Genomic DNA, 57,671 nt, shown 5'->3' on the forward strand with positions numbered 1-57,671 from the left:
GCCTCCAGGCCGAGCAGTTGCACCAGCGGTGGCGCGGCCCCGCGCGCGGTGTACTTCAGATGGGCGCGGCGAGCGCTGAGCCCCTTGCCGCGCGCGGTGCGCACATACCCCTCGTGCATGACCTCAAGGAGTTGGGCGCGGGAGAGCCGGGCGAAGATGGCGGCGTTGACGAACCCGAGGACCAGCCAGGGCAGTAGCAGTCCGGCGGCCCAGCCGCCCGCGTCGTCGGCGAGCGGCACATAACCGGGTAGCGGGAGCAGATCGGTGCTGTAGACGAGCAGGTACTGCAACGCGTAGCCGAGGAAGTAGATCTGCACGCTGGCACCGATCAGGGTGAAGCCGGACAGCAGCCGGTCGGTGCGGCTGCCACGGCGTAGCGCGGAGACCAGACCGGTGCCGATACCGAGCACCAAGATCACCGCTAGCGCGCCGGTGGCCAGCGACAGGGTGACCGGCAGATGGTCCGCGATGGCCGCGCTGACGGGCTGGTGCAGGGTGTACGAGTAGCCAAGGCAGGGCGCGCCGCAGTCGATGGGGGTGCCGTCCACGTCCTTGATGGTGCGCCCGGCGACCAGCCCCCGTAGGTAGTCGGCGTACTGCTGGACGATGGGCTGGTCGAGGCCCATGCTGTGGCGCACCGCCTCGACCTGGCCGGTGTCGCACTTGGGGCCGCAGGCGATGAGGGCGGGGTCGGATGGCGCGGCGTAAAAGAGGCCGAAGGTCGCGGCGGTGATCGCCAGGAGGACCGCCGCCGTCTGTAGGGCTCGTCGGAAGACGTACCTGAGCATGAGGTTCCGGTCCCGGGGTCAGGACGTGGTGCGGTAGAGCCAGGCCGGGCTGACGCTGCCGTAGATGGGGTGGATGAAGGCGCCGCCGATGTGGGCGCCGCGCACCTGCGAGATGTGCGGGTAGAGGAACGGCACGACCGGGGCGTCCTTCATGACGACCTGTTCGAGGTCGATGAGGGCCGCGGCCTTCTGCTTGGCGTCACCGATGTCCTCGATCCGCTCCAACTCCCGGTCCACGTCCGGGTTCTGGTACCTGATGCCGTTCGACAGTGCGTCCAGGCGGCTGTGGAACTGGTCGGGCAACAGCGTGGAGGGGGTGGGCCAGTCCACCGAGTTGGTGCTCAGCCACAGGTCGTACGGGGCGGGCCCGCGGAAGACCTGGTGGGTGAAGGACGCGGGGTCGAGCGGCTTGGTGACCAGGGTGATGCCTGCCTTGGCGAAGGCGTCGGCGAGAACCTGGGCGACGCGGTCCTGGACTGGATCGCTCTCGTAGGCGTACGTCAGCTTGGTGACCGGCTGCTTGGCTTTGGCCAGGTGTTCCTTGGCCTTGGTGATGTCGCCTGCGGGCGGCGCGGGGTAGAGGTCGTAGGGCTTCCAGCCCACGATCGCCGGCGAGGACAGGGTCGTGGCGAACTCGCCTGCGCGGGGGCCGCCCATGACCTGGCGGGCCTGCTGCCGGGGGAAGAGGTAGGCAATGGCCTTGCGGACCTCGGGGTCGGTGACGCGGCTGTTCTTGATGTAGAGGTCGTTGGTGTACGCGCCCTGCCGACCGCTGACGACGAGCTTCCGCTTGCCCGGGTCGCGCTCGGCCTCCCGGTGGAGTTCGGGCGGGAGTTCGCCCCTGGTGGTCACGGTGCTGGTGCCATCGCCGCGCCCGGCGAGGATCTCCTGACTGGTGTTGAGGGCCTTTTTACCGAAGGTGAACTCGAAGCGGTCGGCGTACTGGTGCCGGATGGGGTCGGTCTCCGGCTTCCAGTGCGGGTTGCGCTCCAGCGTCAAGCGCTGGTTTTGCCGGTGCTCGACGATCCGGTAAGGGCCGGTGGCCAGCGGTTTGATGTCGTAACTGGTGCCGGTGTCCCGGTCCTTGCGTACCGGCGACGAAGAGGACTGCGCGGCCATGTACGGCACGTCTGCCTGGGGTCTGGGGAAGTGGAAGACGATGGTCTTGGCGTCGGGTGTCTCGATCGCGTTGAGGTCGCCGTCCTTCGGGCCGCCGTACTTCTTGACGGCCGCGGTGCGATCGGCGGAACCGGTGAGCCACTCCGGCCAGTAGGTGGGGCCGAGTTCGAAGCCGGGCGCGAAGGTGCGCTCGATGCCGTACTTGACCTGTTGTGCGGTGACCGGCTTGCCGTCCTCCCAGGCGATGCCGTCCTTGAGGTGGTACGTCCAGGTCCGGCCGCCGTCCGTCGAGGTGCCGGTGTCGGTGGCGAGGTCGCCGACGAGGGTGGGCTTGCCATTCACCACCTGGTACTGGGTGAGTTGGCGGCCCCACAGGAGCGAGGTGTTGTACGTCTCGCCGGCGTAGATCTTCTGCGGGTCCAGGTGTGTGTAGCCGGTGGGGTTGGCGATGGTGATGGTGCCGCCGTTACGGGCCCCGGAGATCTGCGGAGCTGGTCCCGCGCTGTCCTTCGCGGTGCCGAGGGACGCGGTGAGCGGGGCGGTCTTTTGGGGCGCGGGGTCGCTGCCGCCCTTGCCGGCGCCGGCGGAGCAGGAGCACAGCAGCGTGGCGGCAACGACGGCGAGGGCCGGTACGGCCACGGTGCGCGGGCGGCGGCTGGACGTGCTGGGCATGCGGAACTCCGATGCGAGGAGGGACGGGAAGAGCGGGAGGGACGGGAGGGACGGGAGGGCGGGAAGGGGTCGCTGCCGGCCGGGGTGCCGCGCGGGGCTGTGCTGCCTGTGCTGACTCAGCGGCCGGCTCAGCGGGCCGTGCGGGGGTCGAGGGCGTCCCGTACGGCGTCTCCCAGCAGATTGAAGGCGAGGACGAAGACGAGGATGGCGACGCCGGGGAAGACCATGTAGGTGGGGTCGGCGTAGAAGACCTCGGAGCCGCGGGCGATCATCCGGCCCCAGTCGGGGATCGGTTCGTTGATGCCGACGCCGAGAAAGGAGAGCGCGGCCTCGGCCGTGACGATGCCGGGCACGGCGAGCGTGATGTGCACCAAGACCGGCGCCCAGACGTTCGGCAGCAGCTCCCGCACGATGATGTGCCGCCGACTCGCCCCCACCGCCCGGGCCGCCTCGATGAACTCACGCTCCCGCAGCGACCGCACGGTCGTCCGCAGCACCATGGCCAGGGGCACCCAGCCGAAGGCCGAGAAGACCGCGATGAGGACGGCAAACTGCATCCAGCCGGGTTCGTTTTCTCCGGGAGAGACGAATCGAGTTTGAATGATGGGGCTAAGGGCCAGCAGAAGCAATAGGGTGGGGAATGCGAGGAGGACATTGCAGATAAAGCCGAATACGCGGTCGGTGATTCCGCTGATATAGCCGGCGGTCACACCGAGCACGATGCCGGTGATGGCGATGACGGCAACCGAAGCAAGGGCAATGAGCAGCGAGGTGCGCATGCCGTACAGCAACTGGGTGAGCACGTCTCGACCGAGCCCGGGTTCGAGCCCGAACCAGAAGTCTGCGGAGATGCCTCCGTTGGGCCGTACCGGAAGCCCCTCGGGACTGAGCAGGTCAGCGGCGTTCTGCCCATAGTGCTCGGTCGGGTTCTTGCCGTACAGCGCGGCGATCAGGGGTGCGCTTACGGCGAGCACGGCACACAGCAACACGACGGCCAGAGCCGCCATTCCGACCCGGTCGCGGCGTAGCGCGCGGGCTGCGGTCACGAGCGGTCCCGCGGGTACGCCGAATGTCTCTTCGGCCACTGCTTTGGCCATCGCTGCCGCTCTCCTGAATCTCAGCGGGGGTTTCCCGCAGCCGGTTCGCGACCATGAGAAACGATGGCTTGATGCGCTGGCAAATCATCTTTGTGGGCAGCAGGTAAATGACGAAGGAAACATTTCATGAAGGCTGATTTATTTCATGCAGCCGCAATGCAGGTGACACAAAAATAAGGACTATTCACTACGTTTCGCCCCCCACCTACCATCCCCAGCACTTCCATTGAGATCTCGCTCACAAAACCTTTATTTCCAAGGCTCAACAAACACTCAGCCTTGATTGAGTAGATCCAGAGCGTCGAGAACCTGCCCAACGGCGGTTTAGGGTGCGAGGGGGCGGCGCCTTTCAGCCGAACCACGAACCCCACCTTTCGGGCCAGCGCGGCGCAAACCGCACACCCGCTCGACACCACCGCACCGTCCCGCCCCAGGCCCCCGGCCGCACCCTCGCTCCCGTACGGCCACGTTCACACAACAACCAGGTACCGTTCGATTACCAATGGTGACCAGAAGCCGGCCTTCGAGCGTGCAATCACCCCATGCATCCGCAAGACTCCGCACCGTTAGCTGCCACCTCGAACAAAGGAGCGTTCGATATGCGGAACATCGCTGGAGGATTTGCACTGGCCGCCGCCTTGACCATCGGCTGCCTGGCCACCGGAACGGCACACGCCGAGTCGGGGGGAACCACCTCGCTCTACGCGCCTTCGTCCCTCGTGCTCTCCGTCGCCCAGGGGGACGATGCGACGGCCGTCGTCACGCGTGCCGTGACTCTCACTTGTAGCCCGAAGGCGGGCGGCGATCACCCGGCGCCCCGCGCCGCGTGCGCCGAACTGCGCGCCACCGGAGGCGCCTTCGAGGAGCTGACCCGCGCGTCGGCGGATCAGGCCTGCACCCGCGAGTACGCCCCGGTCACGGTCGTCGCCCAGGGCGTATGGGAGGGGCGCAACGTGTCCTTCTCCCACACCTTCGGCAACGCCTGCTTGCAGCAGACCGCACAGGGAATGGCCTTCCGATTCTGACGCCAGCGGCTCCGCTGCTGAGCGACTGCCGGTAAGCGACTGGTGCTGAGCGACTGCCGGTGAGCGACGGGTGAACCGCCCACACGCCAGCGGCCTCCCGGACACTGTGGGGGTGTCCGGGAGGCCGCTTTCGGTGCGGAGTGCCGGTTTTGGTGCGGGACACCGGACGGCGTACGGCGCGCAGGAGCCGCGACGACGGATGGTCGGCCTACGGGCCGGCCGGTGCGCGCAAAAAACGCATTCGCCGCGTACCGCTACAGCAGATCAGCGGATCTGCGTACCGGTGGCCTGAAGTGCCTCGGTCACCGGCTGGAAGTAGGTCTCACCGCCCGAGCTGCAATTACCGCTGCCGCCGGAGGTGAGCCCGAGCGCGGTGTCGCCGTCGAAGAGCGAGCCGCCGCTGTCGCCGGGCTCGGCGCACACGGAGGTCTGGATCAGACCCTCGACGGTGCCCTCCTGATAGTTGACGGTCGCGTTGAGCGCCTTGACGTCGCCGTCGTGCACCTGGGTGGTGCTGCCGCTGCGGGTCACCTTCTGCCCCACGGTGGCCTCGCCGGCCTGGGCGATCACCTGAGTGCCGCTGTACAGGTTGACCTCGCTCGGGTGCGCGGTGTCGGCGGTGTACTTCGCCAGGCCGTAGTCATCGCCCGGGAAGCTGCCGGACTGGGTGGCCGCGACCTCCTGCCCGCCCTGCTGGTCCGACCAGCTGGAGACGGAGTTGGTGCAGTGGCCAGCGGTCAGGAAGTACGGCTCGCCGCCCTTGGTGACGTTGAAGCCGAGGGAGCAGCGGGACCCGCTGCCCCAGATGGCGTCGCCGCCCGCGATCAGCGGCCGAAGCGTACCGGCCGAGCGCGTGACCACAGCCCGGTCACCGAGCGAGTCAACGACCTTGTTGAGTCGCTGTAGCTTCTCGCCCCGCACCGTGCGGTCGGCGGTGACGACGACGTTGTTGGTCTTCGGGTGCATGGCCCAGGAGGTGCCGGGGATGGTGGCCTTGGCCTTGAGGGTGGAGCGTGCCTCGTTCAGTGCGGCCAGCGAATGCTTGACGACCTTGGGCTCGGCACCCGCCGTGCGGACGCGCTCGGCGGCCGAGTCGTCGAGGACGTTCACGACGAGCTTGTGATTCTTGGCGTCGTAGTAGGAACCCGCAGCGTCAGAGCCGAGGTCCGAGCTGATGTCGGTGGCCAGCGCACCGGCGGCGATGGCGGTGAGGGGATCGGGGGCAGCAGGTGCCGCGCTGGCGCTTTGCAGCGTGAGGGTGGCGGAGACCAGGGCTGCCACCCCGGCGCCGGCGATGACCGTACGACGTACGCTTGTGCGCTTCAACTCAAAACCTCCAGTGGGGGGTTGGGCCCGACTGTGGGGGTCTGGACCCGGAGGAGGCATGGCCACGCCGCCTTGGACAGAGGCGCGTTCATGCCAAGTCGCTTCGCTGAGTATTCCCAGGCACTCGCGCGGCACACAAGGTCGCGTTCAAGTCGCTACCGCCATGCGTCCCGCGCGCCGTCCGAGTCACAGACCACACCTACCGTGCCCACGTCAGAACCGCATGCGGACACATGCCGCACGGGGGTGCACACCCACGGTGACGCATACGAGTGGCCGATATCAGCCCTTGAACTTCCGAAATGCGACGGCGCTCAACCGACTATCGGCCGTTGTCGTGACCTTCGACGCCCCCGTAGCGCTGTGCGCGCGCCTCTCCGCCGAGTCCGAGCTGCATGCGCCGACTGTGCCGCTCCCACTCCTGGCGCCGACCGTGCCGCCTACGCCCTCCGTACCGCCTGCGCTAGCCGCGCGCGCTTCGATGTGCACTCCCCACCCCACGGCCGGGCTGTCGATCAGCGACTCAACCTGGTGAGCCCCCGCCGGGCTATGGACGCAGTGGGTCAACAGCGTCCTGCCACGGCAGGGGCTCATCGCGTACGGCTCGGCTGCCGCCGCACGCCAGGTCCTGCCGCTTCGGCGAGGACCGCTGAGGCCGCTGAGACCGCTGAGGCCGACCCTCCCAGCCAGGTTTGGCCCGGTCAGGCCGCGTCAGGTCTGCGCCCCGGGCAGGTCAGTACACCTTGACGTTGTACTTGCTCAGCGCTTCCTTGACCGGCTGGAAGAAGGTCGTGCCGCCGGACGAGCAGTCGCCACTGCCACCGGAAGTGAGGCCGAGTGCGGTGTCGCCGGCGAACAGGGCGCCGCCGCTGTCGCCAGGTTCGGCACACACATTGGTCTTGATGAGTCCGGAAACCACATCGCCGTTACCGTAGTTCACCGTGGCGTTCAGGCCGGTCACCTTGCCGCCGTGCAGCCCGGTGGTACTGCCGCTGCGCTGCACCTTCTGCCCAACGGTGGGGTTGGCGGCCTTCTTGATGTCCCGCGTGGAGCCGTTGTAGAGGTTGACGGTGCCCGGGTGTTTCAGTGCGCGGTTGTCGTAACGGATGAGCCCGTAGTCGTTCCCCGGGAAGCTGGTACCGGTGGTCTTGCCGATCTTCGTACGGTGATTGGAGTCGGTGTACCAGGGCGGCTTGCCGTCAGTGCAGTGCCCCGCGGTGACGATGAAGTACGTCCCCGCGGAGTTACGGACGTTGAACCCGGCCGAACAGCGCCAGTCGCCCGCATAGATGGCGTCTCCGCCAACGATCAACTTGCGGAAGGTGCCCGGGACGCGCTCGATGCGCAGCGCAGCGGCACTGTCGCCCGCTGCCCGCTCAAGCCGGGTTATCTCTGCTCGGCTGACGGTGCTGTCGGCCGTGACGACAAGGGTGTTGGTGTGTTTGTCGATATACCAGGCGGTGCCCGGGACATCAGCCGAGCGGACCGCGTCACCGGCGGTGGTCGCCTGCGCGGCGGTGCGTGGCGCCGGCGCGTCAGATGCGGCGCCCGCGGCGGGAACCGCCAGCGCCGATACTGCCGCGAGCGCGGAAGCCACGCCGATGAGCCGAGTGCGTCCACGGGAACCGGGAAGCAGGGTGGTGCGCGAGTTTCTCAACTCTTCCTCCGAGGGAGTCGGGGGCCCGCTGCCTGGGCGGGCCCGTCAGACACGGGCCCTGGGGCGCGGGCGGCTCCGCCGCGATCGTGTCCCCCTGACCAGCGCTGCCCTGGAGTATTCGGGCTGCGGCCAGCAGCACACAAGGGCTCGCCGGACGGCTGTCGAAGCGCACGCGGTGCCGCCCCGGCGGCTCTGGGGCGCCGCCGGGGCGCTACGCGGCTCCCTTGGTGCGGGTGGGACGCGGCCGAGCATTTTCTGGTTCCCGCTGGCGCCCCAACGCGGCCCGCGGCGCCCCCAACGCCTCCTGTAGCCCCGCTCCGACTCCTCCCGCTCCTCCGTCACAGCCGCGCCCGCCGCCCCCTGCCGAGCGCCCTCGCGAGTCGGTTCGCTCCCGACGAAGCGGCGCGCGCCCCTTCGCCCGTCGGTGCGCTCCCCCGAATCACTTGGCGCGCCCCCAAGGGCACGCGCCACGCACGCGCTAGCCCGCCGTGAGCAGGTTGCGCTCCCCCGCCGTGAGCGGGAAGGGCAGGGTGTTGCCCGGCGGCGGGAACGGACACAAAAAGTGCCCGGCGAACGCGCACGGTGGCAGCAGCGCCCGGTTGAAGTCCAAGGTCAGCGTCCCGTCAGGGGCCGGGGTCCCCGGGTGCAAAAAGCGGAACGGGTAGCTTCCGCCCGCGTCCTTGGCGCGCCCGCTGGTGCCATCGGCGAGGACGATCCACAGCGAGCCATCGCCCTCCGTCCCGGCAGCCAGCGCGTATTGCACACCGTCCACCGTGAACACCACCTCGCCGGTGAGTCCAAGGCCCCGGGCCGTCCCGTCCGCGTTGGCCACCTGCACGGTGCGGCCCGTGTCGAAGGCACGATAGGCGGCGGGCACGGCCCACTGCTCGGCGTAGTCGAAGGCGTCGATCCCGGCGAAGGTGCGGCGGGCCACCGCATCGGGGTCGAAGACGCGTACCGCCCACAGGCCCTCGCGCCGCAGCACCACCAGGTGCCGGTCACCGCTGGTGACCCTGGCATCCAACGGCCCGTGCTCGGGGCCGAGCCTGGCCTCGCCGTCGAGCGGTTGGCCAGCGACCGCGACCTGGTCCTGTGTCACGGCCCTGAGCACCAGTTCCTCGCCGTCCTCGGTCCACCGCCCGGGGACGTCGGGCAGATAGCCGTCCGGCGAGTCGGCCAGCCAGTGGGTGCCGGTGACCGACAGCGGGCCGTAGGGCGCGGAGACCGCCTCGGCGCGCTCTTGCCGCCAGGCACGCCATCGTCGTCGCTCGGCTGACTCGGTCGGCTGCCTCCCGGCCGCTGGCCCCTGTGGCAACGCCGACTCGGAGCGGGCCACCGAGGTGGGGCCTGGCGTCGGCTTCGGTCGGGCCACTGTGCTGGGCTGACCGGCGCCGGACTGGGCCGCGCTGGACTGGCCGGCCCCGGACTGGACAGCTCCGGACTGGGCCGGCGCCGGGTGCCGCGCCGTGGTGGCCGTCGTATCGCGCTGTGCCGCTGCTTCCGTCATGCTGCTGTGTCCTCTCCCAAGGGCTGGGCAAGCCCGAGATGTGCGCGCAACGTGCTGCCCGTGTATCGCGTACGGAATGACCCGCGCTCCTGGAGCAGGGGCACCACGCGCTTCACGAAGTCATCGAGCCCTCCCGGAGTTAGGTGCGGTATCAGGATGAAGCCATCGGCCGCATCCGTCTGGACGAACGTGTCCAGCTCATCGGCGACCGCCTCCGGGGTACCGATGAAGGATTGCCGGCCGGTGGCCTCAATCACGGTCTGCCGAATGGACAGCCCCTTCTCCTTGGCCAGGGCCCGCCACGAGGCGACGATGGCGCGTGGATCGGCTTGCCGCACCCGGCCCTGGCTGAGCTGCGCCTCGTAGTCGGGTTCGATGTCCGGCAATGGGCCGTCCGGGTCATATCGCGATAGATCGACTCCCCAAACCTGTTCCAGGGTGAGGAGCGCGGTCTGCGGCGAAATCTGCTGGCGTCGTATCTCGGCGGCCTTCTCCTGCGCCTCGGCCGCGGTGTCGCCCAGCACAAACGTCACGCCGGGCATGATCTTCAGGTCATCGGGGCGCCGCCCGTAGGCCGCGAGCCGGCCCTTGACGTCGGCGTAGAACTCCCGACCCGCCTCCAGCGTTCCGTGGCGGGTGAAGACGACGTCCGCGGTGGCCGCGGCGAACTCACGGCCCTCGCCGGAGTCGCCGGCCTGGATCACGACCGGGTGGCCCTGCGGGCTGCGCGGCACGCTGAATCGGCCTTCGATGTCGAAGTGCTGGCCATGGTGGGCGAAGCTGCCGGTGGCCCCGCCGGTCCGCCCTCGCTCGACGCCGGGCGGCCAGGAGTCCCAGAGCTCGCGCGCGGCGGCGACGAACTCGGCGGCCCTGGTGTAGCGGTCGGCCCGGTCCAAAAAGCCACCGCGCCGGAAGTTCTCGCCGGTGAAGGCGTCGGATGAGGTGACCACGTTCCACGCGGCGCGGCCCCCGCTCAGGTGGTCGAGCGAGGCCAGTCGGCGGGCGAGTTCGTAGGGTTCGTTGAAGGTGGCGTTGACGGTCGCGGCGAGCCCCAGATGCTCGGTGACGGCGGCCAGCGCGCTCAGTACGGTGATCGCCTCGGGCCTGCCGACGACGTCCAGATCGTGGATGCGTCCCTGGTGCTCGCGCAGCCGCAACCCTTCGGCGAGGAAAAAGAAGTCGAACAGACCGCGCTCAGCGGTGCGCGCAAGATGAGTGAAAGACGAGAAGTCGATCTGACTGCCGAAGGCGGACTGACGCGTGGCGCTTCGCTCTGCGGTGGGGCCCGCGCTGCCAGGGCGTGAGACCTGCGGCGCCTGCGGGGTCGGCGGCGCGCTCCATACGGTGGTGTTGTTGACGCCGGGGAAGTGGGCGGCGAGGTGGATGGCCCTACGGGTGGTACGCGAGGTGCCTGGGCTGTTGCTCATCGGGCGGAAGCCTCCCTGGCGAGGGCGTAACGGTTGGTCGGGCGCGGCAGGCCGAGGTGTTCGCGGAGCGTGGCGCCGGGATAGAAGTGCCGTACGAGGCCGCGGTGTTGGAGGACGGGCACCGTGCCGTTGACGAGCAGCCGCAGGTCGCGTTCGGCGTCCCGGGGCCTGAAGTGAAAGCCGTCAGCTGCCCCGTCGGTGTGCCAGGCCGCGACGAGTTCGGCCAGCGCGACGGCGTCGGCCGACGCATCGAGGTCCACCGACAGCGAGGCCAGGACGATCAGCCGGTCGGGTTCCCTGCCCCACGCGCGGGCGCGCTCGCGAAGGTCAGCACGCACGGCGCGGGCCGTGTCCGGGTCCTGGGTGCGCACGAACGCGACATCGGCGTAGCGGGCCGCCGTCTGCCGTGCGTGTGGCGCGGTGGCGTCGATGGCGGTGACGGGGTGGCCCTGCGGGGGGCGGGGCACGATGGAGGGGCCGCGCACGGAAAAGGTGGCGGTCTCGAAATCGACATAGTGCAGCTTGTCCCGGTCGATAAAGCGGCCAGTTGCTATGTCGCGTATCTCGGCGTCGTCCTCCCAACTGTCGAACAGCCGGGTCACGACGTCCACGACCTCGCCCGCCTCGTGCCACAACTCGTCGATGGGCGCAGCTGGGCGGCGGCCGATGAGTCGGGCGTCGGCCTCGCTGGTGGACACATCGGCGATCCAGCCGCCGCGCCCGCGGCTGACCCAGTCCAGCGTGGCGATGGAGGCGGAGAGGTGGAACGGCTCGGTATGGGTCGTGGTGACGGTCGGCAGTAATCCGATGCGTTCGGTTGCGGGCGCCACACTGGCCAGCACCGCCAGGGCATCGAGTCTGCCGACACCGGGTGCGGGTTGACCGAGCGAGTCCTCCAAAGTGATGAAGTCGAAGGCGCCGCGCTCGGCGAGTTGGGCCCGCTCGGCAAAGGCGGACGCCGAGTATCGCGCGCCGCCGTCAAGGGCGACGGCTAGCCGCAGTGGACGGTTCAAGGGGGGCATGGGGTTCCTTACGGTCCGGGGGTTCCTTGGATCGGACGGGTGGTCGTACGGATGGTCGTACGGGGCCCGTTCGGGCCCTCCAGGGCGCGCGGCGGCCACGGGGCCGGAAGACCCGGAGTGCGCCCCTCGTGCGGTTGCCAATCGGTCGAGCCAGGACCGATCAGGCGGGGCCGCGATCGACGACGCCGCGTTGCCCTAGGCGCTCAGCCGCGCGGGACAGGCACCTTGGGTGAGGAGTTCGAGCAGGGCCCGGGCCACCGCGTCGTTTTGCCGCACGGCGGGCGCGCCGGTCCCCGGCCGGGCGAAGGCGGTCGCCACCCGGGTGTCGGTGTGCGCCCCGATCGCGAAGCGACGCGGGTGCGGGCGCCCGGTGCGGTCGAGCACGCGGGCGTCGTCGGGGTGCACGGCGAGCAGCCCGCCTGCGGTCGCCCGCACCCCGTCCGGGTCGTCCTCGTACAGCGCGCGCAGCAGCCGGTCCCGGGAACGGGCCACCGAGGGGTTCGGCAGCCTGGCCTCGACGAGCGCGGTCGCTTGGACGGTGTGCCCGGGTACGGAGTCGCTGGCGGCTGTGAATACGCCGCGCGCCGGGTCGGCGGTGACGGTCATCTCGGCACCGATGAAGCGCACGACCCCGGCCCGGGACAGCGCGAGCAACTGTCTCAACCGGGGCCCGGGCGGGCCCGAGGCGACATAGCTGAAGAAGCCGTGCCACCACGGGCCGATGTCGCCCAGCCGGGCCACCTGCCCGTACAGCGAGAGCAGCCCGAGGAAGACGGCGAGATCGGGACTGTGCTCGGGGTCGTGATGGCGCGCTAGGTCGGCGGTGATGTAGCGGCGCAACTCGTCCTGTAACGCCTCGGTCGAGGGGAAGGTCAGCTCGGTCAGCGGCCGGTCCAGCGCGACGAGGTCGATCCGGTCTGCGGGGTCGGGCACGGTGGCCGCCACCAAGGCGGCAAGCTCCTCGCTACCCGGCTCGCAGGCGGCGTACTTCTCTTCGAAGTCCTGCCAACTCGCGCGGGTGCGCCCCGGGTGAGCGGTGAACAGCCGGTGGTAGTGCGCGTATCCCAGTTCCTTTTGGCACAGCGGCCACACCTCGCGTGCGAAGTCCACCGGACCTGGGCGCCGTAGCAGCTCCGCCACCTGCGGCGGCCCGAAGAACCGGGGTAGCGGCGGCAGTTCGCCGTGCCAGTCGTAGCCGATCTTTGAGTGGTACGGGACGCCTCGTCGCGATCCGACATAGAGCACCGGCTCCCGGCCGGAGGGTCGGTAGACCAACTCCGGGCCGCCACCGGGACCGCCACCGGGACCGTCGCCGGACGCGCCGGCCGCACCGGCCGCCCCTGCCGCATCGGCGTAGGTCCCGCCCCGACCCTCGGTCAGCAACACCATCAGATCGATGAAGGCCAGTCCGAAGCCGCGCACCAGCACCGGTTCACCGGGGTGCAGCGCCTGTAGGTCGCTGTCCGCGGTGTACTCGGGCGGCAGATAGGTCAGCCCGTGGTGCGCTGCGAAGTGGGCCAACTCGGTTTGTGCCGGGTCGGTCTCGGCATCGAGATGGCCCAGGGCGAGCACCACCGCATCGGCGACCAGCGGCAGCTCACGGCCCTCCAGCCACACCCGTTGTGACGCCTCACGCGGCCCGGCTACCCGTACCGCGCGCCGCCGGTGCACCCGCAGTTCGACACCGGGCGGCAGGGCGGCCACCGCACGCTCGTACACCCAGCCCAGGTACGCACTTTGCAGCCGCCGGGTCGCGAACGTACGGCCCGTCAAGGCCGCCACTTCATCCGCTAGTTCGCGGGCGAGTGGCACGTTCAGCCGGCCCGCGCGGATCTCCTGGGCCCACTCGGCGAGCGAGGGCCCGGCGTACGGCGGCCCGTCCCGCGCGGCGTCCCAGCCTCGGCTTCCGTCGTCGAAGACGGACACGTCCGCCGCCATCGAGTTCATCCACAGCAGTGACGACTGCTCCGGCCGCCAGACCCGCCCACCGCCCGGCGGATGCGGGTCGATGAGATGCACGAGGAGACGGCTGTCTCGCCGCGGCGCGAAACGACTGCCCTGCGTTGAGGGCGCGGGCGGGGCGCCGTCCGGCGCAGCCGCCGCGACGGCGCCGCCGTGCGGGGATGCGCCGACGTGCGGGGGTATGAGGCCGCCAACTGGCGGCAGTTCGGTTGCGCGAGCGGCGATCCTGGCGATCAGACCTACGGCGCGCGGGCCCGCACCGACGATCGCGATGGCGGGCGGGCGGGGGCGGCGGGGAAGAGGGGAACTGTTCGGTGACACGGACATGCGAAGACTCCGTGGGTGCTCGGTTCGAGCACGCGTCCAGTCCACACATGCGGTCGCGCCCCTCAGCACGGCCGGACTGTGAGGCTATGCGCTGGCCACGGCGTTCTGTCAAGGCTGTCCGTACTGTGAACAGCGCGTCTCACCGCGGTTGACGGGAAAACGGAAGACTGCTCCACTTGGCCTATGCACTCAGGGCAGCGTCTGGTCACCCGCGACCACATCGACTTCGGTCGGGTGTGGTCGTGTTCCTGTTCGGGCTGACCGCTGCTCCACGCGTCTGAGCGCCCGCCCGCAAGGGCTAGGCCGCGCTCGCGCCCCGCAATGTCAGCAGTTCGCGGCCCCAGCCTCGCGCGGGCCTCGCGTCCCGCATCCGCGTATCCAGCACGCGTCCGCACACCGTAAACGCTCGGCCCTCCCCTCGCTCAGCTCGCGCCTCATCCCGATCCGCACGCTTGCTTGACTGCGCGTCATCGCCCCAGCCCCCATGGCCTTCTCGTAAGGCACTGCATGACCGTCACCTCATGGCGCGGCTGGCGCGTTGACCGCGCAGCACACCGCCCGCGCTGAACCACCGGTCTTCCTACGGCCAACAGGTTTAGCGCGGGAGCACACCGCCCGCCATGGGCAGTGGGGTCTATCAGCAGCTACATCCGCAGTCACAACCCCCGCACCCGTCGCAACAGTCGCAACCCTCACAACAATCACAACAGTCGCACTTGTGGCACCAACCGCCGCGCTTATCGCCGGTCCACGGGTCGTGGTAGTCCTCGCGGCAGCAGATCTGGCACGTACAACACAGCCCGAGCCAGACCGCACACCCCGGGATCAGGCTGCGCCGACGTGGCGGCCGGCCGGGGTCGCCATGCCCATCACCACCGCCACCGCCTCCGCCACCGAACCAGTCCCCATCGGAGCCACCGTGCCCGGGCCCCGGGTGCAGCGGCTGGGACGGCTGGGGCGGCGCACCCGTGACGCCTCGGGGTGCGTTCATATGCCCGTACGGCAGGGCGCCGGGCTGCACCGACTGGCCCGGGCCGCCCTGCCCAGCCTGGCCTCCATGCGGATGCCCGTACGGCGACTGGGCACCGGGCCCCGCGTGGTGCTGGGCTCGCGACTGCTGGTCCAACTGGTGCGAACAGGTGGGGCCGAACGCCCGGTCCACGGCGTGCCGCAACTCGTGCGCCAACAGCACATGCGCCAGCCTGCCATCGGCAAAACGCACCTCCCGCAGCGCCAGCCGTACGCCCCGTACCGCGTCCTCACACAATCGCCGCGCCTCGGCGACCGAAGCGCCCGTCGCACGGAGCGGGTTCCAGGCGCCGGTCCGCGCATCCTTGTCCAGGTCCTCGACCGCGTCCAGCAGGTGCGCCAGGCGCCCGAACAATCGCCCCGCCTCAGCGAGCGGCGCCCGGTTTTCCGGTCGCCCGGCCAACTGCGCGGTGTGCGCGAAGGCAGCGGCGGTCGCCGTCTCGGTCGGCTCGGTGATGGCCAGCAGCGGAGTGCCCCACACCGCCAGCTCCTCGATGCCGGCCTGCCGATCCACCGCTTGCACCAACACGGCCGTATCGAAGCCCAGGTCAGCCCCGGTATGCGCGCCGGCACGGTCCCACCGGGTGGCGACCCGGCGGGCGGCAGCAGCCACCGGGCGGCGGGCCAGTGCACCATCGCGGTCCGCGATGTGGTCTCGGACCTTCGCCGACGCGAGGACGAGTGACACGGCCGCCGCGAGCCTGGCGCCCTCGCCGCGCGCCACGGGCGCGGTGCGCATGCCGCGCAGCGGGCAGGGCCCGGCGGTGCGCCGCCGAGCCGCACGGTCCGCATCGCGTGTCTGAGCCTCCACGAGGACCGAGATGATCAAGCCGTCGTAGTTGGTGGCCACCCGGGCGAACTGACCGTGATCGGCGCGGAGCGCGAGACACAGCCCGCACAGGTGTGCCATCCAGTCCGCGTGCAGACCAACAGACAAGCGATGCCGACACGGTCGGACAATCCCAAACAAAGCTCCCCCATTCCCCCGTACGCCGCGTGGCGTCACTCATTTAGCCCGGCGAGTCTAACTAGCATGCCGTCAGGCTCTTTGGGCAGGAGGAACTCTGATTCACCGCCACGCGTTGTGCACCAGTACCGTCACGAATCCCCTGTGCGGCTGCAATCCGCTTGGCACATCATCCGCATCATGGCCGACGATAGAGGAGCGGACAGTACCCGCCGCATGTGAGAGGAGGCGTCCATGGGATCGGTGCGCAAGGCGAGTGCTTGGCTAGGCCTCGTTGACGACGGCGATGATGAGCGCTACTACGACGACGACTACTCCGAGGGACCCGAGCCTGGTGACGGCTGGGTGACCGACCCGCGGGTGCGGGTCACCGACCAGGCTGCGCAGGAGCAGGGCTCCCGCATCGCGACAATCACCCCCGACGGTTTCCGTGATGCCCGCGGCATCGGCGAATTGTTCCGTGAGGGCGTTCCGGTGATCGTGAACCTCACCACGATGGAGCCCGCCGACGCCAAGCGCGTGGTCGATTTCGCGGCCGGACTCACGTTCGGCCTGCGGGGTTCCATCGAGCGGGTCGCCACCCGCGTGTTCCTGCTGACGCCGCCCGACTACCAGATCGTCAGCGGCGATGCGGGCCGCGCGGCGCGCGGCTTCTTCAACCAGAGCTGAACCCGGCGGCGTGCGCGCTTGTCAGCGCACGCCGCCGGGCGACGCCCCGGCGCTGAGGGGTCAGCCCCGCGCTCGTGGGCCTGTCATCGAAACGCGTCGAGTCCGGTGAGCGCCTTCCCCAGCACGAGCTGGTGCATCTCCACGGTGCCCTCATAGGTGAGCACGGACTCCAAATTCGTGGCGTGCCGCATCACCGGATACTCCAGCGAGATGCCGTTCGCGCCAAGGATGGTCCGGGCCGTACGGCAGATTTCGATCGCCTCTCGTACGTTGTTGAGCTTGCCGAAGCTGATCTGCTCGGCCCGCAGCCGCCCGGCGTCCATTCGGCGGCCGAGATGGTGCGCCAGGAGCACCCCCTTGTGCAGCTCCACCGCCATGTCGGCCAGCTTGGCCTGGGTGAGCTGGAAGCCGCCGATGGGCTTGCCGAACTGCTCGCGGGTCTTGGCGTAGTCCAAGGCGGCGTGGAAAGAGGAGCGCGCGGCACCCATCGAGCCCCAGACGATGCCGTACCGCGCATGGCTGAGGCAGCTCAGTGGCCCGCGCAGACCAGTGACCTCCGGCAGTACGGCATCGGCCGGCAGCCGCACCTGGTCGAGGACGAGTTCGCTGGTGACCGATGCACGCAAGGACCACTTGTGGTGGATCTCGGGGGCGGAGAAACCCGGGGAGCTCGTTGGTACGACGAAGCCGCGGATGCCCTCGTCGGTCTGAGCCCATACGACGGCCACGGCGGCCACCGAACCATTGGTGATCCACATCTTGCGCCCGGTCAGCACCCAGTCCGTACCTTCCCGCTTCGCGGTGGTGCGCATGCCCGCGGGGTCGGAGCCGTGGTCGGGCTCGGTCAGGCCGAAGCAGCCGATCGCCTCGCCCGCGGCCATCGAAGGCAGCCAGCGCTGCTTTTGCTCTTCGGAGCCGTACCGATGGATGGCGTACATGGCCAGCGAGCCCTGAACCGAGACCAGCGAGCGGATGCCGGAGTCGGCGGCCTCAAGCTCCAAGCAGGCCAGGCCGTACTGGACGGAGCTGGCGCCGGCGCAGCCGTAGCCGTCGAGCGACATGCCAAGGGCACCGATCGCACCCAGTTCCCTGGCCAGTGCGCGGATGTCGGGGATCTCGCCCCGCTCGTACCAGTCGGCGATGTGCGGCAGGACCCGGTCAGCGGCCCACTGCCGGACGGTGTCTCGCACCGCCAATTCCTCGGGATCGAGGAGGTCGTCGATGCCCAGTGGGTCGGTCGGATCGAACGGCGGCAAGGTGCGCGCGGACATGAAAACAGCCTCCGGCTCGGGTGCGGGTCTGTGTCCGGGTCCGGCGGCCAGGGCCCGTACCGCCTCGGCGACCGGGGTGATCATCCCGTCACATCTGACGCTACTTCCGGGTAAGAGATGGCGTCCAGCCCCCGCGGCCACCGATACTGCGGCCCCGCCGGTCACCGGGGCGCGGCGCCCCAACGCGGTGGTGGGGGCAGCGGTGGATGAGCGACACGTCAGCGGCGGGCCGGTGCAGTGGCACGGGACCGAGCCAGCTCGCGGGCCGGCGGTACGGAGGCAGGGCCCGATGTCGGGCCTGAGGTAGCGGCCGAGTCGGCGGCGGATGGGGCGGATGCAGGGTCGGCGGCGGGCTGGCGCTCACGCGCCGCCCTGGCCGAGCCGTCATCCGCCGGCTCGGCCAGGGACAGGACGGCTACCTCGACTCCCTTTGCACCCGGCGCGCCCGCTACGCCCTCCGCACCGTCCGCATCCTCCGCACCGTCCATGGTGCGCGGCAGGCGCAGCGCGGCGGCGGCACCGAGCAGCAGCAGCACGGCGCTGACCACGAGCGTGCTGTGCAGGCCACTGACGAAGGAGGCACGGGCGCTCTCGCGCAGCGCCTCACCCGCGGGCCCGCCGAGCCGGTCGGAGACCTCGTACGCCTCGCCGAGCGAGTGGCTTGCGGCCTGAGCTGACGCGTCCGGCACACCGGGGGTGGCGGCGACACGCGGCCCATAGGCGGCGTTCATGACGCTGCCGAGCAGGGCTATGCCAAGCCCGGCACCGAGTTGGTAGGAGGTCTCGCCGATCGCGGCGGCCCCGCCCGCGCACTTCGCCGGTGCCTCGCTGAGCATCGACTCGTACGCCCCGAACAGGGTCATCTCCAATCCGAAGCCCAGCAGCACGAACCCGATGATGAGCACGGCCGGCTGGTCGTGCTGGCCCATCAAGGTCAGCACCAAAACGGCGCCCGCGGTGATGAGGAAGCCCAGCGCAACCATGGTGCGCGGGCCGAGCCGATGCAGCAGCCGGGAGCCCACGAGCCCGGCGGCCATGGCCGCGAAGGTCAGCGGCAGCAGTCGCAGCCCGGTCTGCAACGGGGTGAGCCCGAGGACCAGTTGCAGATACTGGGCGGCTATCAGCTCAAGCCCGACGAGGGCGAGCATGGCCAGCACGATGCAGCCCACCGAGGTGCCGAACGCGGGTCGGCCGAACATCGCCAGGTCCACCAGCGGGCGCACGCGCCGTCGCTGGCGGCGGACGAACAGCACCAGGAACGTCCCGCCGAGCAGCGTCGGGCACAGGGTGCCCAACTCCATAAGGCCCTGGCCGTTGCCGAGCCGCTTGACTGCGAGCACCGCGCCGAACAGGCCGAATGCTGCCATCAGCGCGCCGAGCACGTCCCAGGGCCCATCGCGGTCCCCGGTGGACTCGGGCAGCACCCAACGGCCTACTGGCAGGGCGACGGCCATCAGGGGAATGTTGATCAGAAAGACCGAGCCCCACCAGAAGTGTTCCAGGAGGAAGCCGCCGAGCAGTGGCCCGGCCGCCGCGCCGACTGCGGCGACCGCACTCCACACGCCGATGGCAACCGCGCGCTCGCGACGGTCGGGGAAGACCTGACGAAGGATCGACAGCGTGGCGGGCATGATCATCGCGCCGCCGACGCCCAGCAGGGCGCGGGCGACGATCAGCACCTGCGGCGTGGTCGCGACGGCCGCCAGTGCGGAGGCCAGACCGAAGAGCCCGTAGCCAAGGAGCAGCACGCGGCGGCGGCCGACCCGATCGCCGAGGGTGCCGAAGAGGATCAGCAGCGACGCGCACACCAGTGGATAGACGTCCACGATCCACAGCAGTTCCATCGAGCCGGGGCGCAGGTCCTCGCTGACGGCAGGGACCGCGACATGCAGCACGGTCGCGTCCACGGCGACCAGCAGCAGGCTCACACACAGCACAACGAGCACGAGCCACCGGCTCGCTCCGCCATCCGCGTCCTGCCACCGCGCACGGTCGCGCCAGTACCGGGAACCGCCCGCTGACCGTCGAGCGCCGGCCGTGGTCGTCCCAGTCATAGAGGTACCTCCCTGTGGTGCGCTCGCGGCGCGGGGCCTACACCGGGAACATGTGGCCTACATGACGCCCAGAGGGCAGTCCGGTGGCCTGGCAGCGTGGGCGAGTGAGACGTCAGCGTACGCGAGTCATCGCGAGGGGCTTATGTCTACCTCTGCTGGCGACTCTTGCCCCATTTCCCCCCAGCACCCGCCTGACCTGCGGTGCACCCCCCGGCCAGCAAAAGCGGGAGGGGTTCCGCTTCCGCCCGCGCGCTTGCTGTAGGCCGGCAGCCGGGTTCGCCGGCCTGCCCGATGGCCGAGGCCGTGACCGGGTCGCGTGCGCGGCCTGATCAGGTCAGCCGCGAAACACCGCCCCAAACGATCATCACGCCACCGTCCCGGCCCACCGGCCCGCGGCAACCGGCCGGGAAACAACGGGGAACATCACGGCCAATCAACGATAAACGGAGGCGCGCTAATAGAATAAACGGGTTCTGGGTGATCCCCGTGAGAAGCATCATCGAAATAGACAAGGTCTCATCGCATTCCGTGAAATCGTGAACGGCAAAGCTAAGAACGAGACCCTCTCCACATCACATCGTCATCACAAAGAGACGTGATCGACCGAAGTCACCTGTGACGCAATGTAATGTCGATTGAGTGCGTACCGATGACAAGCTTCCTCAGGCGGAGGAGCACCCGGCCAAACTCGCGCGACCGCGTATGACGCGGACGCGCGGCTGGCTGCTGGGGTCCACTCTCGCGGTCTACGTGGCCACGGTGGTCGGCGTGCTCACCACCTCTTGGCTGGTGAAGCTCGACTGGCAGGTCATGTTGTTCCGGCCGTACAAGCAGTGGCCGGAATTCCACACCTTCCTGGACTACTTCGTCGTGCTCGGCCAGCGCGGGCCCACGGCCGTCGCGGTGACCGTCTGGCTCGGCTGGTGCTGCTGGGCACAGCGCACTCCCCGTCCGCTGCTGCTGCTCGGCACCTCGCTGTTGCTGCTCAACGCGACCGTGGGCGCAGCCAAGCTGGGGATGGGCCGCCTTGGGCCGCACTACGCGACCATGGTCGGCTCGAACGAGATGTGGGGCGACGGCGATATATTTCCCTCCGGCCACACCGCGAACGCCGTGGTCACCTGGGGAGTGCTGGCCTATTTGGCTACCACGCCGCAGGCCCGCAGGATCGCGTCGCTGATCGCCGCCGTGGTCACCCTCGGCGTGGGCATGACGACGGTCTACCTCGGGACGCACTGGGTCAGTGATGTACTCCTCGGCTGGGCCGCCGGTCTACTGATCCTGCTGGCGCTGCCGATGTTCGAGGCACCGATGGCCTGGGCGGAGATGATGATGCGGATCGCGTGGGCACGGCTGCGTGCGGGCTCGTTGTTCACTCCGCAGCCGGTGTCCCCGCTGGCCATCCCTGCCTTGGGCACGTCACGGGCCACACTGGAAGAGGAGCCGCACGCTCGCGAGCGCATCCCGCTGGCCGGCCGGGCCGCGCGGGGCTCCGAGAACTGGCCACACCACCCCGCCAGGCCGCATACCGCACGCTCCGAGCGCACCCCGGTCACCCCTGCCGGCAGCCGCCGCCCGCCGCACGCGGAGCGCGCGCGCAGCGCGCCACTGGGGTCAGCCAGCGCGCCGCGCGGCCGTAGCGGCAGCTGAGCCCAGCCTCGCGCAGCCCAGCTCGTCGCAACCAGCGGCAACGGACCTCAGCGCGCGGATGGTGGGCACAACCAACGGTCAGCACAGCAGCAGGCCCCGACGCTCCAGTGGAGCGTCGGGGCCTGCTGGCTCTGTCGCCGGCCTGCGCCGCCGGGGATCAGGCACCCGGCTCAGCCCTTCCAGCAGCGTTCGACGACGCCGCTTTGAACGGTGAAATTCAGTCGGCCGCCCAGGTACTCCATGGTGATGATCGCGCCCGGCGGCAGCGACCTGACGGTGGTCCAGCCACGCTCTCTCGCCCGTCGTTCGGCGGCCTCGCCGTCGAGTCCGACATAGGAATCCAGGTCGTCGGCCGGTTCGGCCGGGGGTTTCGGTAGAGGTGCCATGCCCACCACCGTAGGTGGCCGGACCGGGTGGCGGAAGCCCGGTCCTAGCGGCGGGAGGTCGTCTGCGGGGTCGTCACTGGTCACACTTGGGTCACAGAAAACCCGGCCCAGTTTGCCGTAACCCGTGTCACTCGTAAGGACCCTGCGTTCCCCATCAGAAGGCGTAACGCAGTTTTCTTAAATAACTCACTACCGCGCCGACAAACAGCGTCATTCAACCGCCCGCCGAGAGCCTTGAGTGCGGGAATTCAGCGAGCGCCGGAAATGCATACCGCATCACCTAGGGAGAGCACAATTCCGCCACATTGATCCGGCCGTCTCCACACAGGTTTGGCCATAGCCGTACGCACCGACTTCCGTACTGACGACCACATGACAGACACACCAGACAAGCCCGACAACGATCCGCGCACCGGACTTCGCATAGCCAGTGACGGACGGGACAGAAAGGGGCGAACCCGCACACCGCATGCGTGTCGCAGCGTCACCCACGCGGCGGGTGACGAGCATCATGGCGGGTACCCGCAGCCCGGCATCGCCGACGCCCCAAGGGAGCACGCGTGGGAACGGAGACCGTCCAGCCGGCTGCCGGGCCAGTACGGGAGCGGCGACCTGGCCGCCTCATCGTGGACTGGCTCACCACCACCGACCACAAGAAGATCGGGCATCTTTACCTGATCACCTCGTTCGCGTTCTTCCTGGTCGGCGGGTTACTCGCGCTGGTGATGCGCGCCGAGTTGGCCCGTCCCGGGCTCCAGCTCATCTCCAGCGAGCAGTTCAACCAGGCGTTCACCATGCACGGCACGATCATGCTGCTGCTGTTCGCGACGCCGACGTTCGCGGGCTTCGCCAACGCGATCATGCCGCTACAGATCGGCTCGCCAGACGTCGCCTTCCCCCGCCTGAACATGCTCTCGTACTGGCTGTTTCTCTTCGGTGGAGTCATGGTGCTCGGCGGCTTCCTGGTACCCGGCGGTGCCGCCGACTTCGGCTGGTTCGCCTACGCGCCGCTCAACAGCGCCACCCACTCCCCCGGGATCGGCGCCGACCTGTGGATCATGGGCCTGGCCATGGCGGGCTTCGGCACGATCCTGGGCTCGGTCAACTTTCTGACCACCATCATCGGGATGCGGGCGCCCGGCATGACGATGTTCCGGATGCCGGTTTTCGCCTGGAACGTACTCTTCACCTCGATCCTGGTCCTGATCGCGTTCCCGGTGCTGGCTGCTGCGCTGCTGTGTCTGGAGGCGGACCGGCGCTTTGGATCGATGGTGTTCGAGGCCGAGTACGGCGGGGCGGTGCTGTGGCAGCACCTGTTCTGGTTCTTCGGCCACCCGGAGGTCTACATCATCGCGCTGCCGTTCTTCGGCATCATCACGGAGATCATCCCGGTGTTCTCCCGGAAGCCGATCTTCGGCTACGTGATGCTGATCGGCGCGACGATGGCCATCACCGGCCTGTCGGTGGTCGTCTGGGCGCACCATATGTTCGCCACCGGCGCGGTGTTGCTACCCTTCTTCTCCTTTATGTCCTTTTTGATCGCGGTGCCGACCGGAGTGAAGTTCTTCAACTGGATCGGCACCATGTGGCACGGCTCGATCTCCTTCGAGACACCCATGCTGTGGTCGGTTGGCTTCCTGGTCAGCTTTCTGTTCGGCGGTCTCACCGGCGTCATCCTGGCCTCGCCGCCGCTGGACTTCCACGTCACCGACAGCTACTTCGTGGTGGGCCACTTCCACTATGTGGTCTTCGGCACGGTCGTCTTCGCGATGTTCGCGGGCTTCTACTTCTGGTGGCCCAAGCTCACCGGCAAGATGCTCGACGAGCGACTGGGCCGCCTCCACTTTTGGACCCTCTTCGTGGGCTTCCACGCCACGTTCCTCGTGCACCACTGGTTGGGTGTCGAAGGCATGCCCCGGCGGTACGCGGACTATTTGGCGGCCGATGGCTTCACCGCGCTCAACACCCTGTCCTCCGTCGGCGCCTTCCTGCTCGGCCTGTCCACGCTGCCGTTCCTCTACAACGTTTGGAAGACCGCGAAGTACGGCGCGAAGGTGGCGGTGGACGATCCCTGGGGGTTCGGCCGCTCGCTGGAGTGGGCGACCTCCTGCCCGCCGCCGCGGCACAACTTCGTGACGCTGCCGCGCGTTCGCTCCGAGTCGCCCGCCTTCGATCTGCACCACCCGCAGGTGGCCCGGCTTGAGGAGGCGAGCATCAGCGCAGAGCCCGGTCGAGCCGGTCGCGAATCCGTGTGATGTGCTCGCGCAGCTCAGGCGGTTCGCGTACCTCGAAGTCAAAGCCCATCAAGACGATGTGCAGCGCCAGCACATCGAACGTGTGCGCTCCGGTGTGCAGCAGGCAGGAATGCTCGTCCACGGCCTCAAGCACCCCGGCGGACGGCGAGACCTCCTCTGCGGCCCGCTCGGCCGACACCCGCAGCAGCACCGTGGCACGTTGGGCGTACGCGGCTATCGACACGCCCCGCGACACATAGTCGGCCAGGTCATCGGCCGGCGGCTCCCGATGTGCGAAGCGCGGCCCGTGCGGCGGCTTGGGGGTGATCCGATCGGCCCGGAACGTACGCCAGTCCGCGCGGTCTACATCCCAGGCGACCAGGTACCAGCGCGCCCGAGAGCACACCAGCCGATACGGCTCGGTCGTCCTGCGGCTGACTCCGCCCTGGTGGTCGCGGTAGGCAAAGCGGACCCGCTCGCGATCCCGGCAGGCGTGCGCCAATTCGGACAGGATGCTGGGGTCGATGGCCGGCTGACCTGCCGGGCTGAGCATCGGCACCGTATACGCGTTCAGGGCCGAGATCCGGCGCCGAAGCCGGTCTGGCAGCACCTGCTCCAGCTTGGCCAGCGCCCGCACCGTGCTCTCCTCGATGCCCTGGACGCCACCCGGCGCCGTACGCAGCCCCACGGCGACGGCCACGGCCTCATCGTCGTCGAGCAGCAGCGGCGGCAGGTCGGCACCCGCGCCGAGTTGGTAACCACCCGCTGTGCCGGGCACGGAGTGCACCGGATAGCCGAGCTCGCGCAGCCGGTCGATGTCGCGGCGGACGGTGCGCGGCGTCACTCCGAGGCGCTCCGCGAGGTCGGCACCCGACCAACTTCGCCGCCCACCGGCCGCGCCATGGCGATCGAACGTTGCGAGGCCGCCATGGGTTTGCAGCAGTGACAGTAGGCGCAGCAGTCGGGCCGAGGTTTCCAACATGCGCAGCAGTGTGCCAGCCCTTGCGGACAGCTTCTGTCCGCAAGGGCTGGCATCGTGTCGCATTGGGCTGCTAGCGGTTTCGCGATGCGGGCTCGGCGGGCCTAGGTGAGCTCACCCGTCGCCCGCTCACCACCGGTACCAGCGTGAGCGGTGGCCGGTTGCCGTGGTGGAGCGTACGAAGAAGCCGAGCAGCCAGATGACCAACACGGCGATGGCGATCCACCACAGTATTTTGAGCGCGAAGCCGGCGCCGAACAGCAGCAGTGCGAGCAGTAGAACGAGTAGGACAGGGACCATGGTTCGCACCTCCAAGGCGACCGAGTGCCCCGCGCGGTGCGGTTCATGCCGCAATCTGCCACGGCGGCGGGCCGAAGATCGACGCCGCCGCCTGCGGATGCGCGGGCGCTAGGCCCCCTCGATACGCACCGAGAGATCGTTGTCACCCGTGTAGTACGGGGCAGCCCGCACGCTCCCGCGCGCGGTCGTCACCAACACCGCCGGGTAGGTGAAGATCGGCTTCTTGTCCACGACGTCGTCCAGAATGCGCCCGATGCGCACCTCGTCGGCAGCCGTCTCGGAGCGCCCCGCCCCGCCGTCGGCGTCTTGGCCGTCAGCACTCTCGCTGGCCTGGTCGGCCGTGTCGTCATCGGCCGCGCGGCACAGCCACAGGTCCCATACGTCCTGCCCGCCCTCCCAGCGCGTGACCAGGTCCGCGTAGGCCAGCGCGAAGGTGAAGTCCGCGCCGTCCCCGGTCACCGGGACGGTGTGCGTCACCGATGGGTCACGGTGGAGCCGCGCTCGTACCACCGCGCCTGCCAGCCACGCTGCCGGGCGCTCCACGCGGTACAGGCGCCCCCGGGCGGTCAGCGTGGCGTCGTCCACCCGAATGTCCCCGGCCTCCACATGGGGCCCGCGCAGCCAGCTTCGCAGCGAGAGGTTGCCGTGCTTGGTGGTGTAGGGGATGCGTACGGCCAGCGGTGACAGGCTCGCGCTGGGCTCGCGGTCCACCAGCGAGCGCAGGTCGTTCAGGCCCGGCATCAACCGGCGCGGCTCCTCGTCGGCGCACGCCACGTAGACGTCCCAGCGGCCTTCGGGTAGCGCGACGGTGCTGGGCAACACGGCCCGTACGCGCCGCTCACCAGCCGGGGAAAGAGGCAGCCGCACATCGTCGGTCCCAGGCTCGGCGCCCCGAAGCCTGAGCACCAGCGCCGCGCTCCAGTTGGCGGGGTCGGGCACCGGCAGATCGGCGATGTCAAAGGTGAGCCCGCCCGCGGAGTCGGCGACGCTGTCCGCGCGCGGCGGTGCACTGGCCCCATCGTCGGGCCGGGAGGCGGGGGTGGGCCGTTGTGCAGAGGTGGTCATGCGGCACGTGCCTTTCTGAACGCCAGCCGCCCGACGTCCTTGGTCGCGTACACGCCGCTGAGCAGGGCGCCTCGCGTGCGGTGGAGCGAGCCGCGCAGTCCCCCGCGCGCCGCCAGATCACTAAAGAGCGCTTCGTATCGTCCGGCGATCTGCGAGGGGTCGAAGCGGGCCGAGCCCTCCAGTGCGGCGCGGCCCATGCGCCGCCGCAGCTCGTCGTCGTTGATCAGAGCCAGGAGGGCGGAGGCGATCTCGTTCACGTTGCCGGGGGGCACCAGGCGGCCGTCCACGCCGTCGTCGATGATCTCGCTGGGGCCGTGCGGGCAGTCGGTGGAGACCACCGGCAGGCCACAGCGCATCGCCTCGACGATCGTCATGCCGAACGACTCCAAGCTGGAGGTGACGGCCGCGATCGAGCCCTTGGCCCACTCGGGGTCCAGGGGATTGGCGGGGCCCATGAGGTAGATGTGGTTGTACAGCCCGAGGCGGTCGATCAGCGCCCGCAGCTTGGCCCGCTCCTCGCCACCGCCGTAAATGCGCAGCCGCCAGTCGGGGCGCTGCGCCACGACCTTGGCGAACGCCTTGATCAGCAGGTCGTATCGCTTCACAGGGGCCAGCCGCCCGGCAGCCACGACCCATTTGCCGCTGCCATCGGCCGGAGCGATCCCGGAGGCGGGCACGCTGTTGGGCACCGCTTCGACCCGCACACCGGGCAGCCGCATCTGGCGCCGATAGGAGTGGGCATCGGCCTCGGTCACCGTGGTCACCGCATCCAGGCGCGGGTACAGGCCGCGCAGCGTCTTCTTCAGCGCCCTGGAATGCGTGCTGAGCGTGAGGTGCTCCTGCCCGACCCGTACGATGCCGCGCCGCGCCTCACGGGCGATGTGCGCGTTGATCCCGGGCCGGGTGCCGACCACCACATCCGTCTCCAGGCCGGCCAGGTACTCGCCGATGCGCAGATCGGTCAGCTCGCTGTACTGCTTGTAGCGGCCCTCAGCCTTGGGGAACACGCGTGCGGGCCTGGTGTACCGCGGGTCGGAGCCCTCATAGGTGGGGCTGCCCTTGCGAATGTCCACCAAGTGACGCAACGTCACCTTGGAGCCCGGGTCGAAGACCGGCTCGTTGCGGTGTCGGAAGACGGAGACGACCTCCACCTCGTGCTGCTCCGCCAGGGTGCGGGCAGTGTTGTAGGTGGTACGGATCGTCCCGCCGATCCCGTACGCGTTGTGAATCAGGAATGAGATGTGCATCCGTCCCCGTATCCCACGGTTCATGCGGACGGTACCTCTCGTCCGCCTAGCTTGAGGTTAGACCGTGATAACGGTTGCCGGGTTGACTCCCATCACCATCTTGTTCCCCAAGTGATGTGCAATCGGTAGCAACCCATGGGAACTATCCCAGGCAAGTGATCATCATGGCTGGCGGGCGCGGGTTCGGCGCACCGTACACAAGAGTGCCACCGGGGCGGGTGAGCTGTCGCCGCCCCTCCCGGGCCTGCGCTGCCCCTCCTACCCGTCTCACCCCTTTGCCCACCGTTCGTGCTGGTTGTCCATCGCCTGTACGCGCTGGCGACAGATCATCCGTTCGCCGTCTCAGGGTGCCTGGCCCTGCGCCGCCACGCCACCGGGCCATCCCGCCGCCGGGTCCGCGGCGCCGCCCCAGGGCCGAAATCCGGACGCCCGGGCATGGCCCCCGACCCCCTCGCCCCGCGCGACGGCGGCCCTGCGGCCAGCGGTGGGAGGCGGGCGCCGCTGCGACCGCGTCAAGTAAGCGCTTACATCGACGCTGTTCCGGGCCCTGGGTACGGCGCGATTCCGCTCCCGGGCCCGCGTGACCCTCATCGCTGATCGCCCGTTGAGTTCTTACGAGCCGGGGGATTCACCCGGCGCACTGAGACGAAATCGAGGAGCCACCCGTGCCGCGGATGCTCGACGTCAGCGACGACGTACGCGCCGAGATCGGCGACGATGAAGCCGAACGGCTGCTCGTCGGCGACAACACCCCGGGAAACTACGACTGCACCTCTTGCCGCACCCCCGGCGACGCCGCACAGGAGCCCACCAGCACAGTGCTCTTTGTCGGGGAGGAGACCGCCGTGCTCGCCTTCGCGCACGCCTCCTGCATCCCCTCTCAGGTGGTCACGGTCTCCGAGGAACACTTGCAGGGCGCCGTACGGTCCATCACCGCAGGACAGGACATCGACACGATCCCCAAGGCCGATTCCCGGCAGGCGGTGCTCGGCGTCACCAGCGGGCTGATCCTGCTCGGCGGTGACGTCCACCCCGCGCTCGTCGTCGAGCCGACCGGGCCCATCGTGCGCCCTGGCTCGAACAGCCCCGGCGACGACTTCCTCCCACTCCTCGCCGAGCAAGGCTTCGAGCCGGTCACGGATTTGGAGCAGTTGCCCAAGCGGAACGCCGGTTGGTCGGTCCTGCTCGCCATGGGCCAACTGCACGCGGTGCTCTCCCCCGGCACCGATGGCACCGCCTCCACCGCATGGTGGCAAGCTCACCAGCCACTCCACGTCACCGAGGGCTGGCGGACCGCCGTGAACAAATCGAACACCGTGCTTCTCTACGCGGCCCCGGCCGGGGTCATCGGCCAACAACCGCGCGAGGACCTGCTCCGTGACGCGCTGGAGCGCGCCGCGGCCCGCGGCGCGCTGGTCGCCGCCGCGATGCCCCTCGCGGGCACCTGATGCCCGCGGCGCCCCCGAGGGGCCACCATGCGCAGACGCCCGGCGTCGCCCCGTACGTCTCCTGGCAGCCGACGCCAAGCCGCATTAGCAGCGCGACTGCCGCACCGACTCACCCATACGCCACACGAGCAGCGCATTCACCACCAGTCCCGCATCCGACGAGCGATCAGGTCGTTGGCGCTTACGTGCACACTTACGAGCCCACCCCACGAGACCCGTATCAGTCGTCCATCCCCGGCATGCGACCTTCCCACGAGGGAGCCACCGCTTACGCCCGGCCGCAGCAGCCACCCGTTGCGTCGGCAACGCCCATCTTCGACGCCCTGTACGCGGAGTACCGCAGGTCGTTCCGGGCGCTGCCAGGAGACCGCTCCGGCGAGGAGGACCTGGAATTCACGGCATTCGGCCACCGTGATCAGCGGACCTCATGGGACCGCTCCGGCGGCTGGGAGCGCGCCGGCACCTGGGACGGCGGCAACTGGACGACCACGGGCCGCCATCAGCGCCCCGGCCTACCCGCGCTGCTGCCACCGGGGACCCGCGGCCACCGGCGGCACGGCCTGTAGGGCCGCGGCCTGCGGGGGCTCGACAGTGCGAAAGCGGGCGCCGGACCTGGCTGTGATCAGCCGATCCGGCGCCCGCTGGCGTCCCTGCGTCCGTTGTGCTGTCCCTGCGTCCGCCGATGTCACAGCACAGCGGCGACGGCACGATACAACAACGGCTTGTGGCGCGGCCCCGGGCCACTACTTCCTGCTGCCCCGCTTTTCCCTGACCCGCACCGAGATGTGAATCGGGGTCCCGGCGAAGCTGAACTCTTCGCGCAGCCGACGCTCCACGAAGCGGCGGTAGCCCGCCTCCAGGAAGCCGGAGGCGAAGAGGACGAAGCGCGGGGGCTTGGTGCCCGCCTGGGTGCCGAAGAGGATGCGCGGCTGCTTGCCGCCGCGGACCGGGTGCGGGTGCGAGGCGACGATCTCCCCGAGGAAGGCGTTCAGCCGCCCGGTGGGGACCCGGGTCTCCCAGCCGGCGATGGCCGTCTCGATCGCGGGGACGAGCCGCTCCATGTGCCGTCCGGTGCGCGCGGAGACGTTCACCCGCTGCGCCCACGGAATCTGCACCAGGTCCCGCTCGATCTCCCGCTCCAGGTAGTAGCGGCGTTCCTCGTCGAGCGTGTCCCACTTGTTGTACGCGATGACCAGCGCACGCCCGGCCTCCACGGCCATCGTGATGATCCGCTGGTCCTGCACGCTGATGGACTCGCTCGCGTCGATCAGTACGACCGCGACCTCGGCCTTCTCCAACGCCGCTGCGGTGCGGAGCGAGGCGTAGTAGTCGGCGCCTTCTTGGAGGTGGACGCGGCGGCGGATGCCGGCCGTGTCCACGAATTTCCACGTCTTGCCGCCGAGTTCGATCAGCTCGTCAACCGGGTCCCTGGTGGTCCCCGCCTTCTCGTTGACGACCACCCGGTCCTCGCCAGCGACCTTGTTGAGCAGGGATGACTTGCCGACATTGGGGCGGCCGATGAGCGCGACGCGACGCGGCCCGCCGACGGCGATGCCAAAGGTCTGGGCCGGCGCCTCGGGCAGCGCGTTCAGCGCGGCATCGAGCATGTCGCCGGTGCCGCGGCCGTGCAGCGCGGAGACCGGGTGCGGCTCGCCAAGGCCAAGCGACCACAGGGCTGCGGCGTCCGCCTCGGCCGCCGGGCCGTCCACCTTGTTGGCGCACAGCACGACCGGCTTGCCGGCTCGCCGCAACAGCTTGACCACGGCCTCGTCGGTGTCGGTGGCGCCGACGGTGGAGTCCACGACGAAGACGACCGCGTCGGCGGTCTCCATCGCGAACTCGGCCTGCGCGGCGACCGCCGCATCGAGGCCGAGCACGTCCTGCTCCCAGCCGCCGGTGTCCATGACCTTGAAGCGGCGCCCGGCCCACTCGGCCTCGTAGTTCACCCGGTCCCGGGTCACCCCGGGCCGGTCCTCCACCACGGCCTCCCGACGCCCGAGAATACGGTTCACCAGGGTCGATTTGCCGACATTGGGGCGCCCTACGACGGCGAGCACCGGCAGCGGGCCGTGTCCGGCCGCCGCGATGTCACTGCCCACCTCTTCGGGGTCAAAGCCCTCCTGCGTGGCGAGCTCCATGAACTCCGCGTACTCGGCGTCGCCAAGCTCACCGCGCTCGTCGCCGGTGTGGATCTGGTCGTTCATGAAGTCTGTTCCTCGTCGTCCCTCGGCAGCGGGCCCTCACGGCCCGCCGCGCACGTCTGTCTCATGGCCGGTAAGGCGCCTGGCGTCAGCCACATGCTCGCTCAGCCGCGCCTGGATGCGCACGGTCGCCGCGTCCAGGGCCGCTCGGGTGGCCCGGCCGCGCGGGGCCTGTCCAGGCTGCCCCGGGGCGCTGCCCGAAGCGTTGTCGGTGGCGTAGAACGCGTCACCGAAAACTACGTCCACCCGGGTCCGCAGCGGCGGCAGCGCCGCTACGGCACGCCCGCGGCGCCCGCTGGTGCCCAGCACCGCCACCGGCACGATCGGCGCGTCGCCGCGCACCGCGAAGTAGGCGAGGCCCGAGCGCAGCGAGGCGAAATCACCCTCGCCCCGGGTGCCCTCCGGGAAGATTCCCAGCACGTCGCCGCGCCACAGCACGCCCAGTGCGTCGGTGATCGCCGCCCGATCCACACTGGCCCGGTCCACCTTGAGCTGACCGATGCCCTGCAAAAACGGGTCGAGCGGCCCGACGAACGCTTCCTTCTTGATCAGGAAGTGCACCGGTCTGGGCGCGGTGCCCATGAGCATCGGGCCGTCGAGGCCGTGCGAGTGGTTCACGGCCAAGATGACCGGGCCCGTCGCAGGCACCCGCCAGGCGCCCAGCACCCGTGGCTTCCACAGCGAGTACATCAGGCCGATGCCGATCCGGCGACCGACCGCCGCGCCGGGGCCGCTCGGCCCCTGCTGCTTCCCTGTGGTCAGCGCCGTCGCGGTGGCGCTCACGTGCCCTGCTGCTTGTCCTCGATGAGGGTGACAACGCACTCGATGACCTGCTCCAAGGTCAGCTCGGTGGTGTCCACCTCGACCGCGTCGGCGGCCTTGGCCAGTGGCGATGCCTTACGGCCGGAGTCGGCGGCGTCCCGCTTGGCGAGCGCCGCCTGCGTCGCGGCCAGGTCGGATGCGCTCTTACCGCCCAGCTCGCCGCTGCGCCGAGCGGCGCGGGCGGCCTCCGATGCGGTGAGGAAGATCTTGAGGTCTGCGTCCGGAAGCACGGTGGTGCCAATATCGCGGCCCTCGACCACGATGCCACGCGGCGCCTCGGCGGCGATGGCGCGCTGAAGTTCGGTCAGCCGGGCGCGTACCTCGGGGACGGCGCTGACCGCGCTGACGGCCGCGGTGACCTCGGGCGTACGGATGGGGCCCGCGGCGTCGGCGCCGTCCACCGCAATGGTCGGCGCACTCGGGTCGGTCCCGGAGACGATGCCGGGCTTGGCCGCGGCCTCGGCAACGGCGGCGGTGTCGCGTACGTCGATGCCGTTGCTCAGCATCCACCAGGTGATCGCCCGGTACTGGGCTCCGGTGTCTAGGTAGCGCAACCCCAGCTTGGCGGCGACCGCCTTGGAGGTGCTGGACTTGCCCGTGCCGGAGGGGCCGTCGATGCCGACAATGACTGCTGCCGGTGCGGTCCGGGCGGCGGTTTCCACGGTGACTGACACCTTCCTCATGCACGGGGCGTTACTGCTTGGGCTACTGCGGTGGCTACTACGCGGGTTACTACGCGGCGGACACAGGGCGTTCACGAAACGCGAAGTCTCGGACAAGGTTACTGGTTGAAATGACCAACCCGTACAGCCGTGGTTTCGGGCCCCGGCCAGGGTCCGGCCCCCGCCCATGCCGATGCAGCCGGCAACCCGGCTGGTCGGCGTCCTACCGGGCCCCGGGCCCGCGTGGGCGGAGGAGCTGGGCGCGGGCCCGCGCGGGCGGAGGGCACGGCCGCGGGCCCACGTGCGTGCAGCGGCATGGGCGCAGGCGGTGCAGGCGTACCACTGCGTGGGCCTACGTGGTGCCCGCTGCTGTGCGGCGCGGCGCACGGTGCCGCGCGGCGAGGGCAGCGCGTCCTGGTGGCCTGCGGCCGAGATGCGGAACGTGCTGCCGGCGGGGAAGTCGGGGCGGCGTACGGGCACGGCCGCTGGGTGGTGCGCGAGGTTGCGGTGCGGAGGCGTGGTGCGCGGGGGTGTGGTGCGCGGGGGTGGTGCGTCGTGTCGCGCTATGGCAGGTGGCTTCGCAGTCCGCAGCCGGCGGGGTCAGGGGCGCGGGGTGCCCGCTTCGCCGGCCGGCGTCAGCCCATCGCCTTCTTCGTCAGGTCGGCGGTCTGGTCCCGTGGCGGCGCCTCGATCTCGGCGTCCGTGCCGTAGTCGGTGTAGTCGATGACCGTGCGGGCCGTCACCTGCTGTGCCCCGTTCTCGCCCCGGTGCGGGGTGAGCTCCACCTGCTGGCGCCGGATGCGGCCGTCGTCGTCCAGCCACAGCTCCATCGGCAGATAGCGGCCGAACTCCCGCTTGAGCTGCGTTGCCTTGGCCTGGTTGGCCTCGGCGAGCTTGTCCACATCGACGGTCACCCGGTAGCGGGTGGTCTGGGTGCCATCCAGTTTCTGATTTCCGAGCTTCTCGACACCCTTGCCGGAGATGGCCCTGCTGTAAGCGGCTGACTCGGCCGGGTCATTGAGCCGGTCGCCTCCGGCGCGGTCCTTGTGTTCGGCGACCTTCACGAGATCCACTTTGACCCACGATTTGTTGCCGGGTATCTGCTGACGCTCCTTCTTCGGGGGCTGCTGGAAGAGCACCCCGCCGATGACCCGCTGCTCGATGCGCTGCCCTTCGCCGGAGAGCGTCAGCTTCGATGCGCCGTCCTCGAAGTCGATGACGCCCGTGCCCCGCACGCTGACGCTCTTGGCACCCGCGCTGGTCTCGGTGAGCACTTTCATCTTGGCGGTGTCGGACTCAGCCGTCTTCTCGTACGCCGTGCTGACCACTTTCGCCTGGTCCTCCCCGGCGCTGGGAGTCTCCTTGCTCTGCGTGTTCTTGCTCTGCGTGTTCTTTCCGGAGTCGCTGTCGCTGCCACATCCGGACAGGGCCGTGCAGGCGGCCAGGCCGGCGACCGCGAGAGCGGCAACCGCGGTACGAGGCCGACGCGGTAAGTGCTCGGCACCCGTGTCCACGTCCGCTGGCTGAACGAACCGTCGTGCGCACATGCTGCCTCCCGTGGCGTATGAGGATGCGCTGGGAAAACCGCGGGTGCCCGCCGTTTGGCGGCGTACACCCGTCGCAGGCGCCGCACGACGCGGTACCGGCACACTCCGGCCACCACAATGCCCGCAACAAGCGCATATGGGGTGTTGTTGGGCGGGCACCGGTGGCGGGCGCCCTGGCCCGCCCATCGAGCGGCCCACCGCCCGGGAGCACTTCCTCACCGCACGCTGGGGCATGCACAACACGTTCTTCGGGCGGCAGACCTATCTGCCGAACAACCATCCCCAAGGGCCCCTACATCGAGCCGAGTTGGTGTAGTGCGAGCAAAACCTCACCACGGCTGCGGGACACGGCACGGCACTCGGCGCTCCGGTGAGCGTCCTTTACTCGCCGGGCGTCGCCGTACGCTTCGGCCGCCCCGCACGGCTGGGCGGCATCCCCACCCCGCGATCCGCTGCCCGCCACCGGGCGCGGGCCAGCGGACTCGGCCAGCGGCGGGCAGCGAGTGCTGGCTCACCGAGCTACGGGGCGGCCGGCGGGGGCGCTCACTGCCGGATCGGCCAGCCCTGCTCGCGTAGCGCGACGGTCAGCGGCTGCACCGCGTGGGGCTCCACCATCAACTGGATACGGCCTGCCTGCTGGCCGGTCGCGTGCTCGATCCGTACGTCCTCGATGTTGGCCCCGGCGCGGCCCGCATCGGCGAAGATCTTGGCCAGTTCGCCGGGCTGGTCTCCGATGAGTACCGTCACCGCCTCGTAGGTGGCGGGCGCCGCGCCGTGCTTGCCCGGCACCCGGACCCGTCCCGCATTGCCGCGGCGCAACACGTCGGCGATGCCAAGGGCACCGTCGTCACGCTTGTCCTCGTCGCCAGAGTCCAGAGCGCGCAGCGCGCGTACGGTCTCCTCCAGGTCGGCGGCCAGCTCGGCCAGCACATCGGCGACCGGGCCCGGGTTGGCGGAGAGGATGTCTATCCACATCGCCGGGTCGGAAGCGGCGATCCTGGTGACGTCCCTGATGCCCTGGCCACACAGCCGTACCGCCGTCTCGTCGGCGTTTTGCAGCCGGGCCGCGACCATGCTGGAGACGAGCTGCGGGGTGTGGGAGACCAACGCCACAGCCCGGTCATGAGCATCGGCATCCATCACGACGGGCACGGCGTGGCACAGCGCAACCAGTTCGAGTGCCAAATTGAGCACCTCGGTGTCGGTGTCCCGGGTGGGTGTGAGCACCCATGGACGGCCCTCGAAGAGGTCGGCGCTCGCGGCCAACGGCCCGGAACGCTCACGCCCCGACATGGGATGCGTGCCCAGGTAGTGGGTCAGGTCACAGCCCTTGGCCTCCAGCGCGCGGCGCGGGCCGCCCTTGACGCTGGCGACGTCGAGATAGCCGCGCGCGAGGCCGCGCCGCATCGCGTCGGCGAGGGTGTCGGCGACGTGTGCGGGCGGTACGGCGACGATGACCAGGTCCACCGGGCCTTCGGGCTCGGTGTCGCTGCCCGCGCCGAGTGCGGCTGCGGTCCGTGCCTGTCCCGGGTCGTGGTCCCTGAGGTGCACGTGCACCCCCCTGCCGGCCAGCGCAAGCGCGGCCGAGGTGCCGATGAGGCCGGTGCCGATGACGAGAGCGGTTCTCACTGGGTGCTGTCCTTCTACGCGCTGCGGACGTGTCGGGCGTGGCAGGCGTCTCCACGTACCGCTTCCCCCGCCACCCTAACCAGCACGGGCCGTCAGCCGTCCCGGCGGCCATCAGTCGAGACGGCTGCGGGGCGGTGAAACCGGCGGGATGAGCGCGGGACAAGCGGGACAAGCCAGACGGGTGAGGACAGCCGCGGGCCGGCAAGTGGGTGCGGCGCACTTCCGTGCGGGGCGGACGGGGTACGGAGCGCCTGAATTCCGGTAGAACGTTCCGCATGATCTTCCATGTGGTTGCCCTGGACGACTGGCTGGCCGCCTCCGACCGCCCGTACGCCCCACGTTCGCTCTCCGACGATGGCTTCGTGCACTGCTCGCCCAACGAGGCGACGACGCTGGCGGTCGCCACCGCGCGTTTTCGCTACACCATCGGCCCGCTGATGGCGTTGCTCATCGACGAGAGCAAACTGGACGCCATGGTGCGCTGGGAGGCGGCCGACCCCGAGCCACCGCCAGGCGTACCCCCCTCGACCCAGTTCCCACACGTCTACGGGCACATCAACCGAACCGCGGTGGCCGGCATGATGGAGATCAAACGGGACGAGGACGGCCGCGCGGTATCGCTGGGTCCGTGGTCCTGACCGGTGCCGGCGGGAACCCGAAGGCTTGTTGCGGACCCGGGGCTCACGGTCCGGGGCTCACGGGTCCGGGGCTTTACGGTTTGGGGCTTACGCTCCCAGCCGAGGCCCCTCATAGCCCGTCGTAGCCCGCCGGCAGCCCGCGGGCCCGACCGGCAACCCGGCTCGGCTAGAGGTCCACCTCACGCATCAGCATCCCGACCTCCGTGTTGGTCAGCCGCCGCAGCCATCCCGACTTCTGAGCGCCCAGCGGGATCGGGCCAAAGCTCGTGCGGACCAGCTTTTCGACCGGGAAGCCGGCCTCGGAGAGCATGCGGCGCACGATGTGCTTGCGGCCCTCGTGCAGCGTGACCTCGACCAGGTAGTTCTTGCCGACGTTCTCGACGACCTTGAACTGGTCGGCGCGGGCGAAGCCGTCCTCCAGGGGGATACCGTCCTTCAACTGCTTGCCCAGGTCGCGCGGGATGGGGCCCTGGATCGCCGCTAGGTAGGTCTTCTTGACCCCGTACCGCGGGTGAGTGAGACGGTGTGCAAGCTCACCATGGTTGGTGAGCAGAATGAGGCCCTCGGTCTCCGTGTCGAGACGACCCACGTGGAAAAGCCGGGTCTCACGGTTGGTGACGTAGTCGCCGAGGCACTGGCGGCCGTCCGGGTCCTCCATGGTAGAGACGACTCCGGCGGGCTTGTTCAGGGCGAAGAAGAGATACGACTGGGTGGCCACGGTAAGCCCGTCCACCTTGATCTCATCCTTGTCCGGGTCAACGCGCAGCCCCTGCTCGGTGACGATCTGCCCGTTCACCTCGACCCTGGCCCGGTCGATCAGTTCCTCGCAGGCTCGCCGCGAGCCCATGCCCGCGCGGGCAAGCACCTTCTGTAGCCGCTCGCCCTCCTGCTCACCGAACGTCTTGGGCGTACTGACCCGCGGCTTGTCGTGCCGGGCCCGGTTGCGCTCCTCGATCTGGGCATCCAGCTCACGGGGTCGCGCCGGAGATGGACGACCCCGGCCAGCGCCGGGGCGCCCTGCCGCACCACCGCGGCCACCAGCAGCACCGCCGCGGCCACCGGGAGCACCGCCACCGGAACGCCCGGCCGCACCGCCCCGACCACCGGGGGCACCGCCCCGACCACTGGGAGCACCGCCTCGGCCACTGGGAGCACCGCCCCTACCACCGGTGGCACCGCCTCGGCCACCCGCGGCCTGGCCGCCGCGGCCACCGCTCTGCGAGCCGCCCTTGGGTGCACCCTTCGCACCGCCGTCGGAGCTGCTCGCCCTGCCGACGCCGCCTGGCCTGTTGGCGCCCGACTGGCCCGTGTCGCCGACGTCGTAACGGCGCTCCTCGGGCCGAGGGCTGTCCGAGCGTCGCGGCTTGTCGTCACGCCTGCCGCCACCCCCGCCTCGGGGGTTCCGGTTGCCGCCGCTGTTCCTGTCACTGCTTCGCATCAAGGTTCCGTAGTCGAGTGGGCCGTCGTGGTGTCTGCGTCGTCCGGTGCGTCCGGATCAAATGAGGGGACTCCCTCAAGCGAGTCCGCCTCAACGGCGTCCACCTCCGGCAGGAACGGTGCCAGCTCGGGCAACTCGTCCAGGCCACGCAGGCCCATTCGCTCCAGAAAGTAGTTCGTCGTCCTGTACAGGATCGCACCTGTTTCGGGTTCCGTGCCCGCCTCTTGCACCAGACCGCGCTGTAGGAGGGTTCGCATCACGCCGTCGCAGTTCACTCCGCGTACGGCGGAGACGCGCGAACGGCTGACCGGTTGACGGTACGCGACAACGGCCAGGGTCTCCAATGCGGCCTGGGTGAGTCTGGCCTGCTGGCCGTCGAGCACAAAGCCCTCAACGGCCGCGGCGTACTCGGGACGGGTGTAAAACCGCCAGCCGCCTGCGACCAGGCGCAGCTCGAAGCCGCGGCCCTGCCTGGTGTACTCATCGGCCAGCTCCCGCACCGCATCGGCCACCACACGCCGGGGCCGACCCAGCACCTTGGCCAGGTGTTCCTCGGTCGCCGGCTCGTCGATCACCATCAGCACCGCCTCCAGGGCGGGCCGCAACTCCAACTCGGCGACACCATCGGCCACGGCACCGTCAGGCACGTCAGGCACGTCAGGCACGTCAGGCACGTCAGGCTCAAGAGTGACCGCTTGCCGCTGCTCGTCCTTGTCCGCTGCCTGCTCTGCCTGCCCTGTCAGCCCTGCCTGCCCTGTCAGCAGCTCGTCCCGCTCGGTCACCGCCCCGCCTCCCACTCGCCGTCCCGCCCGGGCTGCCCCGGCTTGCCCGCCTCACCCGATACATCCGGCACGCCTGACACATCAGAGACACCTGACGCACCCGACACATCTGGCGTCTGTGGCCCCGCCCAGTCCTCCGTGGTGTCCGGCTCGGCCGCGCTGACCGCCGGGTCCGGGCGGGCGCCCGGACCCTCGACCGCCGCCCGTGCTTCCGTGCTCCGTGCGCCCGTGCTCCGTGCGCCCGGTTCCTGGTCGAACTCGTCGGTGACCTGCGGGCGTTCGCCCTCCGCCCCGGTCCAGCGCACGAGCAGCGCGCCCAGCGCCTCGTCTTGGTCGAGGGCGATGACCCGTTCCCGGTACAGCTCAAGCAGCGCGAGAAAGCGTGCCACGATGGTGAGGGTGTCGGGGGCGTCTGCGGTCAGGGTCTGAAAGTCGGCCACGCCCAACTCGCGCAGCCTGGCCATGACGACGTCGGCCTGCTCCCTGACACTGACCAGCGGCGCGTGGATGTGGTCCACGTACACCTGCGGCTTGGCCCTGGGCTGCATCGCCTTCACGGCCAGCTTCGCGAACCCCGCGGCCCCTATCCGGATCACCACCTCCGGCAGCAGTTCGGCGTGGTGCGGTTCCAAGCCGACGGTACGGGGGTAGCGCCGGGCCTCGTCGTCGAGCCGCTCCTGGAAGATATCGGCGATGCGTTTGTACGCCCGGTATTGGAGCAGCCGCGCGAACAGCAGGTCCCGGGCTTCGAGGAGGGCGAGGTCCGCCTCGTCCTCAACCTCGGCGGACGGCAGCAGCCGGGCCGCCTTGAGATCAAGCAACGTCGCGGCGACCACCAGGAATTCGGTGGTCTGGTCGAGGTCCCAGTCCGGGCCCATGGCGCGGATATGGATCATGAACTCGTCGGTGACCTTGGACAGGGCGACCTCGGTCACATCCATCTTGTGCCGGGAGATGAGCTGGAGGAGGAGGTCGAAGGGGCCCGCGAAGTTGGCAAGCCGGACCGTGAACCGTCCGTCGTCGGGCACCGTTCTCGTGCCCGTTTGTGTGGCCGCGTCGGCCGCTGGGCCGGCTGCGGGCTGCGCCTGGGGTGCCGTTGCCGCAGCCGCTTCCCGTACCGCCTCCGCTGGCCCTCCCGCGGCTTGTCCCTCCGCTTCCTCCAGTCCCTCCGCGGCCTTCGGCCCGGCTTCGACCGTCGCCGCGTCGGGCGCCACGTCGCGGGCGCCGGCCCCCGCGACGGCGAGCGGCTCGGCCTCAGCAGCCCCTTCCCGGGCCGCAGCGGGGCCCTCAGCGCCCGCAGGCCCATCAACCGGCCCCTCATCCCGGTCCGACGCTCGCAGCGCCTCCCGCGCCGGTTCACCCGGTTCAGCGGTCGTGGCCGGGTGCTCGGGCGGATGCGTTGGCCGCTGGCCCTGTTGCGCGCCCGGGCCCCGGCCAAGGCTCCGGCGGTTGCCGCGCGGGGGCATGGGCGGGGTGGGGTCGGCGTTCGTGGGCATCGGGGTCCAAGGTGCGGGGAGCGGGCGGAACGCCCGTACGAGCGGGCAGGCTACCGCCGCCACCCCGCGATATGCGGGATCTCCGCGCCGGTCAGCGACCGCGCAGACGGCGTACGAGAATGCTCGCGTCGCCTCGGGACTCCAGATCGGCGAGCACGACCGCCACCGCCTCGCGGACGATGCGGCCACGGTCCACGGCGAGGCCGTGCTCTCCGCGCAGCACGAGCCGCGCGTGCTCTAGGTCCATGAGCTCCTCGGCGGAGACGTAGACCGTGATCTTCTCGTCGTGACGCTCTCGGCCGCTGGGCCGCCTGTTCGCGGCCCGACTTCGGCGGCGGGCCTGCGCGGTCGGCGTCGGCCCGTCCTGTTGCTGACGGCCCTTGGGCCGGTCCTGTGTGGCTGACGGGTGCCGCTCGGCTCCCTGCTCCTGGCTGGCTTCTCGGCTATCTCGTCCAGCCGCCGCCTGCTCCCCCGCATCCGCCGGACGCCGTGCCCCATCGGAGGCCGCGGCGTCGCCTTCGGGCGCCGGGGCCGGCACCCGACCGCGGCCATCGGCGGGCAGCGCCCTGTCCTCGCCATTGGTCTGGCGGCGAGGAGAGGACGCCTGTAGAGCCGTGCCCCCGGTCGTACGGAACAGTTCGTCGGCGCCGGGCAGACTCACTCGGCGGGACACCGGGCGAGCACCTCCCTGGCGAGCTGGCGGTACGCGGCGGCGCCGACCGAGTTGGACGCGTACGTGGTGATCGGCTCGCCGGCGACGGTCGTCTCCGGGAAGCGGACGGTGCGGCCGATGACCGTGTGGTAGACGTGATCGTCAAACGCCTCGACGACACGAGCAAGGACCTCACGGCTGTGCACCGTGCGGGAGTCGTACATCGTGGCGAGGATGCCGTCCAACTCCAGGTCGGGGTTGAGCCGCTCCTGCACCTTCTCGATCGTCTCGGTGAGCAGCGCCACACCTCGCAGCGCGAAGAACTCGCACTCCAGCGGGACGATGACCTTGTGCGCCGCGGTCAGGGCGTTCACGGTCAGCAAGCCGAGCGAGGGCTGGCAGTCGATGACGATGTAGTCGTAGTCGGGAAGCAGCGGCTTCAACGCCCGCTGCAACGTGGACTCGCGAGCCACCTCACTGACCAACTGCACCTCGGCGGCCGACAAGTCGATATTGCTCGGCAGCAGATCCATGTTCGGAACGGCCGTCTTGAGCAGCACCTCGTCGGCGGCCATGCCCCGCTCCATGAGCAGGTTGTAGACCGTGAGGTCGAGTTCCATCGGGTTCACGCCGAGGCCGACCGACAGGGCGCCCTGCGGGTCGAAGTCAACGAGCAGCACCCGACGGCCGTACTCGGCGAGCGCGGCACCCAGGTTGATGGTCGAGGTGGTCTTGCCGACCCCGCCCTTCTGGTTGCACATCGCGATGATCGTCGCGGGGCCGTGCTCGGTGAGCGGCCCGGGAATGGGGAAGTACGGGAGCGGGCGCCCGGTGGGGCCAACGCGCTCACGGCGCTGTCGGGCCGCATCGGGCGCGAGCGTGGCCGCGTACTCGGGATCAGGCTCGTACTCGGCGTCGGGGTCGTAGAAGCGCCCCTCGGGCATTGCGTCGTAGTCGGCGAAGGTGGCGGGGTCGGCCCCGCCCTGCTCGCCGGCCATGGCGTTCACGTGTTGGCCATCCATACTCTGGTGGGCTCTCGTCATGCTCTGGCGGGCAGCGAAGGTGTGGACAGCGACGGAGCCGACAGCCCGTTGCCCCAAGGGACTCTGGCCCCGCGCACCCATTCCTGGTTGACCACCCCCGGGAGAAAATGTCGACTCATCCACAAGTCGTCCTACCTCCTTGGTGACCAGGAAATTTCTCGATTGGTCAGCGTGACACCATGCCGACGGTTGGCGACTCTATGGCGTGTCGGCGGTTCGCAGCAACACAATCCGCCGGACGCGGCCCGATCTGTCGGCAACGGAACACTCGGATGTCAAGGGCAGAGGGCGCTCGTCATCGAGGTTTCGCAGCCGCGCAAAGCGGCTAAAAAGTTGTGTTCAAGGCGAGTTGATAAGCCGCCATATTGCGCGCGCTCACGGGCGCGTCACGGAAGCCCGTGGCCGGGCCTCGCCGCTCGACAAGGCCCGGCCACGGGTTCGGTGTTGACGCGTCTATCGTCGGTTCAGCCCAGCAGGGAGCTCAGTTCGACGGCGGCGAGCCCGTGCGCCTCGGCGACCGGACCGTAAACGACCTGGCCCTTATGGGTGTTGAGGCCCTTGGCGAGTGCGGCGTCCCGGCGCAGCGCCTCGCGCCAGCCACGGTTCGCCACCTCGACGATGTACGGCAGCGTGGCGTTGGTGAGCGCATGGGTGGAGGTGTTGGGCACCGCACCCGGCATGTTGGCAACGCAGTAGAAGACCGAGTCGTGCACCTGGAAGGTCGGCTCGGCGTGAGTGGTCGGACGCGAGTCCTCGAAGCAGCCACCCTGATCGATCGCAATATCGACAAGTACACTTCCCGGCTTCATCCGGGACACGAGCTCGTTGGTGACGAGCTTCGGCGCCTTGGCGCCCGGGATGAGGACGGCGCCGATCACCAGGTCGGCGTCGAGGACGGCCCGCTCCAGCTCGTACGCGTTGGAGGTGATCGTCTGCACCTTGGTGCCGAAGATCTTGTCGGCCTCGCGCAGCTTGTTGATGTCCTTGTCGAGCAGCGTGACGTGGAAGCCCATGCCGATGGCGATCTGCGCGGCGTTCCAACCGGAGACACCGCCACCGATCACCACGGCCTTGCCCGCCTGCACGCCGGGCACGCCACCCGGCAGTACGCCGCGGCCACCGGCCGAGCGCATCAGGTGGTAGGCGCCGACCTGCGGGGCGATGCGCCCGGCAACCTCGGACATCGGCGCGAGCAGCGGGAGCTGCCGGCCCGCGGTCTCCACCGTCTCGTACGCGATGGCGGTGGTGCCGGACTCCAGGAGCGCATCCGTGCACTCGCGGGACGCGGCCAGGTGGAGGTAGGTGAACAGGGTCTGGTCCTTGCGCAGGCGGTGGTACTCCTGCGCGATCGGCTCCTTGACCTTGAGCAGCAGGTCAGCGGTGGCCCACACCTCGTCAGCGGTGCCAAGGATGTTCGCACCGGCGCCGGTGTACTCCTCGTCCGCGATCGAGGAGCCGAGGCCAGCGCCCTGCTCGATGAACACCTGGTGGCCATGGCGCACGAGCTCGTGCACACCAGCGGGGGTGATGGCCACCCGGAACTCGTTGTTCTTGACCTCGCGGGGGATGCCGACCTTCACGTCGATCACGGTCCTTGATTCTGGGGTTTTCCGGACAAAAACGGTCATGCGTGTGCACACCGGAAACGACCGTGACGGTCGCCGTAATCCCAGTCTAATGAAGGATGACGTGCTGTCTAGCCTTGCATTGCATCAACCTTGCGGCGGAGTGCTGCTGATTTCGCAGGTCTGGTCTGGCGTGTCCCTTTCGAGGCGCTCTCTAGCGTCCTTCGCTTCAGCCTCCGTTAGGGCTTCAGCGGCCGGCGGTACCCTCCGCGGAATCGGCGGCTCCAGATATCGCGCGGCCTCCCGCCGGTGCAGTTCCGCCGCCGGGCGATCACCAAGCCGCTCCAGGGTTTCCGCGAGCCGCAGCCGCACCGCGGCCAGCGACCGGACGTCCCCTGCCAGGCGCGCGTACTCCAGCGCCTCTTGGCAGGTGCGCAGCGCCTCCTGCGGGCGGCCCGCGTGCTCTTGCACCCGCGCCACCTCGCTCAGCGCCCGCGCATGCCCGGCCCGATCCCCGAGCCTGCGGTACGCGGCGACCGAGGCCCGCAGGCCACGCAGCGCCTCGCTCCATCGGCCGGCGCAGGCGTGTACGGCGCCCAGACGCCCGTACAGCCGCGCCTGATCGGTCAGCTCACCGCGGGTCAGCCGCAGTTCGAGGGCCCGCCCGTACCAGTCGGCGGCCCGGTGCCAGTCGCCCAGCTCGTGGTAGGTGGCGCCGATGGACTCCAGCGAGCGCCCGATGGCGTACGCGTCACCGGTCCCGCGGGCCGCCTTGAGTGCGCCGCGGTACCGCGCAAGCGCGGCATCGGCGCGCCCCGCCCGCGCGTCCAGATCACCGAGGTTCAGCAGCGCCGCCGCGCGCTCCAGCGGCAGCTCCCTGCGGTTGGCCACATCGAGCACCAGCTCGTGCAGTTCGTACAGCTCGGGCGCCGCACCGTCCGCGCCCCGATGCGCGGCCAGCGCGTGCGTCAGCGCCGCCAGCAGGCGCCGCGCCAGCGTGTCGAGGCCGCCGTCCTGTACGGCGAGGCGGGCCGCGGCCAGCAGTGCGGGCTGCCGTGACCGCAGCCACCGCGCGGCGTCGGCCCGGGTGGGAAACCGCAGCGCCGCGGGGAGCTCGGCCGTCCGTTCCTCCGTGGCCGCATCGTCCGGTGCGGCGGCGAGCCGGGCCGAGTGCAGGAGCCGTACCGTCCGCTCCAGCATTCTGGCGCGAGCCAGCTCGATCTCCGCGGCCCGCTCGTGCTCTCGTAACAGGGCCGCCAAGCTCGGTACCAAGCATCCGGGCAGCTGGTAGCGGGGCGGCATCACATCGCCCGCTGGCGTGCGGGCCGCCCCATCGGGCGGCAGCGGGCGCAGCAGCCCGTGCGCCAGGAATCCGGCCAGCGTGTCCTGCGCGGTCTGCACGGAGCAGCCCGCCAGGGCCGATGCGGTGTGCGCGTCAGCCCAGCCACCCGGGGCCAGCGCGAGCAGCCGCAGTATCCGAGCGGCCCGGTCCGGCAACGACGCGTAAGCCAGGTGCAGGGCGCGGGCCAGCGGACGTCCGGACTGCTCGACCCCGGCGTCGGATGTCACCTCCCGCAGCTTCGCCGCGGCGTCGGAGACCGACGCCTGCGGGCGGGCCGCGAGCCAACCGCCCACCAGCGCGAGCGCGGCGGGCTGCGCTCCGCACTCCTCGACGACGGTGGTTGCCGCCACCGGGTCGCAGGTGATCCGGGTGGACCCGGCGTAGCACCCGAGCAGCGCGACCGCGGCAGCGCTGTCCAGGCCGCCGATCGTGCAGGGCCGCACGTCGGGCACCCCGGTCAGCGGGCCCTGGCTCACGACCAAGACCAGGCAGTCGGGCGCGTCCGGAAGCAGCGCATCGACCTGTTCGGCGCTGCCTGCGTCGTCCAGGAACAGCAGCGCGCGCCGCCCCATGAGGGCGGCGCGCAGCGCTGCGATCAGTTCGTCCTCCGCCGCGCCGGGTGGCGCGGCGGCACCGAGCGCGGCCAGCAAATCGCGAGCGGTCCGCGCGATAGGCACCGGTGCGCCGTCCGGTGTGGTGAGTGCGGCCCGCAGCACCCCGTCCGGATAGCTGCCGGCGGCCAGCGCCAGGAACGCCTCCGCGAGCGCGGTACGGCCAGAGCCCGGCCGGCCCGCGATGAGCAGCACTCGGCTGCGGGGGGCCTTGCGTCCGGAGAGCGTGTCGAGCCCCGCCCGACCGATGTCGGCCCGCAGCCCGGCCAACTCTCGCCGCCGCCCCGAGAAGCGGCCCAGTGGCTCGTCGGAGCCCGCGCGGTCCGGCTGCGGTGTGGTGGCAGCCGTTACGGGCCGCGCGGGCCCCGTAACGGCTACCTGGGGCCCGTTAGGGGTGCGAGCCAGCGAGGCGGGCGGGCCGGCCTGTCCCACGGGCCGACCGGCCGGGGGGCGCGCGTTCCCCGAGGGAGGTGCGGGGGGTGCGGCCGGGAGCGGCGGTGTGGCTGGTTGGTCCCGCGGCTTCCCCCGCGCGGCGGGCTCCGCCGGCGGGGTGCGGGTGGCCGCCGAGGGAGCCGGCTCTTGCGGTGTCGCGGGCCCATCCGGTGGGACGTCTCCCCGTTTGCCCACCGCCTGCTCCGCCACGGGCCACGCTCCTTATTCCCTACCTTGGGCTGCCTTGGACCGCCCTGAGCTGCCTTGGGATGCTTCGGACTGCCTTGGACTGTCTTCGGCTGCCTTGGGCGGGAAGGCCCCAGTCCTGCGCATACCTGCCCGCCGCGGACGCGGACGGGAGAGTAGGAGATGAGCGTAGTTCACCGACCCCCGCCCAGCGGGGGACCCAGGCGGGCGACGCACCCCTAAAATCACCTGATCGGATCGACTTGGGGCGTGCTCGGGGGCGTGCGGTGGCTACCGGCCTTCGAAGGGCCTGGCCGGCCACGGGGCGTCCGCGGGGCGTAGCGCGTCGAGTCCGTCCCCGGCCTGCGCGGCGAGCAGCGCGAGCACACCGACCACCAGACAGGTGTTGTGCAACTCCCCCGCCAGTGCGCCGCGGGCCAGTTCGGCGGCAGGAATACGCGCGAACTCCATGTCGGCCTCCTCCTCGGAGACCTCGAAGCGCTCGCCCTCAGCCTCCGAGATCTGCCGGGCGAGGAAGATCCGTACGGCCTCGTCGCAGCCGCCCGGAGTGGTGTAGATGTCGGTTAGCACCCGCCAGTCCTCGGCTTTGACGTGCACCTCCTCGTACAGCTCGCGCTGGGCGGCGTGCAGCGGGTTCTCACCTGGTACGTCGAGCAGCCCGGCCGGGATCTCCCAGAGCTTGTGCCGTACCGGGTGCCGGTACTGACGGAGAACCAGGACGCGCTCTTGCTCGTCAAGGGCGAGGATGGCGACCGAGCCGGGGTGCACCTGGTAGTCGCGGACGGCGGTGGACCCGTCGGGCATGAGGACCTCGTCCTTACGGACGCTGGTCTTGTTGCCCTCGAACGGCGTGGCGGTGTTGATGACCCGCCATTCCTCAGCGGTGTCCTTGATGCCCATCTGTGCGCCTTCCTGAGCTGAACTGTGCTGTGTCTGCTGCTGTGTCTGTGTCTGTGTCTGTGTCTGTGTCTGCTGTGCTGCGCCGTGTTTGCCGTGCCGTGTTTGCTGTGTTTGCTGTGTTTGCCGTGCCGTGAGCTGAGCTGAGTGTGCTGCTGCGATGCCGGATGTGATGCCCGGCCAGCCCACCCACCAGCGCCGGCGCGACGCCGAGCGCGGCGGCTCGGTCCGGTGCGGTACTCACCACGGCGCGGGGTACGTACGACACTTTCGGCCCGAGAGACGCCACCGGCCCGAGAAACGACAGCGGCTCGGGAGACGACACCGGGGTACGTGCCTGGTGACAGGCACGTACCCCGGTAACCGTATCGGTCGTGCGCAGAGTTACGACGCGCCGGTCTGGCCCTCGGCGTCCGCGGGCCGCACGGCCTGGCCGGCCTCCCTCTTGATGCCCTGCTGCCGCGCGACGGCGGCCTTGACCAGGCCAGCGAAGAGCGGGTGCGGGCGCGTCGGGCGCGAGCGCAGCTCCGGGTGGGCCTGGGTGGCGACCAGGTACGGGTGGACCTCACGCGGGTATTCGACGTACTCGACGAGCTTGTTGTCGGGCGAGGTGCCGGAGAAGACGACCCCGGCCTTCTTCTCCAGCTCGGCGCGGTAGGCGTTGTTGACCTCGTAGCGGTGCCGGTGCCGCTCCTCGACGTAGGGCTGGTCGCCGTAGACCTCACGGACGATGGAGCCCTCTGCGAGCTTGGCCGGGTACATGCCGAGCCGCATAGTGCCGCCCATGTCGCCCTCGCCCGCGACGATGTCGAGCTGTTCGGCCATGGTGGAGATGACCGGGTCGGCGGCGGCCGGCTCGAACTCGGTGGAGTTGGCGCCCGCGATCCCGGCCAGGTTGCGTGCGGCCTCCACGACGATGCACTGCAAGCCGAGACAGAGGCCCAGCAACGGAATCTTGTTCTCGCGGGCGTACTGAATGGCGCCCACCTTGCCGTTGACCCCGCGCTCGCCGAAGCCGCCGGGGATGACGACGGCGTCCACGTCGCCGAGCTGCGTTCGGGCGCCCACCTGCGTCGTGCAGTCGTCGGAGGTGACCCACTTGACCTTGACCCGCGCCTTGTTGGCGAATCCACCCGCGCGCATCGCCTCGGTCACCGACAGATAGGCGTCGGGCAGGTCGATGTACTTGCCGACGAGCGCGACGGTGACCTCGTGGTCAGGGTTGTGCACCCGGTCCAGGAGATCGTCCCAGGTGGTCCAGTCCACATCGCGGAAGGGCAGGTCCAGCTTGCGTACGACGTAGGCGTCCAGGCCCTCGGTGTGCAGCACCTTCGGGATGTCGTAGATCGACTTGGCGTCGATGGCCGCCACCACGGCCGCCTCGTCCACATCGCACATCAGCGAGATCTTGCGCTTGATCGCGGTCGGTACGTGACGGTCGGCACGCAACACGATCGCATCTGGCTGAATACCGATGTTGCGCAACGCCGCGACGGAGTGCTGAGTCGGCTTGGTCTTCAGCTCGCCGGAGGGGCCGATGTAGGGCAACAGGGAGATATGCACCACAAAGACGTTGTCCCGGCCGACCTCGTGCCGCACCTGGCGGACCGTCTCCAGGAACGGCAGCGACTCGATGTCCCCGACCGTGCCGCCGACCTCGGTGATGACCACGTCCACGTCATCGGTGGCCATGCGCCGGATGCGGTGCTTGATCTCGTTGGTGATGTGCGGAATGACCTGCACGGTGTCGCCCAGATACTCGCCGCGCCGCTCCTTGGCGATGACCTGCGAGTAGATCTGCCCGGTGGTGACATTGGCGGAGCCATCGAGATCGACGTCGAGGAATCGCTCGTAGTGGCCGATGTCCAGATCGGTTTCGGCCCCGTCGTTGGTGACGAACACCTCGCCGTGCTGGAACGGGTTCATCGTGCCGGGGTCGACGTTCAGGTACGGGTCGAGCTTCTGCATGGTGACCCGCAGGCCCCGCGCCTTCAGCAGCGCACCCAGACTGGAGGCCGTCAGCCCCTTGCCGAGGGAGGAAGCGACACCCCCGGTGACGAAGATGTGCTTGGTCGTCATGGATGTGGGTGACAGTGCCAAGAGGGGGCTCCCGTGGGATCGCGAAGTGAGATGCGTTTGGCAGCGTCCCAAGGGTGGGAGATGCCGTCGCTGCGGTCCGGGGTTACCCGAAATGTCACTGGGGTTCCCACCGGTTTCCACGGGATACCAGGCTATCAGCGCCCTGGGGCCGCCGCTCCCGGCGACGCGGGCCCAGCTTCTGGAACAGGCTGTCCAGAAAACCCCTGACCTGCGGCGACACAATGACGGCCGACGAGGCGGGCACACAGTAGGCACACATCGTCCGCACACCTCACCGCCTCGCCACCCGATCGGCGCACCCAGCGGCAGCCACCATGTGGGACTCTTCCCACGGATCGTGCGCATGGGACGTATCCTGCTCGGACGCACGCTGCGAGCCGACCGGTGTGGCACCAACCCCGTTTGCCTCCGGAGCACTAGCTCGTCCAAGATCCAAAGCCGCAAGACCGCAAGGCGCCCCGCGGGGCGAGGTGGCCGTTCGAATGGGGATGCACGTGGCCGGGCGCATTGAAGATTACGCACTCATTGGCGATATGCAGACCGCCGCCTTGGTAAACAGGGATGGCAGTGCCGACTGGCTTTGTCTGCCGCGCTTTGACTCACATGCCATTTTCGCGGGGCTGCTGGGCACCGACGAGCACGGCTTTTGGCGGCTCGGTCCGGCCTACCCGGCCGACACCGCCCCGCCGTACGCCGATCGGCGCCGCTACCGGGGCGACTCGCTGGTGCTCGAATCGGAATGGGACACCCCGCGCGGCACCGTGCGGATCATCGACTTCATGCCGCCGCGCGATGGCGCGCCGCAGCTCATCCGGATCGTGGAGGGCGTGAGCGGGCGCGTCCCGATGCGCTCCGAGCTGCGTATGCGCTTCTCCTACGGCTGGGTCGTGCCCTGGGTGCACAAGGTGGACGGGCGCACCGTGGCCGTCGCAGGGCCCGACTCGGTGTGGCACGACACCACCGCCGACACCTATGGCAAGAACCTCACCACCTACTCCGACTTCACCATCTCGCCCGGCGAGCGGATCGCCTTCACCATCAGTTGGCAGCCTTCGCACAAGGAGCAGCCCGCGCTGCCCGAGCCGGAGGCCTCCCTGGAGGCGACCGAGGACTTCTGGCGGGAGTGGGTGGAGCACTGCACGTACCACGGCCCCTACCGGGACGCGGTCGTGCGCTCGCTGATCACGCTCAAGGCCCTGACGTACGCGCCAACCGGTGGCATCGTTGCCGCGCCGACCACCTCGCTGCCCGAGGAGGTCGGCGGCGTACGGAACTGGGACTACCGCTTCACTTGGCTGCGCGACGCGGCGATCACGCTCTCCTCGCTGCTGCGCACCGGCTACCGCGAGGAGGCGCAGGCCTGGCGTGAGTGGCTGCTGCGCGCGGTCGCGGGCGACCCGGAAAACCTCCAGATCATGTACGGCATCGCGGGCGAGCGGGAGCTCGGCGAGGCCGAGCTGCCGTGGCTGCCGGGCTACGAGGGCTCGCAGCCGGTGCGGGTCGGCAACGGCGCGGCGGGCCAACTCCAGCTCGACGTGTACGGCGAGGTCACCGAGGCCCTGCACCTGGCGCACATGACCGGACTCGCCCGCAACGACTACGCGAGCGTGCTCCAGCTCAAGCTGATCAGCTACCTGGAAGGCCACTGGAACGAGCCGGACGAGGGCATCTGGGAGGTGCGCGGCCCGCGCCGGCACTTCGTGCACTCCAAGGTGATGGTCTGGGTCGCCGTGGACCGTACCGTCAAGCTCATCGAGTCCGGTGATGTGGATGGTCCGCTGGAGCGCTGGCGCGAGCTGCGGGACGACGTCCACCGGGATGTGTGCGAGAAGGGTTACGACAAGGAGCGCAACACCTTCACCCAGTCCTACGGCTCCAAGGAGCTGGACGCCTCGCTGCTGCTCATCCCACAGATGGGCTTCCTGCCCCCGGACGACAAGCGGGTCATCGGCACCATCGAGGCCATCCAGCGCGAGCTCGGCACCGAGGACGGGTTCGTGATGCGCTACCCGACCTCCAGCGGCGACGACAACCTAGACGGCCTCCCCGGCGACGAGGGCGCGTTCTTGGCCTGCTCGTTCTGGCTCGCCGACGACCTGGCGATGATCGGCAGGGTGGACGAGGCCCGCAAGCTCTTCGAGCGTCTTCTCGCCCTCCGTAACGACCTGGGCCTGCTCGCCGAGGAGTGGGACCCGCGTCTTCAGCGCCAGGTGGGCAACTTCCCGCAGGCGTTCAGCCATGTGCCGCTGATCGACACGGCGCTGAGGCTGACGGCCTCCGGCGCGTACGGCGGCTGAGGTTCGGCGCGTTGCCCGACGCTTCGTCCGAGCCCGATGCCTTGTCCGAGCCCGGCACGATCACTGTGGCGCGGGCGCTGGAGCTGCCCGCGCTGCACCGGGGCCTGCCGGAGATCCTCACCGGCGCCGATGCGTTGGAGCGCCCGGTGCGCTGGGTGCACGCGGGCGAGACCCCCAACATCGCCTCCCTCCTCAAGGGTGGCGAGTTGCTGCTGACCACCGGCATCGGCCTGGGCACCAGGGCGGCCGAGCAGCGCGCGTTCGTCCGCACCCTGGCCGAGCGTGGCATCGCCGCGCTGGTGGTGGAGCTGGGCTCGCGGTTCACCGCGCTGCCCGCGGCCGTTGTGGACACGGCGCGTTCGTACGGGCTGCCGCTGGTCCAGCTCCATCGCGAGGTGCCGTTCGTCGCGGTCACCGAGGAGATCCACACCGAACTGGTCAATGCGCACTACGCGCTGCTGCGGCGCGCCGACGAGGTGCATCGGCGGTGCACTGAAGTACGGCTGCGCGGCGGCGGGGTGCCGGAGATCCTGCGGCTGTTCGCCCAGTTCGCGGATAATCCGGTGTTCCTGGAGACCGCGGATGGACGGCTGCTGTACGCGGCAGGGCCCCCCGGCAGGGCGGGGCTCGCCGACCCGCTCCAGGTATGGGACGGGCTACGCGCCGCACGGGCCGGCCGCAACTCGGGCCAGGCGGGGGCCGGCCTGCGGCCGAACGCACCAGGCTCCCCGAACGCACCAGGCTCACCGGGCCCGTTGGGCTCACCAGGTCAGGAGCTGCCGGAGCCGCCCGCCGGGAGCGTGCTGGTGGAGGTGCCGGGTGGCGGTCCTGGCCCCGGCGCGGTGCGGGCCCGGCTGGTGGTGTTGCCCGCGGAGGGGCCGCTGGCGCCGGTGCACCGTATTGCCGCCGAGCGGACGGCCGATCTGCTGGCTCTCGTGCTGCTCCAGGCGCGGCAGGAGGAGGAGCTCGCGGCCCGCGGTCGAGGTGACTTCCTCACCGACCTCGCGGAGGAGCGCATCACGGCGGCGGACGCCCCTGCGCAGGCCCGGGTACTGGGATTTCGGCCAGGGGCGGGGCCGCTGCTGCCCATGGTGATGGCGCTGTCCACCTCGCTGGCCCCACTGGATGGCGGTGATCACTGGGCGGCACTCGCCGCGGTGCTCCGCGAGGAGCTGACTGCCGTGGGCGCGCCGGTGCTGTTGGGCGTACGACTGCCGGAGGGACGGGTTCCGCTGCTGGTGGGGCTCCATGGGGCCGAGGAGCGAGCGGCGGTCGCTGAGCGCGTGGCGCATACGCTGCGGGCGGCAGTGGAGCGGGCCTGGCCCGAGCGGACGCCGGCCCTGGGGCACCGAGGTGCCCGCTTGGGGCCGCCGGTCGTGGTGGCGGGCCTGGCGGGCGACTGGGGCGCTGCCGGGCCCGAGTTGCGGCACGTGGCGTCTGCGGCGAGCGCCGCCCGCGAGCTGCCTGACCGGCCGTGGCACGACGTTCGCGGGCTTGAGGTGGATCTGTTGCTGTGGCGGCTGCGCGAGCACGGGGATCTGGCCGCCTTCGTCCACCGGGTGATCGGTCCGCTACTCGTGCACGACCGCACGGCCAAACCACCGCTGCTGCCTACCCTCCAGGCGTACCTCGCGCACGCCGGCCGCAAGGCGGAGACGGCACGCGAGCTGCATGTGAACCGGCAGACGCTGTACGACCGGCTGGCCCGCATCGCCCGGCTGCTAGGCAGCGACCTGGATGATCCGCGCACCGTGCTCGCCCTCAGCCTGGCCCTTCAGGCCCGCCGCCGCCTCCCGTAAGCGGACGTGGCGCTGCCGCTCGTCGCGGCCGGTGGCAGGGCTGCGGCAGTGGGGTCCTTGACATGAGCGAGGTGGGCCGGGCCGGCGGGGCGGCAGCGGGCTGGGGATCGGTAGGGCTTGGGGTCCGGCGGGTCAGTGGGGCCTGACAGCCCGTGACCCGGGAGCCGAGGTGTGCGTCAACTCGTCGTAGATGCCCAGCACATGCGCGACCGTATCGTCCTCGGTCGGCCAGCAGTCGGCCTGCGCCCGCCCGGTGGCCGCGAGGTGCTCTCGGCGAGCGGGATCGGCCAGCAGCCCGAGCACCGCACGCGCCAGCGCCTGCGGGTCACCGTACGGAACCAACTCGGCGGCGTCACCGACCAGTTCGGGTACACCACCGACCGCCGTTGCCACCAACGGCACCCCCGCGTGCAGTGCCTCCTGGGCGAACAGCGAGCGCGCCTCCCAGCGGCTGGGTAACACCGCCACATCCGCCGCCGCAAGCAACTCGGTCACATCATCCCTGCGGCCAAGCAGCCGTACGGGCAGCCCCTCCGCCTCGATCCGGCCCTGCAACCAGGCCCGCCCCGGCCCCTCCCCCGCGATCACCAGCAGCGGCGCTGGGTCGTACGACCGCCAGGCCCACACCGCGTCCAGGAGCACATCGTGCCCCCGGTTCTCCTCCAGCCGGCCGACGGTGAACAGCAGCGGCCGTTCGACGGCGCCGAGTTCGGCCCGCGCCTTATGCTGCCGCCGGTCCTCTTCCTGGGGCAGCCAGCGCGGCGCCGGCACCGCCACCGGCGCCAGCCTCGCGTCCCGCGCGCCGCGCTGCCGGGCCCGGTCCACCAGGTCGGACGAGGCACCGAGGGCAATGCGGGCGGCGCGCGCAACCCGCCGCTCGGCCAGTTGCAGCACCCGCGCACGGGCGCCTTTCGCGGTGGACTTGGTGTGCCAGGTGACGACGAGCGGCGTCCGCCGCCCGCCCAACGCGAGCGAGGCGAGAAGCCCGGCCTTGGTGCCGTGCGCATGGACGAGCCCCGCATCCGCGCAGACGGCCCGCAGGGCGGTCAGGGACTCCACGTCGGCGCACGGCCCCACCCGCACGAACTGGGCTCCTGCCGCGCCGAACTCATAGGCCAACTCGGCGCTTTCCGGACCGCACACGGTCACCCGCAGGCCGCGCGCGACCAGGCCGGCGGCGAGCGACCTGACATGGACGCCGCTGCCCGAGGCGCCGCTCCCGAGCACCTGCACCGCATGCAGCGGATCGGGTCCGATCAACGGCGCCGGGGGGCTGCTCACGGTACGGCTCACGCGGGCGATGCTCCTCGGTTGGCGGCGGGGCCAGGATGGCGCGTCGGGCAGGGCACTACGGCGTTGCTCGGGGGTGGCTGCCCGGGGGTGGTTGTTCGGGCCGCGATCCGCTGGCTTGGGGACGGAAAGCGCGGTGTCCAAGTGGGGAAGATGGGGCGATTTAGGCTGAGTGATGCGCGTAGCATGCCGGGTCGGAGGGGCGGAATCGAGACGTCGAGTAGGGCGGCACTGCGGGGCGGAGCAGGGGGAGGAACGGGGCGGCGAGCGACACGCACCGGGTCCAGGATGCCAGCAGACGCAGGCGCCGTGGCACCACTGTTCCCGCCTTTCTTCCGGCCCGCTTCCCCCCGACGGTGGCGGATTCACCCACACGGGCGACCACATGCCCGACATGCCCCCCTTGCGCGCCAGCTTTCGCCGGCGGCCTCATGCGCGCGGCCTCTCACCGCACCCTGTCGTCTGACTCCCCACACCATCGACTGCTGTGTCGTGCCGCCCCAGGCTGGACGCCGCGCAGGCCCCTTGGGCACCACGCCCCGCCGCCCGACCGCGCCCACCGCCCAGGCGGGGCCGAGACCCCCGCCGACGCCCCAGCTCATGCCCACGCCCCAAACAAGTCGGCAGGCCGAAGGCCAGCCGCCACAGGCCGACAAGGGCTACCCCGGGAGGCGACGAGTCGTACGGGCCGCCGCTCGGGCCGTTTGGAGGAGTTCCTCCGCGTGCGCCCGGGCCAGTTGGGAGTCCTCTTGGCCCGCCAGCATCCGGGACAGCTCGCGGACCCGGTCCTCGCCCTCCATCACCTTGACGCCACTGCGCGTAACGGACCCGTCGCTGGTCTTTTCGACCACCAGATGCCGATCGGCGAAGGCGGCGACCTGCGGCAGATGCGTCACCACCACGACCTGCGCCGACTCAGCCAGCTTGGCCAGCCGTCTGCCGACCTCCACCGCCGCCTTGCCGCCGACGCCCGCGTCCACCTCGTCAAAGAGATACGTCGGTACGGGGTCGGTGCCCGCGAAGACGACCTCGACCGCGAGCATCACGCGCGATAGCTCACCACCGGACGCCCCCTTGGCGATCGGCCGGGGCGGCGCACCAGGGTGCGGGGCGAGCAACAACTCCACCTCATCCGCGCCGTGCGGCCCGAAGGCCACCGCACGGCCACCGACGTCGATGCCCTCCCGCGGGTCGGCCACATCGCTTTGCCGGATCTCGAAGGTCACCCGGGCGTGCGGCATGGCCAGTTCGGCGAGCTCGCCGGTGACCGCGTCGGCGAACCGCTTCGCCGCCGCGTTTCTGGCCTCGGTGAGCTCCCGGGCCCGCTCCCCGAGTTCGGCGCGCAGCGCGTCGTGCTCAGCGGTCAGCTCGCCGATCCGGTCGTCGTCGCCTTCGAGTTCGGTCAGCCGGGCCGCGCTGGCCTCGGCCCAACTCAGCACGCCCGCGATGTCTTGGCCGTACTTCCGGGTGAGCTGCGCCAGCGTGGCCCGGCGTTCCTCCACGGCCGCGAGCCGCAGCGGGTCGGCGTCCAGGTCGTCCGTGTATCCGGCGAGTTCGCCTGCCACGTCGGAGACCAGGATGCCGATCTCTCCCAGCCGATCGGCGAGCGTGGCGAGCGCCGGATCGTGGGACCGTACGGCCTCCACGGCGCGATGCGCGCCCGCGATCAAGGTGGCCGCGTCCAGGCCCTCCTGGTCCTCTGGGTTTCCGGCCAGTGCGGTGTGCGCCATGCTCGCGGCGGAGCCCAGGGCTTCGGCGTGGCCAAGGCGTTCCGATTCCGCGGTCAGTTCGGTGTCCTCGCCGGGGCGTGGCTCAGCGGCTGCGATCTCCTCCAGGCCGAAGCGCAGCATGTCCGCTTCTTGTGCCCGTTCGCGGGCGCGGGTGGTCAGCTCTGCCAGTTGCGCTGTGATTTTGCGCAGCCTGCGGTAGGCGATCGCGTACGTATCGAGCGGCGCGGAAACGGCGGCCCCCGCGTACCGGTCGAGGGCCTGCCGCTGTCTGGCCGGCTTGAGCAGCCCTTGCTGGTCGGTCTGCCCGTGCACGGCGACCAGCTCGTCGGCCAGTTCACCCAGCATGCCCACCGGGACGGACCTGCCGCCGACGTGGGCGCGCGACCGGCCCTCGGCGGAGACGGTGCGGCTGATCAGCAAAGTGCCGTCGTCGAGTTCGGCGCCCGCTTCCTGGACCCGGTCGGCGACCGTGGATCGCTCGGCAATCACGATCCGGCCCTCTACCACCGCGGCCTTGGCGCCGATCCGTACCAGCGCGGCGTCGGCCCGGCCACCGAGCAGCAGGCCGAGGCTGGTGACCACCATGGTCTTACCAGCTCCGGTCTCGCCGGTCACCGCGGTGAACCCAGGCGACAAGGCCACGACGGCATCGTCGATCACCCCGAGCGATTGAATCCGCATCTCTTCAAGATGCGGGCGCGCACCCGCTATGACCTGCGTTTTTTCCTCTCGGCGAGTGCTCACTAGCCCCTCTGGGGAGATCCTGGGGAGTCTGCTCCACACTCCCGCTCGGGTCGTTCTGTCCACCGAGGAGGGTAGCGAGCGCTCTGCGACTCATCCCGCCCGCCTCCGGCATGAGCTGAGCGTAGTGGCCCAATGCACCGATCGGCGAAGTGATGATCAGCGCAGCGGCCCAGCAGCGGACTCCCCTACGATCCGCCACCGGACAGGTGAGTGGCGGACGCTACCAGGCGAATGGCCGGTTACGGCATGCCGCGGCGCAGCAGCCGCACATAGGCGTTCCACCGCGCAGGGGAGCTGGGACCCGACGACAGTGCGGCCTCGGCCAGGTCCAAGCTGTCCTCCAGCACCGCGTCATGCAACCAGCGGAAGGCCAGCGGCCAGGTGAGTCGCGCCGCGCCGCGGGTCCGCATCGTCAGCAGGTGCTGCAACACCGCGCCGCCCGCGCCGTCGGAGCGCACCGTGTACGCGTGGAAGCCGTGGAACCCCCGCGGCCCGGAAAACCGGAAGCGCACCCAGCGC

44 protein-coding genes (2 of these 44 running past the window's edge) are annotated in these 57,671 nt (G+C 70.2%); 10 read left to right on the plus strand and 34 right to left on the minus strand.

Translation table 11 applies throughout. The features are described from left to right. The 3 genes from FHS42_RS21550 to FHS42_RS21560 form a co-directional block, all read right to left on the minus strand. Positions 1-788, minus strand: partial view of an ABC transporter permease gene (locus FHS42_RS21550; protein ID WP_184574362.1) — the 5' portion only. It extends 205 nt beyond the left edge of the window; 788 of the gene's 993 nt are visible here — the first part of the coding sequence; the start codon lies at positions 786-788; its stop codon lies off the left edge, out of view. An 18-nt stretch (positions 789-806) separates the two neighbouring features. Continuing rightward, positions 807-2,579, minus strand: coding sequence for an ABC transporter substrate-binding protein (locus FHS42_RS21555; RefSeq protein WP_184574364.1), 1,773 nt, complete (start codon positions 2,577-2,579; stop codon positions 807-809). Between the two features lie 128 nt (positions 2,580-2,707). Next, positions 2,708-3,676 (minus strand): ABC transporter permease, encoded by a 969-nt coding sequence (locus FHS42_RS21560; RefSeq protein WP_184574366.1) that lies wholly within the window; start codon positions 3,674-3,676, stop codon positions 2,708-2,710. Between the two features lie 599 nt (positions 3,677-4,275). On the opposite strand from FHS42_RS21560, the gene FHS42_RS21565 reads away from it, so the two are divergent. Continuing rightward, positions 4,276-4,701 carry a subtilase-type protease inhibitor gene (locus FHS42_RS21565; protein WP_184574368.1) on the plus strand — a complete coding sequence of 142 codons (426 nt, stop codon included), beginning with the start codon at positions 4,276-4,278 and terminating at the stop codon, positions 4,699-4,701. Between the two features lie 264 nt (positions 4,702-4,965). Here the strand turns inward: FHS42_RS21565 and FHS42_RS21570 are convergent, their stop codons facing one another. The 7 genes from FHS42_RS21570 to FHS42_RS21600 all read right to left on the minus strand — a co-directional run bounded on the left by FHS42_RS21570 (position 4,966) and on the right by FHS42_RS21600 (position 15,928). Then, the gene (locus FHS42_RS21570) at positions 4,966-6,027 is read right to left on the minus strand and encodes a S1 family peptidase (RefSeq protein ID WP_246495119.1); all 1,062 of its coding nucleotides are present in this window, start codon (positions 6,025-6,027) and stop codon (positions 4,966-4,968) included. Positions 6,028-6,760: 733 nt separating this feature from the next. Next, positions 6,761-7,684 (minus strand): S1 family peptidase, encoded by a 924-nt coding sequence (locus FHS42_RS21575; protein WP_184574372.1) that lies wholly within the window; start codon positions 7,682-7,684, stop codon positions 6,761-6,763. Positions 7,685-8,162: 478 nt separating this feature from the next. Continuing rightward, a complete protein-coding gene (locus FHS42_RS21580; RefSeq protein ID WP_246495181.1) occupies positions 8,163-8,999 on the minus strand; it encodes a DUF1684 domain-containing protein in 837 nt (278 codons plus the stop codon). 188 nt (positions 9,000-9,187) lie between these two features. Continuing rightward, positions 9,188-10,618 (minus strand): NtaA/DmoA family FMN-dependent monooxygenase, encoded by a 1,431-nt coding sequence (locus FHS42_RS21585; protein WP_184574376.1) that lies wholly within the window; start codon positions 10,616-10,618, stop codon positions 9,188-9,190. Beyond that, entirely contained in the window at positions 10,615-11,640 is a 1,026-nt protein-coding gene (locus tag FHS42_RS21590; RefSeq protein ID WP_184574378.1) for an LLM class flavin-dependent oxidoreductase, read from the minus strand. Before FHS42_RS21590 ends, FHS42_RS21585 begins: the two co-directional genes overlap by 4 nt. Positions 11,641-11,835: 195 nt before the next feature. Continuing rightward, complete coding sequence (locus FHS42_RS21595; RefSeq protein ID WP_184574380.1) at positions 11,836-13,929, minus strand: FAD/NAD(P)-binding protein; 2,094 nt, start codon at positions 13,927-13,929, stop codon at positions 11,836-11,838. A 637-nt stretch (positions 13,930-14,566) separates the two neighbouring features. Further along, positions 14,567-15,928, minus strand: coding sequence for a DUF5685 family protein (locus FHS42_RS21600; RefSeq protein ID WP_184574381.1), 1,362 nt, complete (start codon positions 15,926-15,928; stop codon positions 14,567-14,569). 231 nt (positions 15,929-16,159) lie between these two features. Between FHS42_RS21600 and FHS42_RS21605 the strand changes: the two genes are divergently transcribed. Next, a complete protein-coding gene (locus tag FHS42_RS21605; RefSeq protein WP_184574383.1) occupies positions 16,160-16,594 on the plus strand; it encodes a cell division protein SepF in 435 nt (144 codons plus the stop codon). An 83-nt stretch (positions 16,595-16,677) separates the two neighbouring features. Here FHS42_RS21605 and FHS42_RS21610 read toward each other — a convergent pair whose 3' ends face one another. Together FHS42_RS21610 and FHS42_RS21615 are read right to left on the minus strand one after the other, a co-directional pair. Next, positions 16,678-17,865: an acyl-CoA dehydrogenase family protein gene (locus FHS42_RS21610; protein ID WP_184574385.1), complete on the minus strand. Its 1,188-nt coding sequence runs from the start codon at positions 17,863-17,865 to the stop codon at positions 16,678-16,680. 218 nt (positions 17,866-18,083) lie between these two features. Beyond that, positions 18,084-19,919: an MFS transporter gene (locus FHS42_RS21615; RefSeq protein WP_184574387.1), complete on the minus strand. Its 1,836-nt coding sequence runs from the start codon at positions 19,917-19,919 to the stop codon at positions 18,084-18,086. Positions 19,920-20,558: 639 nt separating this feature from the next. On the opposite strand from FHS42_RS21615, the gene FHS42_RS21620 reads away from it, so the two are divergent. Then, positions 20,559-21,569 carry a phosphatase PAP2 family protein gene (locus FHS42_RS21620; protein WP_312866976.1) on the plus strand — a complete coding sequence of 337 codons (1,011 nt, stop codon included), beginning with the start codon at positions 20,559-20,561 and terminating at the stop codon, positions 21,567-21,569. Positions 21,570-21,739: 170 nt separating this feature from the next. On the opposite strand, the gene FHS42_RS21625 is transcribed toward FHS42_RS21620, so the two are convergent. Then, positions 21,740-21,955 carry an I78 family peptidase inhibitor gene (locus FHS42_RS21625; protein ID WP_184574389.1) on the minus strand — a complete coding sequence of 72 codons (216 nt, stop codon included), beginning with the start codon at positions 21,953-21,955 and terminating at the stop codon, positions 21,740-21,742. A gap of 560 nt (positions 21,956-22,515) precedes the next feature. On the opposite strand from FHS42_RS21625, the gene ctaD reads away from it, so the two are divergent. Beyond that, complete coding sequence (gene ctaD, locus FHS42_RS21630) at positions 22,516-24,210, plus strand: aa3-type cytochrome oxidase subunit I (RefSeq protein WP_184574391.1); 1,695 nt, start codon at positions 22,516-22,518, stop codon at positions 24,208-24,210. Here the strand turns inward: ctaD and FHS42_RS21635 are convergent. The 4 genes from FHS42_RS21635 to FHS42_RS21650 form a co-directional block, all read right to left on the minus strand. Further along, positions 24,170-25,171 (minus strand): helix-turn-helix transcriptional regulator, encoded by a 1,002-nt coding sequence (locus FHS42_RS21635; protein ID WP_184574393.1) that lies wholly within the window; start codon positions 25,169-25,171, stop codon positions 24,170-24,172. The genes ctaD and FHS42_RS21635 overlap by 41 nt on opposite strands. A 126-nt stretch (positions 25,172-25,297) precedes the next feature. Further along, positions 25,298-25,468 carry a hydrophobic protein gene (locus FHS42_RS21640; protein WP_184574395.1) on the minus strand — a complete coding sequence of 57 codons (171 nt, stop codon included), beginning with the start codon at positions 25,466-25,468 and terminating at the stop codon, positions 25,298-25,300. A 108-nt stretch (positions 25,469-25,576) separates the two neighbouring features. Then, the gene (locus FHS42_RS21645; RefSeq protein WP_184574397.1) at positions 25,577-26,533 is read right to left on the minus strand and encodes a hypothetical protein; all 957 of its coding nucleotides are present in this window, start codon (positions 26,531-26,533) and stop codon (positions 25,577-25,579) included. Further along, positions 26,530-27,780, minus strand: coding sequence for a glycosyltransferase family 4 protein (locus FHS42_RS21650; protein ID WP_184574399.1), 1,251 nt, complete (start codon positions 27,778-27,780; stop codon positions 26,530-26,532). The genes FHS42_RS21645 and FHS42_RS21650 overlap by 4 nt, the downstream gene beginning before the upstream one ends. Before the next feature lie 665 nt (positions 27,781-28,445). Between FHS42_RS21650 and FHS42_RS21655 the strand changes: the two genes are divergently transcribed. Both FHS42_RS21655 and FHS42_RS21660 read left to right on the plus strand, forming a co-directional pair. After that, a complete protein-coding gene (locus FHS42_RS21655; RefSeq protein WP_512700942.1) occupies positions 28,446-29,228 on the plus strand; it encodes a DUF8842 C-terminal domain-containing protein in 783 nt (260 codons plus the stop codon). Positions 29,229-29,467: 239 nt separating this feature from the next. Further along, positions 29,468-29,794 carry a hypothetical protein gene (locus FHS42_RS21660; RefSeq protein ID WP_184574401.1) on the plus strand — a complete coding sequence of 109 codons (327 nt, stop codon included), beginning with the start codon at positions 29,468-29,470 and terminating at the stop codon, positions 29,792-29,794. Positions 29,795-29,971: 177 nt separating this feature from the next. Here the strand turns inward: FHS42_RS21660 and der are convergent, their stop codons facing one another. From der to FHS42_RS21680, 4 genes are all read right to left on the minus strand, one after another. Next, entirely contained in the window at positions 29,972-31,432 is a 1,461-nt protein-coding gene (gene der, locus FHS42_RS21665; protein ID WP_184574403.1) for a ribosome biogenesis GTPase Der, read from the minus strand. Between the two features lie 36 nt (positions 31,433-31,468). Next, complete coding sequence (locus FHS42_RS21670) at positions 31,469-32,251, minus strand: lysophospholipid acyltransferase family protein (RefSeq protein WP_376772659.1); 783 nt, start codon at positions 32,249-32,251, stop codon at positions 31,469-31,471. After that, positions 32,209-32,934, minus strand: a complete 726-nt coding sequence (gene cmk, locus FHS42_RS21675) for a (d)CMP kinase (RefSeq protein ID WP_184574404.1) — start codon at positions 32,932-32,934, stop codon at positions 32,209-32,211. Before cmk ends, FHS42_RS21670 begins: the two co-directional genes overlap by 43 nt. Positions 32,935-33,548: 614 nt before the next feature. Then, positions 33,549-34,460 carry an SCO4651 family lipoprotein gene (locus FHS42_RS21680; protein ID WP_246495122.1) on the minus strand — a complete coding sequence of 304 codons (912 nt, stop codon included), beginning with the start codon at positions 34,458-34,460 and terminating at the stop codon, positions 33,549-33,551. A 136-nt stretch (positions 34,461-34,596) separates the two neighbouring features. Between FHS42_RS21680 and FHS42_RS39170 the strand changes: the two genes are divergently transcribed. Continuing rightward, the gene (locus FHS42_RS39170; RefSeq protein WP_376772660.1) at positions 34,597-34,776 is read left to right on the plus strand and encodes a DUF2071 domain-containing protein; all 180 of its coding nucleotides are present in this window, start codon (positions 34,597-34,599) and stop codon (positions 34,774-34,776) included. Between the two features lie 227 nt (positions 34,777-35,003). Here the strand turns inward: FHS42_RS39170 and FHS42_RS21690 are convergent, their stop codons facing one another. Next, positions 35,004-36,089 carry a prephenate dehydrogenase gene (locus tag FHS42_RS21690; RefSeq protein WP_184574406.1) on the minus strand — a complete coding sequence of 362 codons (1,086 nt, stop codon included), beginning with the start codon at positions 36,087-36,089 and terminating at the stop codon, positions 35,004-35,006. A 275-nt stretch (positions 36,090-36,364) separates the two neighbouring features. On the opposite strand from FHS42_RS21690, the gene FHS42_RS21695 reads away from it, so the two are divergent. Next, on the plus strand, positions 36,365-36,727 hold the full coding sequence (locus FHS42_RS21695) for a DUF952 domain-containing protein (RefSeq protein WP_184574408.1): 363 nt from the start codon (positions 36,365-36,367) through the stop codon (positions 36,725-36,727). A 166-nt stretch (positions 36,728-36,893) separates the two neighbouring features. Here the strand turns inward: FHS42_RS21695 and FHS42_RS21700 are convergent, their stop codons facing one another. From FHS42_RS21700 to pyrG, 9 genes are all read right to left on the minus strand, one after another. After that, a complete protein-coding gene (locus FHS42_RS21700; RefSeq protein WP_184574410.1) occupies positions 36,894-38,165 on the minus strand; it encodes a pseudouridine synthase in 1,272 nt (423 codons plus the stop codon). Beyond that, on the minus strand, positions 38,165-38,812 hold the full coding sequence (gene scpB, locus FHS42_RS21705; protein ID WP_184574493.1) for an SMC-Scp complex subunit ScpB: 648 nt from the start codon (positions 38,810-38,812) through the stop codon (positions 38,165-38,167). The genes FHS42_RS21700 and scpB overlap by 1 nt, the downstream gene beginning before the upstream one ends. A 131-nt stretch (positions 38,813-38,943) precedes the next feature. Then, on the minus strand, positions 38,944-40,443 hold the full coding sequence (locus FHS42_RS21710) for a segregation and condensation protein A (protein WP_246495124.1): 1,500 nt from the start codon (positions 40,441-40,443) through the stop codon (positions 38,944-38,946). Positions 40,444-40,534: 91 nt separating this feature from the next. Then, entirely contained in the window at positions 40,535-41,116 is a 582-nt protein-coding gene (locus FHS42_RS21715) for a hypothetical protein (protein ID WP_184574412.1), read from the minus strand. After that, a complete protein-coding gene (locus FHS42_RS21720; protein WP_184574414.1) occupies positions 41,101-42,219 on the minus strand; it encodes a ParA family protein in 1,119 nt (372 codons plus the stop codon). Before FHS42_RS21720 ends, FHS42_RS21715 begins: the two co-directional genes overlap by 16 nt. A gap of 383 nt (positions 42,220-42,602) precedes the next feature. Continuing rightward, positions 42,603-43,718 carry an alanine dehydrogenase gene (ald, locus tag FHS42_RS21725; RefSeq protein WP_184574495.1) on the minus strand — a complete coding sequence of 372 codons (1,116 nt, stop codon included), beginning with the start codon at positions 43,716-43,718 and terminating at the stop codon, positions 42,603-42,605. Between the two features lie 132 nt (positions 43,719-43,850). After that, entirely contained in the window at positions 43,851-45,956 is a 2,106-nt protein-coding gene (locus tag FHS42_RS21730) for a tetratricopeptide repeat protein (protein WP_246495182.1), read from the minus strand. Positions 45,957-46,565: 609 nt separating this feature from the next. Beyond that, positions 46,566-47,195 (minus strand): NUDIX domain-containing protein, encoded by a 630-nt coding sequence (locus tag FHS42_RS21735; RefSeq protein ID WP_184574416.1) that lies wholly within the window; start codon positions 47,193-47,195, stop codon positions 46,566-46,568. 381 nt (positions 47,196-47,576) lie between these two features. Further along, positions 47,577-49,271 (minus strand): CTP synthase, encoded by a 1,695-nt coding sequence (gene pyrG, locus FHS42_RS21740; protein WP_184574418.1) that lies wholly within the window; start codon positions 49,269-49,271, stop codon positions 47,577-47,579. Positions 49,272-49,786: 515 nt separating this feature from the next. Between pyrG and FHS42_RS21745 the strand changes: the two genes are divergently transcribed. Beyond that, positions 49,787-51,589, plus strand: a complete 1,803-nt coding sequence (locus FHS42_RS21745; RefSeq protein WP_184574499.1) for a glycoside hydrolase family 15 protein — start codon at positions 49,787-49,789, stop codon at positions 51,587-51,589. A gap of 11 nt (positions 51,590-51,600) precedes the next feature. Continuing rightward, positions 51,601-53,388 carry a PucR family transcriptional regulator gene (locus tag FHS42_RS21750; RefSeq protein ID WP_246495126.1) on the plus strand — a complete coding sequence of 596 codons (1,788 nt, stop codon included), beginning with the start codon at positions 51,601-51,603 and terminating at the stop codon, positions 53,386-53,388. Between the two features lie 132 nt (positions 53,389-53,520). On the opposite strand, the gene FHS42_RS21755 is transcribed toward FHS42_RS21750, so the two are convergent. The 3 genes from FHS42_RS21755 to FHS42_RS21765 form a co-directional block, all read right to left on the minus strand. Beyond that, on the minus strand, positions 53,521-54,681 hold the full coding sequence (locus FHS42_RS21755; protein ID WP_312866977.1) for a glycosyltransferase family 4 protein: 1,161 nt from the start codon (positions 54,679-54,681) through the stop codon (positions 53,521-53,523). A gap of 656 nt (positions 54,682-55,337) precedes the next feature. Then, the gene (gene recN / locus FHS42_RS21760) at positions 55,338-57,089 is read right to left on the minus strand and encodes a DNA repair protein RecN (protein ID WP_184574420.1); all 1,752 of its coding nucleotides are present in this window, start codon (positions 57,087-57,089) and stop codon (positions 55,338-55,340) included. Between the two features lie 302 nt (positions 57,090-57,391). After that, positions 57,392-57,671, minus strand: partial view of an SRPBCC family protein gene (locus tag FHS42_RS21765; protein WP_184574422.1) — the 3' portion only. It continues 203 nt past the right edge of the window; 280 of the gene's 483 nt are visible here — the last part of the coding sequence; its start codon lies off the right edge, out of view; the stop codon is at positions 57,392-57,394.

This window comes from Streptomyces zagrosensis (assembly GCF_014203645.1).
Lineage (GTDB): Bacteria > Actinomycetota > Actinomycetes > Streptomycetales > Streptomycetaceae > Streptomyces > Streptomyces zagrosensis.

Coding starts and splice junctions, on each gene's coding strand:
- FHS42_RS21555 (WP_184574364.1), bottom strand. CDS start 2,579: ATGCCCAGCACGTCCAGCCGCCGCCCGCGCACCGTGGCCGTACCGGCC.
- FHS42_RS21560 (WP_184574366.1), bottom strand. CDS start 3,676: ATGGCCAAAGCAGTGGCCGAAGAGACATTCGGCGTACCCGCGGGACCG.
- FHS42_RS21565 (WP_184574368.1), top strand. CDS start 4,276: ATGCGGAACATCGCTGGAGGATTTGCACTGGCCGCCGCCTTGACCATC.
- FHS42_RS21585 (WP_184574376.1), bottom strand. CDS start 10,618: ATGAGCAACAGCCCAGGCACCTCGCGTACCACCCGTAGGGCCATCCAC.
- FHS42_RS21590 (WP_184574378.1), bottom strand. CDS start 11,640: ATGCCCCCCTTGAACCGTCCACTGCGGCTAGCCGTCGCCCTTGACGGC.
- FHS42_RS21595 (WP_184574380.1), bottom strand. CDS start 13,929: ATGTCCGTGTCACCGAACAGTTCCCCTCTTCCCCGCCGCCCCCGCCCG.
- FHS42_RS21605 (WP_184574383.1), top strand. CDS start 16,160: ATGGGATCGGTGCGCAAGGCGAGTGCTTGGCTAGGCCTCGTTGACGAC.
- FHS42_RS21610 (WP_184574385.1), bottom strand. CDS start 17,865: ATGTCCGCGCGCACCTTGCCGCCGTTCGATCCGACCGACCCACTGGGC.
- FHS42_RS21615 (WP_184574387.1), bottom strand. CDS start 19,919: ATGACTGGGACGACCACGGCCGGCGCTCGACGGTCAGCGGGCGGTTCC.
- FHS42_RS21625 (WP_184574389.1), bottom strand. CDS start 21,955: ATGGCACCTCTACCGAAACCCCCGGCCGAACCGGCCGACGACCTGGAT.
- FHS42_RS21635 (WP_184574393.1), bottom strand. CDS start 25,171: ATGTTGGAAACCTCGGCCCGACTGCTGCGCCTACTGTCACTGCTGCAA.
- FHS42_RS21640 (WP_184574395.1), bottom strand. CDS start 25,468: ATGGTCCCTGTCCTACTCGTTCTACTGCTCGCACTGCTGCTGTTCGGC.
- FHS42_RS21645 (WP_184574397.1), bottom strand. CDS start 26,533: ATGACCACCTCTGCACAACGGCCCACCCCCGCCTCCCGGCCCGACGAT.
- FHS42_RS21650 (WP_184574399.1), bottom strand. CDS start 27,780: ATGCACATCTCATTCCTGATTCACAACGCGTACGGGATCGGCGGGACG.
- FHS42_RS21660 (WP_184574401.1), top strand. CDS start 29,468: ATGCGACCTTCCCACGAGGGAGCCACCGCTTACGCCCGGCCGCAGCAG.
- der (WP_184574403.1), bottom strand. CDS start 31,432: ATGAACGACCAGATCCACACCGGCGACGAGCGCGGTGAGCTTGGCGAC.
- cmk (WP_184574404.1), bottom strand. CDS start 32,934: ATGAGGAAGGTGTCAGTCACCGTGGAAACCGCCGCCCGGACCGCACCG.
- FHS42_RS21680 (WP_246495122.1), bottom strand. CDS start 34,460: ATGTGCGCACGACGGTTCGTTCAGCCAGCGGACGTGGACACGGGTGCC.
- FHS42_RS39170 (WP_376772660.1), top strand. CDS start 34,597: ATGGGGTGTTGTTGGGCGGGCACCGGTGGCGGGCGCCCTGGCCCGCCC.
- FHS42_RS21695 (WP_184574408.1), top strand. CDS start 36,365: ATGATCTTCCATGTGGTTGCCCTGGACGACTGGCTGGCCGCCTCCGAC.
- FHS42_RS21700 (WP_184574410.1), bottom strand. CDS start 38,165: ATGCGAAGCAGTGACAGGAACAGCGGCGGCAACCGGAACCCCCGAGGC.
- FHS42_RS21710 (WP_246495124.1), bottom strand. CDS start 40,443: ATGCCCACGAACGCCGACCCCACCCCGCCCATGCCCCCGCGCGGCAAC.
- FHS42_RS21720 (WP_184574414.1), bottom strand. CDS start 42,219: ATGGGTGCGCGGGGCCAGAGTCCCTTGGGGCAACGGGCTGTCGGCTCC.
- FHS42_RS21735 (WP_184574416.1), bottom strand. CDS start 47,195: ATGGGCATCAAGGACACCGCTGAGGAATGGCGGGTCATCAACACCGCC.
- pyrG (WP_184574418.1), bottom strand. CDS start 49,271: ATGACGACCAAGCACATCTTCGTCACCGGGGGTGTCGCTTCCTCCCTC.
- recN (WP_184574420.1), bottom strand. CDS start 57,089: ATGCGGATTCAATCGCTCGGGGTGATCGACGATGCCGTCGTGGCCTTG.